Here is a 55665-nt window from a genome sequence, read left to right on the forward strand (position 1 = left end):
TATATCGAGATGATGCCAAAACCGGATAGCCGAACAGCGGTAGGCAATTTGGCTATCGCGTTTGAGCATTATAACGAGCACCACCCGCACAGCGCCTTGGGATACCGTTCACCACGGGAATTTCTGCGCAGTCGGGTATCACAACCCTAAGCGGGAAAAAGTGTCTGGACCTATGGGGTCAAATCCACACAATATGTTCCTTTATGTAGCAAAATTCACACTTTCCCAGTGCAATTAACCAAACAGGGGAATGAGCAGCTGCCCATTCCCCTGTTTGCGCGTGTTATCTCACATTTAATAGCTGTTTTAAATCAGCAAATCGTTAACCTTAACTATTAATAAGTTTGCTAAAAAGTAAAGATTCAAAGCGGTCTCGGCGATTTTTACCTCATCCCCCCATGACAACTGGCAAAAGATTGTGCTAGCTTGGCTGCACAAACGTACACACAGGGATGTAAAGATGCTGAAAGTTAACGAGTATTTCGACGGAAATGTAAAATCCATCGGTTTCGAACAAAAAGGCGAGAAATCGACCGTCGGGGTGATGAACAGCGGTGACTACCTGTTCAACACCGCCGCCCCCGAGCGGATGACGGTGATCAAGGGCGCCCTCACCATCCAGCTGGCCGATGAAGATGAGTGGCACACCTACAATCAGGGAGAATCCTTCTTGGTCGCGGGTCACTCCTCCTTCAAGCTGGCAGTGAAAACCCCCACCGCCTATCTGTGCGAATTTCTCGACTGATCCGGCCGGTTGAAGGGGGGCTGCCCCTTCAACCTTCTTGGGCAACCGCCTGCCCTTTATCTGTGTCCATGTCACAGCACCGCACATCCCCGCTTTCCATCCACGGCAAAAATCCTAGAATAAACAGACATAAACCCTCACCGGATTGATGTCATGATCAGCGTGTTTGACCTGTTTTCCATCGGGATTGGCCCCTCCTCTTCCCATACCGTTGGCCCCATGCGTGCCTCCTATGCCTTTGTCCAGCAGCTCAAGCTGCAAGGCCATCTGCCGCACGTCATGCGGGTCGAAGTGGAGTGTTACGGTTCGCTCGGCCAGACCGGCAAAGGGCACGGCACCGGCAAGGCGATCATGCTGGGACTGTCTGGCTTTGAACCCGAATCGGTCGATATCGATGCCATTCCGGATCTGCTGGCCCAGATAGATAAGGCGCAGAGCCTGCTGCTGGCGGGCGAACAGCCGAGCCACTTCCCCCGCAGCGGCGCCATCATTTTCAATCGCCGCAAGACCCTGCCCGCCCACACCAACGGCATGACCCTGCGCGCCTTTGCCGCCGACAACGCCCTGCTGTTTAGCCAGACTTACTACTCCATCGGCGGGGGCTTCATCATCGAAGAGAGCCACTTCGCCACCGCCAAGGAGGAAGCCGCCAAATCGGATGCCGAACATCCGGTCCCCTACCCGTTCGACAGCGGCGCCCAGCTGCTGGCCCACTGTCAGGAGAGCGGCCTCTCCATCTCGGGGCTGATCCTCGCCAACGAGCGGGTCTTTCGCAGCGATGAGCAGATAAAAGCGGGACTGCGCAAGATCTGGCTGGCGATGCAGGGCTGCGTCGAGCGGGGCTGCAAGAGCGAAGGGGTGCTGCCGGGCGGCCTCAAGGTGCGGCGCCGCGCCCCGGGGTTGTTTCGCCAACTCAGCTGCGAGACCAACTTCAACAAGGATCCCCTGATGGTGATGGAGTGGGTCGACCTGTTTGCGCTGGCCGTCAACGAAGAGAACGCCGCCGGTGGCCGGGTGGTAACCGCCCCCACCAATGGCGCCGCGGGCATCATCCCCGCCGTGCTGCACTACTACGATCGCTTCGTCCACAAGGTGGATGACGAGACGCTGGTGCGCTACTTCCTCACCGCCGCCGCCATCGGCATCTTATATAAGAAGAACGCCTCCCTCTCCGGGGCCGAAGTAGGCTGTCAGGGGGAAGTGGGTGTCGCCTGCTCCATGGCCGCCGGGGCGCTGACCGAACTGCTGGGTGGCAGCCCCGCCATGGTGGAGAACGCCGCCGAGATCGGCATGGAGCACAATCTCGGCCTCACCTGCGATCCCATCGGCGGGCTGGTGCAGGTGCCCTGCATCGAGCGTAACGCCATGGGGGCGGTCAAGGCGATCAATGCCGCCCGCCTCGCCCTGCGCGGCACCGGCGAGCACAAGGTGTCACTGGACAAGGTGATCAAGACCATGTGGGAGACCGGCAACGACATGAAGACCAAATACAAGGAGACGGCCCGTGGCGGCCTCGCCGTTAACATTACCGAATGTTAAAAAACGGAAAATGACTCCATTTGGTTCCGAAATACCCGGCATCGCCGGGTATTTTTATGGGCAAACGCTTAACAAAATGGATAAGCACAAAAATAAATTTTATACTCGCGCCTCAGATTCAACAAAAATAGATCTATTTCAACTTTTTTTAGGTCTGGAGCCGTTACACTACGGTTATCTGGTTCTGTGACCTGCGCTGACAAGCGCGTCCCATGGATCTCCCAAATTTCTGTGAGTGGGCATGCCGCCCCCTTCTACCCTGAGGTAATAGTGACATGATCAGCGTTTTTGATATCTTCAAAATCGGTGTAGGCCCCTCTTCTTCCCACACTGTTGGCCCGATGAAAGCGGCCAAACAGTTTGTTGACGAGCTGCGCGCGGGCGGCAAGATCCGCGATGTAACCCGGATCAATGTCGATGTCTACGGCTCCCTCTCCTGGACTGGCAAAGGCCACCATACCGACACCGCCATCATCATGGGCCTGGCCGGCAACCTGCCGGAAAATGTCGATATCGATGCGATCCCCGAATTTATCTCCCGTGTTGAACAGACCGAGCGCCTGCCGATCGGCCTGCACTGCCACACCGTGAGCTTCCCGCGCGATGCCATGGTATTCCATGACGAAGCCCTGCCGCTGCACGAAAACGGCATGAAGCTGAGCGCCCTGATCGAAGACGAAGTGGTTTACAGCAAGACCTACTACTCCATCGGTGGTGGCTTCATCGTTGACGAAGAGAACTTCGGCAAGGCTGACAGCGGCGACATGTCCGTGCGCTATCCGTTCAAGAGCGCGGCTGAACTGGTTGCTCACTGCAGCCAGACCGGTCTCTCCATCTCCGCCCTGATGCTGGAGAACGAGAAGTGCTTCAACACCCCGGAAGAGATCTACAAGAAGTTCGGCAAGATCTGGAACACCATGCGCGAAGGTATCGAGCGCGGCTGCCGCACTGAAGGTGTCTTGGCCGGCCCGCTGCGCGTACCCCGTCGTGCCGCTCCGCTCTACCGCCAGCTCAACACCAACGAGAACCTCTCCAACGACCCGATGAACATCGTTGACTGGGTCAACATGTTCGCGCTGGCAGTCAGTGAAGAGAACGCGGCCGGTGGCCGCGTGGTCACTGCACCGACCAACGGCGCCGCCGGTATCATCCCGGCCGTACTGGCCTACTACGACAAGTTCATCCAACCGGTTGGCCGCGACGAGTACACCCGTTTCTATCTGGCTGCCGGTGCCGTCGGCATCCTCTACAAGATGAACGCCTCCATCTCCGGCGCCGAAGTGGGCTGTCAGGGTGAAGTGGGTGTCTCCTGCTCCATGGCCGCTGCCGGTCTGACCGAGCTGATGGGCGGTAGCCCGGAGCACGTCTGTGAAGCCGCCGAAATCGGCATGGAACACAACCTGGGTCTGACCTGTGATCCGGTTGCCGGTCAGGTACAGGTGCCTTGCATCGAGCGTAACGCTATCGCAGCCATGAAGGCGGTCAACGCCTCCCGTATGGCCCTGCGTCGTACCTCCCAGCCGCGCGTCTCCCTGGACAAGGTGATCGAGACCATGTACATCACCGGCAAGGACATGGACTCCAAGTACCGTGAAACCTCCCGTGGTGGCTTGGCCATCAAGGTGATGCAGGTCGCTTGCGAATAGGGTTGTTACCCTCATCTGAAAAAAGGCGGGATATCCCGCCTTTTTTATTTCCCGAAAGGGATGCCCGGGCACCTTATACCGGCCATTTCAAGGCACGGCATCGCTGACACGCCTCTGATACGCCACCGCAATGCGGATTGCCTTGCCTGAATGCCTCTCTGATGGCATGCCTTGATTACAGCATTCCACTGCATTGAAAGCGGCGTTCTGCCCCCTTCAAAAAACCGTTACCCGCACTTTTCCCCCAGCCACAGTTTGCCAACTGACCCATATCGGGATGACCCCGCAACCCCATATCCGCCCCTTTGGCATCCCCTTATTTGGCAACACGTGGTTACCGCTCACACTCGCGGATTATCCTCCGGCGCCCACGGCGCTGATTGCCTGTTATGTGGCGGATGCAGATTGCTCTTCTTAATAAGGGCAAACAATCCAGAGCACAAACAGGAGGTTAGCTTATCGTTTCGGCCACTGAACCTCGCGAAAACCGAGTTCGGCGCAGTTATCATTGCCCCTTTTTGCGCCCCATTTTATGGACAACTCACCGCGCCGTAGAGGTCAAAAAGAGATGCCAAGGAAGGGGCTGAAAATAATCGATGAATGAGCCAGTAGCCGTTGAAATGGAGGATATGAGTACGCGCCGCTCGCTATTTTTGTGAGCGCCAGCAAAGGTTGACGATATGGTGTTGAGGGTAGATTGACTTTCTATTTAAACAGCGAAAAGTGAATATCACCAAAGGTGATGGTTTAATTTGGCCAGATCCGGTCACTGGATTATCGCAAGCCACCTCGCCGGGCCAAGAATGCGCCATGCAGAGTCACAAAGAATTAGCCCCGCTCGGCAGAACACACCACGGGGCTGGATATTCAGGATGGTTTTTTCAGGCTGGCCTTGTGCTGCTCCAGCAAATTCTCGGGGGGCGGCGGCACCTGCAGGTAGAACCCCTGACTGGTCAGCGCGGCCATCACCTTACCGACATCAGCCAGCCCCAAAGGCTTGGCCGGGTCCAGCTTGGTCATCAGCACCAGCTCGGGACGCCCGAATGCGCTCAGCAATGGCTCGGGAACACGGGAGAAATCCTCTCTTTTTTCAACAAAAAGGTAGGTCTCGGCTTTTTTGCGACTTTTATAGACTGCACACAACATGGAAATTGATATAATCCGACGAGTTTATTGCCTCTGATGGGGGCAAACTATAACATCAGGAATTGAATAACAATAACGGATTAGCATCTCTGCCTCGGGGAAGATTCATGGTTGAGCGCGATAACGAATTGAAAGGGACCACCTTCACTATTTCTGTGTTGCATATCAGCGATGGCGAGCCTGAGCGGATACGTCAGTTGTTGGCCGAAAAAGTGGCCCAGGCACCCTACTTTTTTAATTGTGCGCCGCTGGTGATCAATGTTTCCCGACTGGAACATATTCCCGATTTCGAACAGCTCAAGGAGCTGGTGGAGTCCGAAGAATTTGTGCTGGTCGGCATCACGGGTGCGCGCAGCGAAGAGATGAAAACAGCCGCCAAGGCGGTGGGACTGGCCGTGATGGCCTCGGGCAAGAGTCGCAAGAGCGAACCGGAACCCGAGCCTGCCCCCGCGCCAGCCGCTCCTGTGGTAGTTCCCGAGCCCGAACCCGCCCCCTTGATCCCGAGCAAGGTACATGTGGGACCGGTTCGTTCCGGCCAGCAGATTTATGCCGCCGGCACCTCGCTGGTGGTGCTGGGGTCCGTCAGTCCGGGAGCCGAAGTGCTTGCCGACGACAGCATTCATATTTATGGCACCCTGCGTGGCAGAGCCATTGCCGGTGCCCGGGGAAACACCCAGGCCCGGATCTATTGCCAGCAATTACAGGCCGAGCTGCTCTCCATCGCGGGCACATTCCAGCTGAGCGATGCATTGCCGGCAGGCCTGATCCAGCAACCGGTACACGTCCGGCTGGACAATGAACAACTCCGAATAGACCGTATCAAATAGAGTTACAAGGAAGCGAGAATGGCGCGAATCATAGTCGTTACATCGGGTAAAGGTGGCGTTGGCAAGACCACAACCAGTGCGGCCCTGAGCACCGGCTTAGCCCAGCGTGGTCACAAGACAGTGGTCATTGACTTTGACATCGGTCTGAGAAACCTGGATCTCATCATGGGCTGCGAGCGGCGCGTGGTGTATGACTTCGTCAACGTCATCAATGGGGAAGCAAACCTCAATCAGGCGCTGATCAAGGACAAACGCTCTGAAAATCTGTTTATCCTGCCAGCCTCCCAGACCCGGGACAAAGATGCCCTCACCCGTGAGGGGGTCGAGAAGATCCTGGATCAACTGGCGGAGATGAAGTTCGATTACATCGTCTGCGACTCCCCGGCAGGGATCGAGGCGGGCGCACTGATGGCGCTCTATTTTGCCGACGAAGCGATCGTCACCACCAACCCGGAAGTCTCTTCCGTGCGTGACTCCGACCGCATCCTTGGCATCCTGGCCTCCAAGTCCCGCCGCGCCGAGCGTGGCGAAGACCCCATCAAGGAGCACCTGCTGCTGACCCGCTACTGCCCGACCCGCGTCAACCGCGGCGACATGCTGAGCGTGCAGGATGTGCAGGAGATCCTGGCCATCCCGCTACTCGGGGTGATCCCGGAGTCCCAGGCGGTGCTGCGCGCCTCCAACTCCGGCGAACCGGTTATTCTGGACAAGGAGTCCGATGCCGGTCAGGCCTACGAAGATGCGGTGTCCCGCCTGCTGGGCGATGCCAAGGAATTTCGTTTTCTGGAAGAAGAGAAGAAGGGCTTCTTTAGCCGACTGTTCGGGAGTTAAACATGTCATTATTGGATTATTTTCGTTCCAACAAGAAACAGAACACCGCACAACTGGCCAAAGAGCGGTTGCAGATCATTGTTGCTCACGAGCGTTCATCCAGAGGGGGGCCGGATTACCTGCCCCAGCTCAAGCAGGATATCCTCGATGTGATCCGCAAATACGTCAACATTGATCCGGAGAAGATAACCGTCCAACTGGATCAGAAGAGTGATGAGCTGTCGGTACTGGAGCTCAACATCACCTTCGCCGATGACAAGAAGGGATGAGCTGACGCCCTATGCGTGACCCCTTCCCCCAATGAAGACCGGATCCTGTCACTGGATCCGGTTTTTTATTGGCACAAAAACAGGCCACAGCGGCTCGCCTCATCTCGCCAAGGGGTCTGCCGACCGCTAGAATAGCGCCGCCCCGCAAGCAGTGATCTGCGCGGCACCTTTTTCTCTTTTCTGGAACAGACCGCTTATGTCTATGAATGACGAAATGCACAGCGTCGAGGAACTGCTCGATACCGCCCTCGAACTCTTTATGGAGCTGGCCTCTGACAACCTGCCGGAGCAGGAGATCGCCCGCTTCAATCAGGAGTTCAACGACCGCGGCCTGCTGGCCGAAACCGACCCAGCCGATGACTGGGAAGCGGACGTGGGTTTTGCGGTGAGCGACACCGACTATGCCGAGATCTGGGTAGGCCTTGGCAACGAAGAACAAGAGTATGAGCATCTGTTTGCCCGCATGCTGCTCTCCCGCCGTGTTGACGAGAAGTTCTGCCACATCGAATGGCTGCCCCAATAATTCCGGATCCCGATGATCCGAGCCAGTATGCCTGGGAGTCAGACCCCCTGCAGATGGTACCGGCAAGTCCTGCGCCCTCTCTGGGGCGCAAGGTGCTGAAGTGGGCAGGCAAGATCGCGCTGGCCGGGCTGCTCTGCTCGGTCGGCTCGGTCGCCTTGCTGCGTTTTATCGATCCGCCGATGTGGAGCTGGCGTATCGAGCGGGCCCTGTTTCCGCCCGCCAAGATCACCCAGGTGCGCCATGAGTGGGTAGATCTGGAGTCCATCTCCAAAGAGCTGCAACTGGCGGTGATCGCCGCCGAGGATCAGCGCTTTGCCGATCACAACGGCTTTGACATGGATGCCATCAACGCCGCACTCAAGCACAACCAGCACAGCGAACGGGTGCGCGGCGCCAGCACCCTCAGCCAGCAGACCGCCAAGAACCTCTTTATGTGGAGTGATCGCAGCTTCCTGCGCAAAGGGCTGGAGGCCTGGTTTACCCTGCTGATGGAGCTGGGTTGGGACAAGGCCCGCATTCTCGAGGTCTATCTCAATATCGTGGAGTTCGGCCCCGGCATCTATGGCGCCGAAGCCGCGGCCCGCACCTATTTTGGCAAACCGGCCAGCCGCTTGACCCGCTACGAGTCATCCCTGCTGGCCGCCGCCCTGCCCAATCCGTGGCGTTATCGGGTCAAGCCCCCTTCACCCTATGTGCAGAAGCGCTCGGTCTGGATCCGCCGCCAAATGGGGCAACTGGGCCAGATCACCCTCAATCGGGTGCATCAGGCCAACTGATCCTCAGGGCTCATCGGGTTTCTCCGGTGGGCCCAGATGGCCGCCAACCGTCTCGCGGTGGAGCGGCAGATAGTGCCACCACCAGGCCTCCCGCCGTCGCTTGATCTGTTGCCGCCGTCCCCGCTGCTTCATCCCCTCACTCCATGCCAGATGATCCGCGCCTTAACCATACTCCCCCAATGGCAACTTGGACAGGTCAGGCACGCCCGGCGCACTGGTCTGGCCGCCACTGCCAATAATTGTTACAGTAGCGAACCTCGATGTATCTGGAGTGATTTCATGGAACAGCGTACCCCGGATCAGCTGGTCGAATGGGCCTATGATCAGTTTCTTGAGCAGGCCGCCGATATGCTGGCCCCCGAACAAATAGTCGACATCACCCTGGAGTTTGAGCAGCGTGGTGCCGTGGAGGCAACCCTGCCCAATGCCGACTGGTCGACCGAGCTGGGTGAGCCGGTCGATATGGAGCGCTGGGTCGAAGTGTGGGTCGGTTTGCTGGATCATCAGGATGAGTTTGAGGTGATCTTCGCCACCTTCCTGCTGCCCCGTCTGCTGACTGAAGATCAGGTGCATGTGCGCTGGCATCGCCAGCAGCAGGCATAAAAAAGGCGCCATCGGCGCCTTTCTTGTTTCTCTATTCTCTTTTATTTCTGTTCTCTGCTAATCCTGCGCCGCGATGGCTTTGGCCAGACAGCGGCGGCACCAGCAGGCGCTGGCCTCCTGCATCGGCAGTACCGGCAACTGGCTGCACCAGCACTGGGCAATGGTCTGACCGGCAGAGACGGCGCAATAGGCCGGTTCGCCACAACCCGGGCAACGGTGGGTGCTTTTCGAGCCATTCAGCTCGGCCATCACCGCCAGCTGGGCCTTGCTCTCCATCGCCGACCAGTGGCCGATCTCGGTCAGGGTGCGGCCACAACCAAGGCAAAGCCCATCCTTCGCCTTGCAGAGACCAACACAGGGGCTCGGCATCTTATTCGCTATCCTGCGCCTGTTCGCCTGCTTGTGCCTGCGCGGCACCGGCGTCGGTCAGGGTAATGGCGTTATCTTCGATGACGATCTTGCCCTGCTTGTAGAGGCCACCGATCGCCTTCTTGAAGGTGCCCTTGCTCATACTGAACAGCTTGTAGATGAGCTCGGGTTCGCTCTTGTCACCCACCGCCAGGCTGCCGCCCTGCTTCCTCATCCGGCTCAGAATGCGCTCACCGGCGTCATCGACCCGCGCCAGACCCGGCTTTTGCAGGGTCAGATCCAGCTTGCCATCTTCGCGCACCTGCTTGACCCAGGCGGTTTGCGGCCGACCGGTCATCACCCGGCCAAACACTTCGTTCTTGAACAGCATGCCGGGATACTGGCCGTTGACGATCACCTTGATGCCCAGGGGCGAGTGTTCACCCGGCAGCGCTGTCACTTCGTCACCGACCTTGAAGTTGCTGCCGGCCGGGGTCAGGAAACGCTCGATGCGGCTGGTGCCGACCATGCGCCCTTCGTTATCCAGTTGCAGACGTACCAGATAGACGTGGCCCACCTGCATCGGCTTGTTCTGCTCGCGGCTGGGCACGAACAAGTCTTTTTTCATGCCCCAATCGAGGAAGGCACCAATCTTGTTGGCATTGACCACTTTCAGACCGGCAAATTCGTCCACCATGGCAAATGGCTTGTCGGTGGTGATCACCGGCTCGCAATCGGCATCCAGATAGAGGAAGACCTGCACGCTATCCCCCTCTTTCACCCCTTCCGGCAGTTGACGCTTGGGCAGCAGCAGTTCACCGTATTCATCGGCCGCAAGCCAGGCGCCACGGTCTTCGAGTTCAACGACGGTGAGGGTGTTCATCTTGCCAATCTGTATCATGGTGCTCTCTTTTTTCATTACCCGGATGGGCCAACTGATCCATGGCCCCTATGGGCGCGCATGTTACCTCAAGAGCGGTGATCTGGCCTAGTCCCCAAGCCACCAAGGGCCGCCCTTTCGCCGCTATCTTACCCGCCAATGGTGATTAAATCGCCAAACAGGCGGCCATTTACTGCAAATAACCCCACTTTTAGGTAGACTTCGCGGCTGTTCAAATCCAGAGGAACTGTCGATGAACCCATCCACTCGTACCCGCCTGCTCAATCAATGGATCCAGAGCCACAGCCAGCAAGACATGACCTACCCGGCCCTGCACGGTTTTCTCTGTGCCCGTCTGGTGGGGCCAGAGACCCCTGACTGGCAACGCCCGCTGACTGGTTTGCTGGAACAGGATGCCGAGCTGGATGATAAGAGTGCAGAAGCCCTCAACCACTTGATCGCCGAGCTGGAAGCCCAGGCCGACGACGCTCAGCTGGCCCTGCCTAGCCAATGCCGCCTGCCCAACGATAACCCGGAGCAGGTGTTCGAGCAGAGCCATCCCCTCGGTCAGTGGTGCTACGGTTTCAGCCAGGGCTTTGCCACCTGGCCCAAGCCTAAGGATTTGAACGACCCGACCACCCAGTACCGCTTCAGTCTGGCCGCCGAGCTGAGCCTGTTTCGCGACAAGCAGATGGCCCAGATGCTCTATAGCGCCGCCGCCAGCGAACTCCCCTTTGTCGAGTTCTGCAAACGCCAGCGCCAGAACATGAAGACCGCCCTCAACCAGTTGCTCAACCTCGACCAGTATCAGGCCGCCCCCAGCGCCGATGTGGCTATCAATGGCGAGCAGGCCCAACAGTGGCAGAGCTGGTTCGAACGGGCCGACAGCTGCCGCGATCATCAGGCCCGCCTCGGCTGGTTCGAGAAGATCATCGCCGATGCCACCCCGCTCTTTGACGACGCCTTCTGGCAGCAAATCGCTGGCCACGGCTGGAGTGCTCCCGAGCTGCGCCCCCTGCTGGCCGCCAGAGCCGGTCGCGCCGACTGCCTGCTGCGCCTTGGCAAGCTGGCTGAAGCCAAAGCGGAGTATCTGGATCTGCTGACGATCTGCGTGGCCGACGAACCGGGTTGCCGCTACAACCTCTCCACCCTCTATGCACTGCAAGGGGATTGGCAGGCGCTGGCCGCCCTGCTGGTGCGCTTCGACGAAGCCTCCAGCTGGTTGCTCTACAACAAGGCGCTGATGGTCTTTGCCACCGAGGGTGCCGAGGCAGCCAAGCCCCATCTGCTGGTCGCCATCGAGGCCAACCCGCACATTCCGGCCTGCCTGCTGGGCCAGCGCAAGCTGCCCAAACAGGAGCCGCAAAGCTGGCAAGCGGGCAGCCGCGACGAGGCCGCGCTCTACGCCCTGCACACCCGCGAGGCCTGGCTCAAGCAGAACGCCCTCATCTGGTTGCGTAAAGGCTGAACAGCGATGGCTTAAAATCCCGTCGGTCAGACCCGGTTTTTCCTTGATGGCGTGCGCCACCGCACATTTCATCGCAACCGGGTCAGACAAATCAGCTTGAGTTTCGTATCATCAATGTCAAAGTATCAAAAGAAACTGCATCTGATGCAGCCGTCACAGCAGGGTGTAATATGTCAAAAATCATAGCGTTACTCGCTCACTACCCGCCCTATCAGTTGGTACATGCCGCCGAGATGCTACGGGATACCTTCGAACAGTTTTATGAACAGCGTTACCAACTGACCGTGCCACAATGGCGCCTGATGATGGTGCTCGGCCCCAACTACCCCATCAGCCAGAAAGAGCTGGTCGAAGCGAGCGGCATGGACAAGGTGCGCATCTCCCGCGAGATCCGCCGCCTGGTCGAAAAAGGGATCATCTTCACCGAGAGCAGCGAGCAGGACAAACGCATCAGCCTGGTCTCCCTCACCAACGCCGGTCTCGCCCTCTTCCTCCAGCTCAAGAGCGAAGCGGGCAGCTGGCAACATACCCTGACCGACTATCTGCCGAGCGAATCCCGCGAGGCGATCCGCCAGCATCTGCACAGCGTCAGTGCCGCCATCGAGCAGTTGCAATCGCTGGATCGGGAGAAGTGATCATGGATTTGAAAAAGTTCGCCACCATGGACATCAACATGCTGCTGAGCGTCGTCAATATGCAGCTGCGTGATCGCTATGACGATCTGGATGATCTCTGCAAGGCGCAGGAGATCGATCAGGAAGCACTGAAGGCGCGGCTCGCCAGCGGCGATTTTCACTACCAGCCAGCGCAGAAACAGTTCAGATAAAGACAGCTAGCGGGATCGGGATCACAGCGCCAGTGATGGCGCTGGCTCTGCGGTAAAAACCTGATATGGTCTGAACAGCCCCAACAGGGTGATGCACGGATACATCACCCTGTCACAAGAGGGCATTAACATCGTTTCAGGTGAGCAAACCAAGGATGACCCCATGATATTGATGACCCGACAGAGCCTGTTGATCACGCTCTGCACCCTGTTGATGATCAGCCTCTTCACGCCCCAATTGCCGCAAAGTACCGAACAGTGGCTGACTACCCTGCTGCTGGGTCTGCTGGTCGCGGTGGCGCTGCTGCTGGTGCGCGGTTGTCGCCGTTTTATGATGGAGTAGTGACTCCGCGAGAGCTTTTAGATGGCTCGCTTGCAACAATACCGCCGAACCAAATAACAAACGCAGCCTGATGGCTGCGTTGTGGTATCTGGCGGGGCAACCTCTTGAAGAGAAAACCCTGACTGGGTAGAGAGCCCTTAGATAGCCAGGGTTTCCAGCTGCGCCTTGGCCGCTTCCATCCCCTTGCTCTGGACATCCGGGCCCATCCCCATCCCTTCGGCGTAGATGAAATCCACCTCTTTGATACCGATAAAACCGAGCACGGTGCGCATGTAGGGGGTCACCAGATCGGTGGCGCTGCCGACGTGCATGCCGCCGCGGGGGCTGATCACCAGCGCGCGAGTATTCTCAACCATGCCGACCGGGCCGGTCTCGGTGTATCGGAAAGTGACACCGGCGCGAGCCACCAGATCGATCCAGTTTTTCAGCTGGGTCGGGATGTTGAAGTTGTACATCGGGGCCGCAATCACCACCAGATCGCTCGCTTTAAGCTCGGCGATCAACTCGTCGGACTGGGCGATCACCGCCAGTTGACGCTCGCTCAGGTTATCACCACCGCGCAGGCCGGAGGCCAGCTCGCCATCCAGCACCGGCAGGTTGAGGGCCGCCAGATCACGCACGGTGACGGCATCATCCTGATGGTCAGCCAGGAAGCCGTCGATTAGGGCGTTGGATTGGGAATATTGACCCAGGATGCTGGATTTGAGTACGAGGATATTGGCCATGGTGAAACTCCATTTGGTTGTCGGTTGAACAGCGTTGCTGTCGATGGAGGTCACTCTAAACATTGCGCTTCTTTGCTGATAGCGAAAATAGATGCTCAACTTGTTCAAATTTTTTGATGCAAGGCCACTTCCTCGCCAGCCAGCCCTGCGGCCGCGCTTCAACCCTTGGCAGAACAAACGATTGCCGTTATGATCCGCCGCACTTTTTTCCAGCGACCCGGATCCCATGATACCCTCGCGCAGGCACTCTCCTCTGGCCGGTGCAGTCTGGATGATGGTGGCAGGACTCTGCTTCGCCGCCGTCAACAGCCTGAGCCAGTATGTCAGCTTCAAACTCGGCCTTGCCTCTACCCAGGTCGCCTTCCATCAATACCTGATCGCCCTGATCTGCCTGCTGCCCTGGCTGATTCGCCACGGCCTGCGTCAATCTCTGATGACCAATCAGTTCCGGCTGCACCTGTTGCGGGTATTGCTGGCGGTAGTCGGCATCCAGCTCTGGCTGTGGGCACTGGCGTTCCCCGTCCCCATCTGGCAGGGGATCGCCCTGCTGATGACCTCACCGCTGTTTGCCACCCTGGGCTCTGCCCTGCTGCTCAAGGAGCAGGTGAGCCGCGCCCGCATTCTGGCCACCCTGGCGGGCTTTGCTGGCGCCATGGTGATCCTTGCCCCCTGGACTGACGAATTCAACTGGGCCTCCCTGCTGCCGGTGGCGGCAGCGCTGTTCTGGGCCGGCTACTCCCTGATGGTGCGCTATCAGGCGGCCAACGAATCATCCCACACCATAGTGGTCTACCTGCTGATCTTCAGTACCCCGTTCAACGTCATGCTGGCACTGCCGGAATGGCAGTGGCCGAGTGAGAGTCAATGGCTGCTTGTGGCCGCCTCGGGAGTGCTGACGGCGCTGGCCCAGATGTCCATCGCTCGCGCCTACAGCGTGGCGGAGGCCTCCTTCGTACAGCCTTTCGATTTTGCCAAGCTGCCGATGAACGTGCTGGCGGGCTGGCTGGTCTTTGGCTGGGCGCCCCCCGGCCGTCTGTGGCTTGGCGCCGCCATCATCATTGGCGCCATTACCTTGCTGACCCATCTGGAGCAGCGCGCTCACAAACCCGTTTCCTGAGGTACGCCATGCGTGCCTCTTTTTTTGTCCGCTATTCCCGCAATCACGTGTGCAATAGCGGCCATCAACAGTGACCATCGACATCAGGAGAGATCGTATGTTTGGAACCGCAACCCGCCCCGGCGCCACCCGTGCCCTGCTGCTGGGCTCCGGCGAACTTGGCAAGGAGGTCGCCATCGAGTTGCAACGGTTCGGGATCGAAGTGATCGCCGCCGACCGCTACCCCAATGCCCCCGCCATGCAGGTGGCCCACGCTGCCCACGTGCTGGACATGCTCGATGGCAATGCCCTGCGTGCCCTGGTTGCCGAGGTCAAACCCGACCTCATCATCCCCGAGATTGAAGCGATCGCCACCAATACCCTGGCCGCTCTCGAGCAAGAAGGGGTCAAGGTGGTACCCAACGCCCGCGCCACCCAGCTCACCATGAACCGGGAAGGGATCCGCCGCCTCGCCGCCGAGACCCTGGGTCTGCCCACCTCTCCCTACCGCTTTGCCCAGAGCAAGGAGGAGTTTGTCGCCGCCGTCGAGGCTATCGGCCTGCCCTGCGTGGTGAAACCGGTGATGAGCTCATCCGGCAAGGGGCAGAGTGTCTTGCGCGATATCGCCAAGCAGGATGACAGCTGGACCTACGCCCAGGAGGGTGGCCGTGCCGGTCGTGGCAAGGTGATCGTCGAAGGCTTCGTCCCCTTCGAATACGAGATCACCCTGCTCACGGTACGCGCCGTCGATGGCATTCACTTCTGCGAGCCGATCGGGCACCGGCAGGAAGATGGCGACTACCGCGAATCCTGGCAGCCGCAGGTGATGAGCGAGCTGGCGCTGGCCCGTTCCAAAGAGGTGGCGGCCAAGGTGGTCGAGGCCCTTGGCGGTTACGGCCTGTTCGGGGTCGAGCTCTTCATCAAGGGTGATGAGGTGTGGTTTAGCGAAGTCTCCCCCCGCCCCCACGACACCGGTATGGTGACCCTGATTTCTCAGGATCTCTCCGAGTTCGCCCTGCATGTTCGCGCCATTCTGGGGCTGCCGGTCGGCACCATCACCCAGTACGGGCCGAGCGCCTCTGCCGTGGTACTGCGCGAAGGGCACAGCCAGAATATCCGCTATCAGGGGATTGGTGAGGCATTGGCGCTGGTGCCAGGCGCCCAGCTGCGGCTGTTTGGCAAACCGGAGATCGCCGGTCGCCGCCGTCTTGGCGTGGCGCTGGCCCGCGCAGCGGATTGCCAGGATGCGGTGGAAAAAGCCAAAGCCGTGGCCGCCAAGGTCGAGGTGATGTTCTAAGGGCTTTTTTGCCACAGCAAAACAAACGTTTGCTGATGTGATCGGGCGCAAGGGGCATGGCAATGCCCCTTTTGCATTTCCCCGTCAGGCTTATAATCCCCTCTTCAAATTTGTCAGGAGTACAAGATGTTAGCTGCCGTGATCTTCGATATGGATGGTGTTCTGATCGACTCGGAACCCTTTTGGCAACGTGCCCAGATCGCCGTTTTCTCCGAACTGGGTCACCCCCACACGGTAGAGGATTGTGAATCGACCATCGGCGTGCGCATCGATCAGCTGGTCGCCCACTGGTATCGCCTGCGCCCGTGGAGCGGCCCGAGCCAGGAAGAGGTGGTGCAGCGCATTCTGGATCGGGTCAACGCCCTGATCCTCTCCGAAGGTCAGGCCAAGGCCGGTGTGCTGGAAGCACTCGACCTTATCGAAGCGCGCGGGTTGAAAGTGGGTCTGGCCACCTCCTCCCCGTTTGCCATGGCAGAGGCGGTGCTCGGCAAACTCGGCATTCGCGATCGCTTTATGGCGGTTCACTCCGCTGAAATAGAGCGTTTCGGCAAACCGCACCCGGATGTCTATATCCACGCCGCCGAGAAGCTGGGGGTGGAACCGGTGCACTGTCTGGCCATCGAGGACAGCTTCACCGGCCTGCTGGCAGCCAAGGCGGCCTCCATGACCGCGCTGATCGTGCCGGATCCTGCTTTAGTCGGCGACCCACGCCTTGCCATCGCCAACTACCAGCTCAGTTCGCTGGCCGAGCTCAATGCTGACACCCTGGCCAGCTGGGTCAACTAAGCCAGCGAGAGGCGCTGATCGTTCCATGTGCCCGGCGTTGGTCGGAGATCCGCGTCTGGCCATCGCCAACTATCAGCTCGGCTCACTGGCCGAACTCAATAGCGAGATGCTGGCCAGCTGGATCAAATAACGCCTCCCGGCGCCTCGTGGCACACACATTCTCATGCTCGCAGGGGGCATCCAGCCCCCTGTGATTGCCAAACAACCATTGGCAAGCCCCTCTTTTCACCGGTCATTCGCTACCAGATTCCCCCTCTCGCACACGACCCGCCCAATCAGTCGCCACCGGTCATCTCTCTGGCTTGATCTCTGTCATAAACGTGCGTTTGCTCGCGGTTAACCCCCTTCAGCCCGACTAGAATCAGGGTAGATAGGCGGCCCCAGGGCCCGAGGAGGTTATCATGATCGAGTACACCAGCAAGCGCATCGTCTGCCCCCACTGCGGCCACCACACCATGGTCGAGCTGGATGCCAGCCAGGGTGATCAGGAGTTCTACGAAGATTGCATGGCCTGTTGCAATCCGATCCACCTGCGGCTCCATCGCGACGAAGCCCGCGACTGTTTGCAGTTGTTTGTGGATGCGGACGACGAGCAGATGTTTTGAATCTATGTCCTGAACAATGGTCCTGAACAGTCGATGTCCGGAACACAGGCAACCCAACGGATAAAATGCCAGTCAGTCAAGTCTGGCTGGCATTGTTTTTATTAGCTTTTTAATCGCTTTGCTGCCAGCGCTACAGGTTGGTCCGAAGCGCCACCCACCGCTCTTGCCATATTCCCCCTGCCTTCTTGCTGCGCAGGTCAAGCCCCTGTCGGTTGCCAGCTGCGTTTCTCATCCTCCTCACTGGTTGCTCGGGAGAACTGTCCATACAACTTGACCAAAAACGGAGAGTGCCGAAAGGTATCGTCAGGCCCATCAACGCAGCCTGCCAACAAGCTGACCATGGCAAACATGATGAAGAGTATTTTGGAAACATATTCTTATTGCAGATAACAACTTGCAAATAACAACCAAAACCAAATCTCAAATTAGTCACTCGTTGTCAATCTGACTATGGCGCGTTAACATTCCAAATCCCCTGTATGGCAGTCAGAGAGAAAGATGATGAGTGAAGAAAACAGCACTCCTGCGCTGAATCGAGGCCCTGTTGATCACGATGTACGGGATCAGATTGTGGTTGCAGCCACCGAGCATTTCCGCCTCTATGGCTATGGCAAGACCACAGTGTCTGATTTGGCAAAATCAATCGGATTTTCAAAGGCATATATTTACAAGTTCTTCGCGTCAAAACAGGCGATTGGCGAGAGTATTTGTGCAAACTGCCTCGATGAAATCCAGGAGGATGTTCGAAGAGCGATTGAACAGGTTGATCAGCCGCCCGAGAAGCTGCGCCGGATGTTTCAAGAGATCATCAAGGCAAGTTGTCGGTTGTTCTCCGCTGATCGAAATCTCTATGAAATAGCGGCTTCAGCCGCAGCAGAACGCTGGCAAGCCACCCTCGTCTATGAGCAGAACATCCAGACATTACTGCAAGATATCCTGCAGGAGGGGCGTAAAACCGGTGACTTTGAGCGAAAAACCCCGTTGGATGAAATAACTGCGGCAATTTATCTTGTTATGAGGCCCTATTTAAACCCCCTCATGCTGCAACACAACTTCGACTGCATTGACAAGGCACCGACCCAGTTGTCTAACCTGGTGCTGCGCAGCCTCGCACCATAATGGTGACCATTGACCAAATTGGTCACCTGAATTACATTGTCTCCTGAACCGTTCTTCATGGAGGCTTGTGTATGTCTCGTCACCGCATACTTGCAATTATCACTGCGTTGCCGCTGGCCCTGACGGCTTGTGGTGAGCAACAACCATCTGATCCACGTACGCAAGTACCGCTGGTGCGCACCGTCACGGTCCATGATGCTGAGGTTGGATCACGCTCTTTTAGCGGGGTCGTCGCAGCTCGCGTTGAGAGTGACCTGGGATTTCGTGTCTCTGGCAAGGTGCAGCAACGCCTCGTAGACACAGGGCAAACCGTTAAACAGGGTCAACTGCTGATGCGTATTGACCCTGTCGATTTGAAACTCGCCGCACACGCACAACAGGCGTTCGTTGCGGCGGCCAGAGCAAGAGCGAAACAAACCGCGGAAGATGAAATCCGTTACCGAAATTTACGCGGTACGGGTGCGATCTCTGTTGCCACTTACGATCAGGCCAAAGCGGCGATGGATACAGCCCAAGCCGAACTGCGAGCCGCTGAAGCACACGCAGCAGTGGCCCATAATTCCACCGGTTATACAGATCTGATCGCCGATGTTGATGGCACCGTAATCGCAACGCTGGTGGAGCCAGGGCAAGTCGTTAATGCCGGGCAAGCCGTAGTGCGCATTGCCCACGCGGGGGCGCGTGAAGCCGTCATTCAATTGCCAGAAACATTGCGCCCGCCATTGGGCTCCCGGGGTCTGGCAACACTCTTCGGAAGACGCGATGGCACAGCGGCGGCAACGTTAAGGCAGCTGTCGGACGCAGCAGACCCGAGCACTCGCACCTTTGAAGCACGATATGTGCTGACGGGTTCACTGCAAAATGCACCTTTGGGCTCCACGGTTACCCTCCATCTGACCGAGGATCCGGTTGCGGCAACTGCGGGCGTTCAGATCCCGGTCAGCGCCTTGTTCGATACCGGTAAAGGCCCTGGCGTGTGGCGTGTCCACGGCCAACCGACAAGGGTCTCATGGAGCCCTATTACGGTGTTGAACCTTGGCAGTGACGCTGCCCGCGTTGCAGGCCATATCAAGCAAGGCGATCTGGTGGTCGCCATGGGTGCGCACTTGCTCCATGAAGGGGAGTTGGTACGCACGCTCGCCCCCTCTGCCGATGTGACAACAGAGGATGCACGCCCATGAGCGAACGCCGCTTCAATCTGTCGGCGCTTGCGGTACGCGAACGCGCCATCACGCTGTTTCTGATCCTGCTGATCTCGCTGGGCGGGGTCACGGCCTTCTTCAAACTCGGGCGGGCCGAGGATCCCTCATTCACCATCAAGGTCATGACCATCATCACCGCCTGGCCCGGCGCCACCGCGCAGGAGATGCAAGATCAGGTCGCCGAGAAGATCGAAAAGCGACTGCAGGAGCTGCGCTGGTATGACCGCAGCGAAACCTACACCCGTCCGGGGCTGGCCTTCACCACGCTGACCTTGCTGGATAGTACCCCGCCATCGGCAGTGCAGGATGAGTTCTATCAAGCCCGTAAAAAGGTCGGCGACGAAGTGCGCAATCTGCCACCCGGCGTGATGGGGCCATTTCTCAACGATGAATATGCCGATGTGACCTTTGCCCTGTTCGCACTCAAGGCAAAGGGCGTACCACAGCGTGAGCTGGTCCGGGAGGCGGAAATGCTACGCCAGCGCTTGCTGCATGTGCCCGGGGTGAAGAAGGTCAACATCGTTGGCGAGCAGTCCGAGCGTATCTATGTCGAGTTTTCCCATGAGCGACTGGCCACGTTAGGCATCAGCCCACAAGACGTGTTCGCGGCCCTGAACGGCCAGAATGCCTTGACGCCAGCCGGCGCCATCGAAACCAGGGGACCCGAGGTGTTCATTCGCCTGGACGGTGCCTTTGACGAACTGCAAAAAATACGCGACACCCCCGTCGTGGCGCAGGGACGCACGCTGACGCTATCTGATATCGCGACGGTGAAACGGGGTTATGAAGATCCGGCGACCTTGATCATCCGCAATGGCGGCGAACCTGCGCTGCTGCTGGGGGTCGTGATGCGCGACGGCTGGAACGGGCTCGATCTGGGCGAAGCCCTGGATAACGAAATCACCGCCATCAATGCCGAGCAACCGCTGGGCATGAGCTTGAGCAAGGTGACCGACCAGGCCATCAACATCAGTTCGGCGGTCGATGAGTTCATGATCAAGTTTTTTGCGGCGGTACTCGTGGTCATGCTGGTGAGTTTTGTCAGCATGGGCTGGCGTGTCGGTGTCGTGGTCGCCGCGGCCGTGCCATTGACGCTGGCCGTGGTCTTTGCCGTGATGCTCGCGACCGGCAAGAACTTCGACCGCATCACCCTGGGGTCGTTGATCCTGGCCCTGGGGTTGCTGGTAGATGACGCCATCATCGCCATCGAAATGATGGTGGTGAAAATGGAAGAGGGCTATGACCGCATCGCGGCGTCTGCTTACGCCTGGAGTCACACCGCAGCACCCATGCTCTCGGGCACCTTGGTCACAGCCGTCGGATTCATGCCCAATGGTTTTGCGCGCTCCTCGGCGGGTGAGTACACCAGCAACATGTTCTGGATCGTCGGCATTGCGCTGATTGCCTCCTGGGTAGTGGCCGTGGTGTTCACGCCATACCTCGGGGTCAAGCTGTTACCCGCTGTCAAGCAAGTCGCAGGCGGCCACCATGCTCTCTACAACACGCCGCGCTATCAGCGCTTTCGCAAACTGCTGGGCAACGTCATCGCCCGCAAGTGGCTCGTGGCAGGCTCGGTGAGCGCGCTGTTCGTGGCATCTGTGCTGGGTATGAGCATGGTGAAGAAGCAGTTCTTCCCGATCTCGGACCGCCCTGAAGTCCTGATAGAAGTACAGATGCCCTATGGCACCTCGATTACCCAGACCAGCTTGGCGGCAGGTAAGGTGGAAGCCTGGCTGGCCAGACAGGAGGAGGCCAGGATCGTCACCGCCTACGTCGGCCAGGGGGCTCCCCGTTTCTTTTTCTCGATGGGACCTGAACTGCCCGATCCGTCGTTTGCCAAGATAGTGGTACGGACGGACAACCAGAACGAACGCGAAGCGTTAAAACTAAGACTACGCCAAGCCATTGCCGAAGGACTGGCCCCCGAGGCACGGGTGCGCGTCACCCAACTGGTGTTCGGCCCCTACTCCCCCTTCCCCGTGGCCTACCGGGTGGCAGGACCGGATCCGGCTGTGCTGCGCAACATTGCGGCTGATGTGCAACAGATCATGCACGCCAGTCCACTGATGCGCACGGTCAACACCGACTGGGGAGCCCGCGTGCCGACGCTGCACTTCACCTTGCAGCAGGATCGACTGCAAGCGCTGGGGCTGAACTCAAGCTCGGTGGCACAGCAACTGCAATTCCTGCTCAGCGGCATGCCGGTCACTGCGGTGCGGGAAGACATTCGCACGGTACAGGTCGTTGCGCGATCGGCGGGCAACAACCGGCTCGATCCGGCCAGAATTGGCGATTTCACACTGGTTGGAGCCAATGGACAGCGGATCCCGTTGTCGCAAGTGGGCAAGGTCGATGTCCGCATGGAAGAGCCGGTCATGCGCCGACGCGATCGGGTACCGACCATCACGGTACGGGGTGACATCGCCGAAAACTTGCAGCCGCCAGACGTATCGACGGCGATCACCCGACAATTGCAACCCCTCATCGCTGCGCTGCCAGCTGGTTACAGCATCGTAGAGGCCGGATCCATCGAGGAGTCAGGCAAGGCAATGGCGGCCATGTTGCCGATCTTCCCCATCATGCTGGCCATCACCTTGCTCATCATCATCCTGCAGGTGCGCTCGATGGCGGGCATGGTCATGGTCTTTCTGACCAGTCCGCTGGGTCTGATCGGCGTGGTGCCGACACTGTTGCTGTTCCAGCAGCCCTTCGGCATCAATGCGCTGGTTGGCCTGATTGCACTGTCGGGCATCCTGATGCGCAACACGCTGATATTGATCGGGCAGATCCGTGAAAACGAGCAGGCCGGGCTAGACCCTTTCCATGCGCTAGTTGAAGCGACCGTGCAGCGTGCTCGTCCGGTCATTCTGACTGCGTTGGCGGCAATCCTCGCCTTTATTCCGCTAACCCATTCGGTGTTTTGGGGAACGCTGGCTTACACGCTGATCGGCGGTACCTTTGCGGGCACGATCCTGACGCTCGTGTTCCTGCCCGCCATGTATTCAATCTGGTCCAGGATCCAGCCTGGTTGAAACAGGGATCAGCAAAACGTTGGAATGAGATAAACCCCGTCCTGGTGCTGAAGGTTATCGATGCCTCTTCGAGCAGGCAGATACAAATGAGATGCGCGCTCACCGCCCTGACACGGCACAGTGCCAGGGCGGTGATACCACTATTGGCGCGCCGCCAGCACCCGCTCCACGGTATCGACGATTGCCTGGGTCTGGGGATCGATCTCGATATTGGTCTGCCAACCCGCTTTGACCCAACCGAGGTTGGTGCGGGCCAGGGTCTCGGGGATCAGGTGAACGCAAAACTCCCGCTCGCGCACCTCACCGATGGTCAGACTGATGCCATCAATGCCGATGTAGCCCTTGGTCAGCACATATTTCATCAACTCGGGGGCGAGGCGATACCACACCTGACGGTTGTTGGGGGTGTCGATCACCGAGGTGACCTCTGCCATGCCGATGATATGGCCGGACATGGCGTGGCCACCGATCTCGTCGCCAAAGCGGGCCGCCCGCTCCACATTGACCTTGTCCCCCACCTGCAACAGGCCGAGGTTGGTGAGGCGCAGGGTCTCCTGCATCAGATCGAAGCTGACCAGATCTCCCTCGACCTGGGTGACGGTCAAGCAGCAGCCGTTGTGGGCAACCGAGGCACCGAGGGCCAGCCCTTCCCCCCACACCAGGCTCGGCATGCGGATCACATGGGTACGGAAGTTGGGTTGCTGCTCGATGGCCACCAGTTCGGCGGTCCCCTGCACTATGCCAGTGAACATCTCTCGTCTCCTGCGACGGCAAAAAGGGCAGGTTAACCTCGGGCAGAGGGTGAGACAAGGGTACAAGCTGACAAGCTTGCGCCCGATCGCTATAGTGACGCCGTTCACATCCGGGTAAACAAGGAAAAAGAAATGCAGGTATATCAATGTTGTGAAGCGATCCGCATCGCCTATAACCAGATTGGCTCCGGCGAGCAGGGCTATGTGCCAAACGCCATCGCCGCTACCATCCGCGCCCTCAACGCCGTTGCCGCCGATGAGCGGGTACCCGCCGAACTGCGTGAGCAGGCTGCCTATGCCGCGGCCAACCTGCTGATCAGCGATCACGAAGACGCCTGATCCTGCCCCCCGGGGCGGCAACTATTTCGTCCTGGATGAATTTCAGGCTAGAATGCCTCCCCCACCCTTTGCACTTTCGTCCGAAAGTGCAAAGGCTCTTCCCGATTTCCGCTCTTTTTTACTCTTATCTGATCCACTCGGAGGTGTCAGTGCAACGTTATTGGTCCGAGGCGAAGCAGCTCGTCCGTCTAGCCAGCCCCATTCTGGTCGCCCAGGTCGCCCAGGTCGCCATGAACTTCGTCGATACCGTGATGGCGGGACAGGTGAGCGCGGTCGATCTGGCGGCCGTGTCGGTGGCGTCCAGCTTCTGGCTACCGGTGATCCTGCTGGTGCAGGGCATCATCATGGCGCTGACCCCCATCGTCTCCCAGCTCAACGGTGCTCGCAAACGGGAAGAGGTGCGCCCGGCCGTTCATCAGGGCTTCTGGCTGACACTGATCGTCACCCCGCTGGCGATGATCGCGCTCTATTACAGCCCGCTGGCGTTGCAATTTATGGATGTGGAGCCGGTGATGGCCGCCAAGACCAGCGGCTATCTGCATGCCATTCTGTGGGGCCTGCCCGCCTTTGCGATGTTCCAGGTGCTGCGCAACTTCAGCGAAGGGCTCTCCCACACCATGCCCACCATGGTGATCGGCTTTGTCGGGCTGGCGGTCAATATTCCCGCCAACTACATCTTCATTCACGGCCATTTCGGCATGTCGAAACTGGGCGGGGTAGGTTGTGGTGTGGCCACCGCCATCGTGCTGTGGGCCATGCTGCTGGCGATGATCCTCTATGTGAAGCTCTCCCGTCACTTCACCGAGATCCGGCTTTTCTCCCAGCTGGCTCGCCCCAACGGCAGCCAGATCTGGCGACTGTTTCGCTTGGGCTTCCCCATCGCCATGGCGATCTTCTGCGAGGTGACCCTGTTTGCCGTGGTGGCGCTGATGCTGGCCCCCTTTGGCGCCGAAACGGTGGCGAGCCACCAGATTGCGCTCAACTTCTCCAGTCTGGTCTTTATGCTGCCGCTCTCCATCGGGGTGGGAGTCACCATCCGGGTCGGCCACAGCATCGGTGAAGGCCAGCCCCATCACGCCCGGGTGGCCGCCCGCACCGGTCTTATGCTGGGCGTGAGTGTCGCTGCACTCACCGCTACGGTGACCGTGCTGCTACGGGAGCACATCGCCAGCATCTATACCGATGACCTGCAGGTGATCGCCCTGGCGGCTACCTTGCTGTTCTTCGCAGCCATCTACCAGCTCTCCGACTCGGTGCAGGTGGTCGCGGCCGCTGCGCTGCGCGGTTACAAGGATACCCAGGCGATCTTCTACGTCACCATCGTCGCCTACTGGGGACTGGGGCTGCCCACCGGCATGATCCTGGGTCTGACCGACTGGCTGGTACCGCGGATGGGGCCGCAGGGCTTCTGGATTGGCTTTATCGTCGGCCTCACCAGTGCCGCCCTGATGCTGGGGGCAAGATTGCGCTACATCTACGGCCGTTTTGCCACTCCGGAGGCCTGCACCACCCTGTCGCGGGCTCAGTAACAGGGCTTGGTAAGCGACAACTCGCCTGCAAAATCAACAGGCTGCGCAAGAACTGGGCAAACAGTCTCCTTTGTGCATATGGCCTGTTGACAGCCTTGGGGGGCATGGGTAGTATGCCGACCACGCCAGCAATGCTGGTGCAGTGAAGTGGGTTTGTTGCTCGGTTGGTCAGAGCAGGTCCTTGGCATGGTGAAGATTGTGTCGTTGGTTCGAATTCATTTCATCGAGTGGGTTTATAGCTCAGTTGGTTAGAGCACTACCTTGACATGGTAGGGGTCGTTGGTTCGAATCCAATTAAACCCACCACTTTTTCTGTGATGCGTCCTTAGCTCAGCTGGTTAGAGCACCACCTTGACATGGTGGGGGTCGGTGGTTCGAATCCACTAGGACGCACCATTACAGAACACTGATTATGCGTCCTTAGCTCAGCTGGTTAGAGCATCACCTTGACATGGTGGGGGTCGGTGGTTCGAATCCACTAGGACGCACCATTCAGTTTGAAAGATATGCAGATATTCCAGATGTGGGTTTATAGCTCAGTTGGTTAGAGCACTACCTTGACATGGTAGGGGTCGTTGGTTCGAATCCAATTAAACCCACCACTTTCCTGCATAAAGAAGTCAAAAGTCGCATTGCGCACCCTGCGTCCTTAGCTCAGCTGGTTAGAGCATCACCTTGACATGGTGGGGGTCGGTGGTTCGAATCCACTAGGACGCACCAAATTAAAAAAGCCCGCTCATCGAGCGGGCTTTTTGCATTCTGTCCAGCCACTCCCCTGCCCCGCCAATCCGTTCAGCACCGACCGGGCAATGGCGCAGAACCTTGTTCCAATAAAAAGCCCGTGTCATCCGATAAACGACACGGGCCGGATAGACGCAGCCAGATCTTCAGCTCTGCACGGCAATCTCGTACTTCTTTATCTTGCGATAGAGGGTAGCAATCCCAATCCCCAGCGCCTGTGCGGCCAATTTTTTGTTGCCAAGCCGCTGCAGGGTCTCTTCAATCATCTGTTTCTCCATGCTCTCAAGGCCGCTCTCACCCGGGACGGATTCAGGCAGCTTCTCCGACATGGCCGCGAGCGGTGCGGCGGCAGGGACATTGAATGCCGCATCCAGGTTGGTCACCGGGATCGACTGGGCCGTCACGCGATGGGGCTCCTGATTGCGGATGATATTGGGGGGCAGCAGGCTGGCGTCGATCACCTCGCCCGCCTGGCTGACGTTGACCAGATATTCGATGAGGTTGCTGAGCTCGCGCACGTTGCCCGGCCAGCGATACCCCTTGAGCAGTGCCATCACCTCGGGCGCCAGACCGGGGTAGACGATGCCGATCCGGCTGGTGTGGAGGTTGAGGAAGTAGTGGGTCAGCAGCTCCACGTCCCCTTCCCGCTCCCGCAGCGGCGGCAGGTTGAGGGGGATGACGTTGATGCGGTAGTAGAGATCCTCGCGAAACTTCCCTTCGGCGATGTATTGATCGAGATGCTGGTGAGTGGCGGCGATGATGCGGATATCCACCGGCACCGGCCGGCTGGCCCCGATAGGGGTCACCTCCCGTAGCTCCAGCACCCGCAGCAGCTTCGCCTGCATGGTGAGCGGCATGTCGCCAATCTCGTCGAGGAACAGGGTGCCCTGATGGGCCGCCTGAATCAGGCCCTGCTTGCCGCCACTGGAGGCGCCGGTAAAGGATCCCTTCACATAGCCAAACAGCTCGCTCTCCAGCAGTTGTTCGGGAATGGCGGCGCAGTTAATGGCGATGAAGGGTTTATCCTGACGGGGACTCAAGCGATGGACGGCGCGGGCCACCACCTCTTTACCGGTGCCGCTCTCGCCGCAGATCAGCACGCTGGAGGGGCTCTGGGCGATGCGGTGCAGCAGCCGCTTGAGGGTGCGCATCGGCTTGCTCTCGCCGATAAGCTGATCGATCCGCACATCTGGATCCGGCTCCTGAACCTGACCGGAGTGTGACTGGTGAAAGGCCATCAGAAACAGCTGCTGGCCCTGCACATGGTGCAGCTGGCCGATGATCAGCTCCTGACGACCTTCAAAGGTGATGATGTGCTGGATATGGCCACTCAGCCCCTGCCGGGAGAAGGTAAGTGGACGGATCCCCAGCTCGCGCCCCTGCAGCTGTTCCTGCTGGCAACCCAGATGATGGAGCGCCGCCTCGTTGGCGTAGAGCAGTTGACTCTTGTCATCGAGCAGCAGGCAACCCTGATCCATGTTGGTCATCAGATTGAGGAACACCTTGTTGACCCCGTCCGACAGCCCGCGCGAATCGAGCAATTTGGCCACAAAGATGGTGGAGATGTGGCGCACATAGTCACACACATCCTGCAGATTGTTGTTGAGGCGCGCCTGCTGCTCGTCGCTGAAGGCCACCAGACTGATCACCCCGATACAGCGCTCGTCCACCATGATCGGCACCCCGAGGAAGGCGCGCTCACGGCAGCTCTCCTTGCAGGTACAACCGTCACACACGGGATCATCGCTGGTGTGGGTAACGATCTTCTCCCGCTGGTTATCAATCACATAGCGCAGCAGGCGGGAATCCCCCTCCAGCTGACGTCCGAAGAACTTGCCATAGGGCCCGGTGCCAGCCACCCGAACCATATCGGCATCCACAATCTCGACCTCAAGCTGCAGCACACTCGCCAGCATCTTGGCAAAACGCAAGATGGTCGGCTGGATCTGCATCAACAGACATTGGTTGCTCACGGATCTCATCCATCATTCCTTTTTGTTCTTGTTATCCTCCCCCTAAAGGGAGTCATGCTGGCCAGATACTAAGGGATATCAGGAGCAACTACTTCGGGGGGGATCACGAAAAGGGAAAATGGGCGGTATTATCAGAACCTTCTGAGGTGCGGATAAAAACCAATAAAAACAGAAATATAGAAGATGGCCTCCGGCTTAGCCCGGCAGATGGAGCGCGAGCCAGACCGCCAGCGGGATCACCAGCACAGAGAGGGCATTGCCGCCGAGCACGATACTGGCCACCTTGTCCGGCTGACAGTGATACTGCTCGCAGAGCATGTAATTCAAGACCGCAGGGGGCAAGGAAACCGACAACATCAACAGCGGGATCCACTCCGTCTTGAGCGGCAACAGCCAGATCGCCAGCAGCAGCGACAATCCCCCCGCCAGCAGATAGAGCAGGTTGCACTTGAGCGCGAGGCCAAGGTGATCGAGCTCTCCCTCCATCAGGCGAATGCCCAGCGCAAAGAGCATCAGGGGCACCGAGATCTGGCCGAGCAGCGAGGCCGTGGTCACCACATATTCCGGCAGCGTAATGTGCAGGTTAGCCACCAGCAAACCGGCCAGCGCGGCCCACAACACAGGGCTGCGCAGCCACAGCCAGCGGGAGGTATTGGCCGAGAGAATAAACATGCCGACCGAGAAGTGCAGCAGATTGGAGAGCACAAAGAGGATCACGATGGCCCCCAGTTGCTGCTCGCCAAACGCCAGCACCATCAAGGGGATACCGAGATTGCCAGTATTTCGGAACATGGCGGGCAAGATCAGGGCTGCCCGCTCAATCCCTTTGAGTTTGAGCAGCGCGAGCAGCAGACCGGGTAACAGAATAACCAGCGCCCCCGCCGCAATCAGCGGCAGATGCTCCGCCAGCACCAGCGGATACTTGACCAGCGCGGAGAAGACCAGCGCCGGGGTAAACAGCTCGATATTAGCCCGATTGACGTAACCGAGCGCGGCCCCCGGTCGCAATCGCCCGTAGAGGGCGCCGAGCCCGACCACACCGAACACCGGAATGACGATATTGAGCAAGGCGCTGAACATGGGCGGCGTCCGTTACAGTTCGCGGGCCGGTTTGCCCATCAGCACCACCGGATCCAGCGTCACTTCCAGTGCGCCGTTACTGACCCAGAGCTGACCATCGGAGATAGTGCAGGTGAGCTGCATGGTACGCTCGACCATGGCGGTGAGCGGCAGAGTCTGGCTGTCGGAGAGTTCGATGATGCTGAGGTTGTCATGCTGGCTCAGCTTGCCCTGGTTCTGCTTCCACCAAACGCTGGTGCCACGACCACCGTAGAGATAGAGCACCACCTGACGGGCGCGGTTGCAGGCTTTTTTGAGCCGTTTTTCATCGGGTTGGCCCAGCTCGATCCAGAGCTCTATTTCGTCCGAGTAGTTCTTGCACCAGAGCTCGGGTTCATCATCGGCGCTCAATCCCTTGGTGAATTCCAGTCGCTCGGCGGCGTGCCAGGCAAAGGCCGCCAGCCGGATCATCATCCGCTCATCGGTTTCGGAGGGGTGGCGCGCCAGCGTGAGGGAGAAGTCCTGATACAGATTGCGATCCATATCAGACAAACTGATCTGGGCCTTGAATACGGTTGCCTTGAGAGCCATAGAAAACCTTGAACACCTGATAAGAGAAGGGTGAGTGGGAAATACGGGCGCCAGTGTAATCAAAATCGGCGGCAGGTTCGACCATCCTGACCAAAGATTTCCCCTTCCCTGCCGGGATAAGTGCTTTAAAAGACACAAAAAACAAATGCCAGTCCGAAGACTGGCATTTGGCGGCATGGAGAAGCGACTCACTTCTCGGCGGACTGTACCCCGAACGCGTTCAGCAGCATGCAACAGGTCACTGCCACCGCCACGAATCCGCTCAGAAAGATAAAGGGCATGGCCCCATATCCCAGTACTGTCCAGATGGTGTGTTCAAGAAGACTCATTGTTGTGTCCTTCATCCGGTGAAAGGTGTGTTCCTTCTGGCGGATATTGGCTCCGCTCTTGATGCCTCCATTTGACCTCAATCAGCGGTTGGGTCCTATGCCACCAAAGTGATAAATGCAGGGTTCATTTGCGCTGAATCAAACTTTTTGGCCAAATATCCATGCAGTTCAAGCAATTACCACCGCCAATCAAGCATAGACACAAAACCGGAAGGATAAAAAAACGCGCCGGATGGCGCGTTTCTTGGGCAGCACAGGCAAAGGATCAGTTGTCGCACAGATCGCTTGGCATGTCCTGACGCAGGCGGGTCCACAGCTTGCCGGACTCGATACCGTACTGACGCACCGTCATGAACACGGCTTCGTGGTTCTTGGTCTCGGCCAGATTGAGCAGAGTCTTGTAGTAGGCATCTGCGGTCTCGCGAGCCTGCTTGTCGGAGAAGTAGTAGCTGCCGACCCGGCTATACAACCCTTTGAAACCGTTCAGGATCAGGGCGTAGATCGGATTGCCGGAAGCAAACGCCAGCTGGTGGTGCAGACGATAATCGAACTCGGCATAAGCCTGTGCGTTGTTCTCGACCCCATCGGCGCCACGCAGGATCTCGGCGGCCTGCTCCGGATTGTGACGGATCGCCCCGCGAATAAAGATGGTGCAAATGTGGGTACGGGCGGAGAGCAGCTGGGCTACCAGATCCGGCACCTTGTCCTGATCCAGACGAGCCAGCGTCTCCAGAATATTGAGGCCGGAGGTTTCCCAGAAATTGTTCACCTTGGTCGGCTTGCCATGCTGGATGGTCAACCAGCCATCACGGGCCAGTCGCTGCAGCACTTCGCGCAAGGTGGTCCGCGTCACCCCGATCAACTCGGATAATTCACGCTCGGCGGGCAGAATAGATCCGGGAGGAAAGCGATTGTTCCAGATGGACTCGATGATGTATTCCTCGGCAAACCCTGCTGGGCTCTGCGCTTTTATAACCATGAATTGACTCTGTTGTAATGCGTAAAAAGGCTGACGAATGATATCAAAGCGCAGATGGCTGGCAAGCATAAGGTCAGTCCTCTGCTCACATATGGCAAATATAGTGTTAGTAATATGTATTTAATCACCACAGGGGAGCCAGCCAACCCCGACAAGATGGTTATAAAACAGGCACATGGGCAGAGATCCATCGGCTATCATTTATAATCGTCACGCTTTTTGATTAAAATCACGAGGAATCAGACAGATAAAGGCCAACATCCGGAGGCACAGGTCGAATCATCCTTGACTGCATAGAAGCAGATCCTAACAACAAAGTTGAGACCCATTATCATGCCAATAAGCCTAGGGCAGGCATTCGCCAAGAACTTCTTGGGCAATGCACCACAGTGGTACAAAAGCGCCATCTTGCTATTTCTGGTGATCAACCCGATCGCCTTCCACCTCGATCCTTTCATTGCGGGCTGGTTACTGGTCGTTGAGTTTATCTTCACCCTGGCCATGGCCCTCAAGTGCTACCCCCTGCAACCGGGCGGTCTGCTCGCTATCGAAGCCGTGTTGATCGGCATGACCTCCGCCGATCAGGTCAAGCACGAGCTGGTCGCCAATATCGAAGTGCTGCTGCTGCTGGTATTCATGGTGGCAGGCATCTATTTCATGAAGCAGCTGCTGCTCTATGTCTTCACCAAGCTGCTGATCGGGGTGCGATCCAAGATCCTGCTCTCCCTCTCCTTCTGTCTGGTGTCCGCCTTCCTGTCGGCCTTTCTCGACGCCCTGACCGTGATTGCGGTGGTGATCAGCGTCGCCACAGGATTTTATGCCATTTATCACAAGGTCTCGTCCGGCAAGGAGTTTGCCAATCCCCACGACCATAGCCATGACGAGGAAGTCGCCGAGCTCAATCGCCAGGATCTCGACGATTTTCGCGCCTTCCTGCGCAGCCTGATGATGCATGCCGCCATCGGTACCGCGTTGGGTGGTGTCTGCACCCTGGTGGGCGAACCGCAAAACCTCATCATCGGCGAGCAAGCTGGCTGGAACTTCGCCGAATTTGCCATTCGCATGTCCCCCGTGACCATCCCTGTCTTTATCTGCGGTCTGCTGACCTGCGTGCTGGTGGAACAGTGCCGCTGGTTTGGCTATGGCGCCCGCCTGCCGGACACGGTTCGCGCCATCATGGAGGAGTACAACCGCTACGAAGAGGCAAAACGCAGCCCGCAAGACAAGGCCAAGCTGATCGTTCAGGCATTGATTGCGGTCTGGCTGATCGTCGGTCTGGCCATGCACCTGGCTGCCGTTGGCCTGATTGGCCTCTCGGTCATTGTGCTGGCCACCTCCCTGACCGGGATCACCGAGGAGCACTCACTGGGTAAAGCCTTCCAAGAGGCGCTTCCCTTCACTGCCCTGCTGGCGGTCTTCTTCAGCGTGGTCGCCGTCATCATCGATCAGCAGCTGTTCAAACCGGTGATCCAGCTGGTACTGGCAGCCAAACCGGAGAACCAGCTGGCCCTCTTCTATCTGGCCAACGGGGTGCTCTCCATGGTCAGTGACAACGTCTTCGTCGGCACCGTCTATATCAACGAGGTGAAGACTGCGCTGATCAATGGCGCCATCGACCGCGCCCAGTTCGATCTGCTGGCGGTGGCCATCAACACCGGCACCAACCTGCCGTCGGTCGCCACCCCGAATGGTCAGGCCGCCTTCCTGTTCATGCTCACCTCGGCACTGGCGCCACTGCTGCGCCTTTCTTATGGGCGCATGGTCTGGATGGCGCTGCCCTACACCATAGTGCTGGGACTGGTCGGCTTCTTCGCCGTGGAGTTGCTGCTCGCTCCGACCACCGAGTGGTTCTATCAGCACGGATGGCTGGTGATGGAGAGTGCGCTGCCAGCAGTGCAGCCAGCGCTTCATTAATCCGTGACTACGGATCCCGGGGGCCCTTCAGGGCCCTTTTCTTTTCTGCCCCGCTCTGCTCTAATTCAGCCACTGTTTTTTCTGAGAGATCAATGAGATGATCGAGTTTCTCCGCCGTATCGCCGCCCATCGGCTGGCCTGGGGTCTGCTGGCAGCATCAGCCCTGTTCCTCGAGTTGTGCGCCCTCTTCTTCCAGCATGTGTTGGGCCTCTCCCCGTGCGTAATGTGCGTTTACGAACGGTTGGCGACCCTAGGTGTGCTGGCCGCCGGTCTGCTCGGCATGGTGGCGCCGGATAAGTGGTATGTGCGCTGGAGCGCCATGTTGCTGTGGGGCTACAGTGCTTTCCGTGGCTTCCAGCTGGCACTCCAGCATGTGGACTATCAGGTCAACCCCTCCCCGTTCAACGTCTGCAGCCCGTTTGCCGACTTCCCGAGTTGGGCCCCGCTCGATCAGTGGCTCCCCTGGCTCTTTATGCCGGAAGGGGATTGTGCCCAGATCACCTGGCAGTTCTTCGGTTACTCCATGCCCCAGTGGCTGGTCGTCATCTTCGCCGCCTATCTGCTGGTCTTCACCGTGGTGGCCATCGGCAATCTGGTGAAAGGGCGTTGCTGCAACTGATCATCATGGCAGTGTGGAGATAAAAAGGGGGAGCCATTATGGCTCCCCCTTTCTCGTTCTGGCTGACCGTATTTCTGGTTACGCCCTGGCAGTACCCATCTTGGCCTTGACCGCGCCGATTACCATGGGCAACAGGGAGATGCCGATGATGCCGAAGATCAGCAGGGTAAAGTTGTGACGTACCACCGGCAGATTGCCAAAGAAGTGGCCGGCATAGACGAAAGAGAGTACCCACAGCAGACCGCCAACCAGGTTGAACGCCAGGAAGCGCGGATAGGTCATGGCCCCCATCCCTGCCACGAACGGCGCAAACGTACGCACGATAGGCAGGAAGCGGGTGATGATGATGGTCTTGCCACCATGCTTGGCATAGAAGGCGTGGGTCTTCTCCAGATAGTCGCGGCGGAAGATTTTTGAATCCGGGTTGCGGAACAACTGCTCGCCGAAGAAATGGCCAATGGTGTAGTTGACCACGTTGCCCAGCACGGCAGCGATGATCAGCACGGCCGCCAGGGTATGGACGTCCAGCACGCTGCCCACGGTAAGCGCACCGGCGGCAAACAGCAGGGAGTCACCCGGCAGGAACGGCGTCACTACCAACCCGGTTTCACAGAAGATGATCAGAAACAGGATGGCGTAAACCCAGACGCCATAGTTCTCGAACAGCTCTTTCAAATGCACGTCTACGTGCAGAATAAAGTCGATTGCAAAGAGGATCAGATCCATTTTTTCCATACCCATAAAGTGAACGGCGTGGAGTCTACGCCAATGCCATCCGGGCGACAATCACCGGGCCTGCCTCTTTTTCATCCCGCAGCGCCCACCATCAAATGAAACCGTTTTTCCGCTTCCTTCGAGGGTGGGAACACAAAGAGTGATGTCGAGCGTGGTGTTGAAAAGGTGAACTAGGAGGCCTGTTCCAGCTCGCTGCGCACTGCAGGGGGAAGACAACGCTCCCAACCCCATAGCAACACAAGCAGCAGGGTCACATCATCGAACCAACCCAGCAAGGGCACCACGTCGGGGATAAGATCCACCGGACTGATGCCATAGAGCAGGATAAGGATCACCAGGCCCCTCGCCCACCAGGGGGTACCGGGATGGCGAAAGCCCTGATAGAGACGACGAAGTCGTTGCCAAATCAGCCAGCGTTTACGGCTCATGATTCGATCAACTCGCTGCGCAGCCGCTGGATCTGATCCCGCAGTGCCGCCGCCTGTTCGAACTCCAGATCCCGGGCATGTTGGAACATCTGTTCCTCCATCCGCTTGATCTCTTTGGCAATCTCGCTGGCTGAGCGGACATGGTATTCCCCTTGCGGCTCGGCTGCCTTGCGCATCCCCTTGCCTGGTTTGCCTGCCGTGCGGCTGCCCCCCATGTCCATCACATCGCCAATGGATTTGTTGAGCCCTTTGGGGGTGATCCCATGCTTGAGGTTATGGGCATGCTGCAAGGCGCGGCGCCGCTCGGTCTCCTCAATGGCTACCTTCATCGAGTTGGTGATGGTATCGCCGTAGAGAATGACCTTGCCGTTGAGGTTACGCGCCGCCCGGCCGATGGTCTGGATCAGCGAGCGGGTCGAGCGCAGGAAGCCCTCCTTATCCGCATCGAGAATCGCCACCAGCGACACCTCCGGCATGTCGAGACCTTCCCGCAACAGGTTGATGCCCACCAGCACATCGAACTTGCCAAGGCGCAGATCGCGGATGATCTCCACCCGTTCGACCGTGTCGATATCGGAGTGGAGATAGCGCACCTTGACGTCGTGCTCCGCCAGATACTCGGTCAAGTCTTCCGCCATCCGCTTGGTCAGGGTAGTAACCAGCACCCGTTCCTCGACGGCGACCCGCTTGCGGATCTCGGAGAGCAGATCGTCCACCTGCGTGGTCACAGGACGCACCTCGATCTCCGGATCGAGCAAGCCGGTTGGGCGCACCACCTGCTGCACCACATCGCCGCCGGACTTCTCCAGCTCGTAGGGGCCGGGAGTCGCCGAAACAAACACAGTCTGCGGCATCAGCGCTTCAAATTCGTCGAACTTGAGCGGCCGGTTGTCCAGCGCAGAGGGGAGCCGGAAGCCGTACTCCACCAGAGTCTCCTTGCGGGAGCGGTCCCCTTTGAACATGGCGCCGATCTGCGGCACCGTGACGTGGGACTCGTCGATGATGAGCAGACCGTCCCCCGGCAGGTAGTCAAACAGGGTCGGCGGCGGCTCCCCCGGCGCACGGCCGGAGAGGTAGCGGCTGTAGTTCTCGATACCGGAGCAGTAACCCAGCTCCTGCATCATCTCCATGTCGAACTGGGTACGCTGGCTGATGCGCTGCTCTTCAACCAGCTTGTTGAGGGACAACAGCTGCTCGCGGCGACTGCGCAGCTCCTCCTTGATATGCTCGATAGCCCCCAGAATGGTTTCGCGCGGGGTTGCGTAGTGGGTCTTGGGGTAGATGGTATAGCGCACCACCGTCTGCTCGATGGCGCCGGTCAGCGGGTCGAACTGGGAGAGGCGCTCCACCTCTTCATCAAACAGCTCTACCCGCAGGGCCAGCTTGTCCGATTCGGCGGGGTAGATGTCGATCACTTCACCGCGCACCCGGAAGGTGCCGCGTTGAAACGCCATGTCGTTGCGGGTGTACTGCAGCTCGGCGAGGCGACGCAGGATATCCCGCTGGTTGATCACATCCCCCACTTTCAAGTGCAACATCATGCTCAGATAAGCCTGGGGATCCCCCAAACCATAGATGGCCGACACCGAAGCCACGATCACCACATCGCGCCGCTCCAGCAGCGCCTTGGTGGCCGACAATCGCATCTGCTCGATGTGATCGTTGATGGAGGCATCCTTCTCTATAAAGGTGTCGGTGGTCGGCACATAGGCTTCGGGCTGGTAGTAGTCGTAGTAGGAGACGAAATACTCCACCGCATTGTCGGGGAAGAACTCCTTCATCTCGCCATAGAGCTGGGCGGCCAGGGTCTTGTTGGGCGCCAGGATCATGGTCGGGCGGTTCAGGGTGGCGATGACATTGGCCATGGTGAAGGTCTTGCCCGAACCGGTCACCCCGAGCAGGGTCTGGTGGGCCAGCCCCGACTCGATGCCATCCAGCAGTTGGGCAATCGCCGTGGGCTGATCCCCGGCGGGTTGAAACTGGCTGGCTAACTTGAACAATTTGCTCATGAACACTCCCGACACAAAACAGCAGAGGAGCAGTGTAACCGAGGGTTTAGCAGTGGTACACCCGCGCCATCACCCACGCGAATGGCTTGACCACCTTTGGCACCTTCTGTATAGTGCTCCTCCTTGCTCGATGTTCCCCCGTAGTTCAGTCGGTAGAACAGCGGACTGTTAATCCGTATGTCACTGGTTCAAGTCCAGTCGGGGGAGCCAATTCCTCACCATCTCGGTGCAAGTTATCCACTTTAGTGCCCTCTCCTGCCAATTTTAATGCACAAGATCCCTCTTGCTGCTGACGCTCCCTTTTGTTACCCGTTCCGGCCCGACAGAGTTTTCTCCTGTCGTTTATAACTATTTGATTTTTATACAAACATTTTTCTTCCGGTATTTTTTGAACAGCACTTGCACCCCAGTAGTGGCGCGGCTTTGCGGGCGATGCACAGGATTCATAAACAGGGTTATCCACAGATTCTGTGGGTAAGTGCAGCAAGCCCTGTCAGGACGCGGGATTGCCCGTTGTTGTCATCGGCAAGAGCCCGTTTTGCCAGCAAACCTGATTTTATGCTGTTTTGCCACGGACTCTGTAACAGGTAGGCAACAGGCTCTATTGGCACTTTCCTGAGACATCTTTTTGCCAGCCCTTTTCCCGTGAGCAAGCGGATAAAATCAAGCGATATTTGCATGGTTAGCACGGCGGCTCACCTGTGGTTGAATATGCCGAAACTGCGCTCCGGCGACCGGCTGGACAGCAGAATCTATAATATTGCCCACGACCGGGCAGCGTCGGTAGCGGGCAGCATTTTTCACTAATTGACATCCGCTGTGGCAGCAAAAACCTCCTGATTTCATCCGCTTGTCTCCCTATCCCGCCACCTTGTCCGCAAATAGCGTCCGATAACGTCCGATTAATCGTCCCGTTGCGCTTCTTTATTGGGGATAGATACGGCACAATATCGACCCCACTTTTTTCCTCGGTTTTTCCGGGCATGACCATAGATTTCGTGACACTGCTACATCAAAGCGACTCCCTGCTGCTGTTCGTGGTATTGGCCTTCGGCCTGCTGCTGGGCAAAGTTCGTCTTGGCAACTTCCAGATTGGCAACACCATCGGCGTGTTGTTCACCGCCCTGCTGTTCGGCCAGATGGGCTTCGAATTTGCTGCCACCACTGAAAACGTCGGCTTTATGCTGTTCATCTTCTGTGTGGGGATCGAGGCGGGCCCTCACTTCTTCAGCGTCTTCCTGCGCGACGGCATCCACTACATCACCCTGACCCTGGTGATCTTGCTAACCGCCCTGCTGCTGACGGTGGGGCTCGCCAAGTTCTTCAATCTGGGGCCGGGCATGGCGGCGGGGATCCTGGCGGGTTCCCTCACCTCGACACCGGCGCTGGTGGGTGCCCAGGATGCCCTGCGCAGCGGTCTGCTCAACCTGCCCCATCAAACCGATATGCAGGCGGTGCTCGACAACATGGGTATCGGCTACGCCCTGACCTATCTGGTGGGTCTGGTGGGTCTGATGCTGGTGGTACGCTACCTTCCCTCGCTGGCTCGCCTCGACCTCAATACCGAGGCGCAGAAAATCGCCCGCGAGCGGGGTCTCTCCGACAGCGAGAGTCGCAAGACCTATCTGCCCATCATCCGCGCCTATCGGGTTGGTCCCGAGCTCGCGGCCTGGATCGGTGGCCGTACCCTGCGGGAGACCGGCATCTACCCCCACACCGGCTGCTACGTGGAGCGGATCCGCCGCAACGGCATCCTGGCGAGCCCGGATGGCGATGCCGTCATCCAGGAAGGGGACGAGATCGCCCTGGTGGGCTATCCCGAGAGCCACGAGAAGCTGGACGTCAACTACCGCAACGGTAAAGAGGTGTTTGATCGCAACCTGCTCGACCTGCAGATCGTCACCGAAGAGATCGTGGTAAAGAACGACTCGGTGGTGGGCCGCCATCTGGTGGAGCTCAACCTCACCGAGAAAGGGTGCTTCCTCAACCGGGTGGTCCGCTCCCAGATCGAGATGCCGTTCGATCGCAACATCATGCTGCAAAAAGGCGACGTGTTGCAGATCAGTGGCGAGAAGCAGCGGGTCAAACTGCTGGCCAACAAGATCGGCTTTATCAGCATCCACAGCCAGACCACAGATCTGGTGGCCTTCACTACCTTCTTCGTGCTCGGCCTGTTAATCGGCTCCGTCTCGCTGGTGTTCGGCCAGATCGAATTTGGCCTCGGCAACGCCGTCGGCCTGCTGCTGGCGGGTATTCTGATGGGTTACCTGCGTGCCAACCACCCGACGGTCGGCTATGTGCCGCCCGGCGCGCTCAGATTGGCCAAGGATCTCGGTCTTGCAGTGTTTATGGTGAGCACGGGTCTGAAAGCCGGTGGCGGCATCCTCGACCACCTCAGCGAGGTCGGTATGGTGGTGCTCTTCTCCGGCATGCTGGTGACCACCTTGCCGGTGCTGGTGGGCTATCTGTTCGGGGTCTGGGTACTGAAAATGAACCCCGCTCTGCTGCTCGGTGCTATCACCGGTGCCCGTACCTGCGCACCGGCGATGGATGTGGTCAACGAGGCCGCCAACAGCTCCATTCCTGCGCTCGGTTACGCCGGTACCTATGCGGTGGCCAACGTGATGCTGACCCTGGCGGGCTCCTTTATCATCGGCTTCTGGTTCTAGCCAGTGGCCATCAAATTACCGCCAACAAAGAAGGGAGCCTCCGGCTCCCTTCTTGCTATCTGACTAGCAGGCTCATTGGTGTGACGTCATCTGACAGCAGCCATATGCGCTGACCTCTGCCCCCCTATCCCACGATGGCTGATGCTCTGCTCTGCTCTGCTCTGCTCTGCTCTGCTCTGCTCTGCTCTGCTCTGCTCTGCTCTGCTCTGCTCTGCTCTGCAGCATTGATGACAAGATCCCGAAGACAAAAAAAGCGCCCTGAGGCGCTTTTTTCATATCAACCGGATGATCAGGCTTTGAACTTGCTGAACACCAGAGAGGCGTTGGTACCGCCAAAGCCGAAGCTGTTGGACATGACGGTGTTGAGTTCGGCCGCTTCGTACTCACGTACGATGGGCAGACCCACGGCCTTCTCGTCCAGATTCTCGATGTTGATGCTGGGGGCGATAAAACCATGTTCCATCATCAGCAAGGAGTAGACAGCCTCATGCACGCCGGCAGCGCCCAGCGCATGGCCGGTCATCGCCTTGGTGGCAGAGATCTTGGGACCGTTGGTGCCAAACAGAGTCTGGATTGCTTCCAGCTCTTTGGTATCACCGACCGGAGTGGAGGTACCGTGGGTGTTGATGTAGTCAACCTTGCCGACACCCTGCATCGCCATCTTCATGCAACGCACCGCGCCTTCACCGCTCGGAGCAACCATGTCGTAACCATCGGAGGTAGCACCGTAACCGGTCAATTCGGCATAGATATGAGCACCACGGGCCAGCGCATGCTCCAGCTCTTCGATCACCAGGATTCCGCCGCCACCGGAGATAACGAAGCCGTCGCGGTCCGCATCATAGGTACGGGACGCTTTTTCCGGCGTGTCGTTGTACTTGGTGGAGAGGGCGCCCATGGCGTCAAACTGGATGGTAGAGGACCAGTCCAGCTCTTCACCGCCGCCAGCGAACACCACATCCTGTTTGCCAAGCTGGATCAGCTCCATGGCGTGACCGATGCAGTGAGCAGAGGTAGCGCAGGCAGAGCTGATGGAGTAGTTGACACCCTTGATCTTGAACGGGGTGGCCAGACAGGCAGAGGTGGTGGAGGACATGGTGCGCGGCACCATGTAAGGGCCCACCCGCTTGACCCCTTTCTCGCGAGCGATGTCGCAAGACTCGGAGGTGTTTTTGCCGGAGGCACCGCCTGAACCGACCACCAGGCCGGTACGCTCGTTGGAGACCTGATCTTCCGGCAGACCGGCATCTTCAATGGCCTGCTGCATGGAGAGATAGGCGTACGCCGCCGCATCACCCATGAAACGCATGACTTTACGGTCGATCAGTTCAGACGGATCGAGTTTGATGTTACCCCAGACACGGCTACGCAGGTTGTGCTGTTCGAACTGCTCGGAATAGGTGATGCCGGATTTACCTGCTTTCAGGGAGGCCAGCACTTCTTCCTTGTTGTTGCCGATACTGGAGATGACGCCGATACCGGTGATCACTGCTCTTCTCATTAATTCATCTCGTCTGGAAAAACTGGCGCCAAGTCTACCCGCTTTCGGCTGCCAAACTGGTCTGCTTTCACGTAGAATGCCCGCGATTTTGTGACGCGAGCCGAGGAAAACGTGAGTCAAACATCCTTACATCATGCCCGATTGGATTGGAATGAAGCGGGAACTCCTGTCTCCAGTGACTTCGGGGATGTGTACTTTTCCAATAATAACGGTCTAAGTGAAACCCGCTACGTCTTTTTGCAGCAAAACCGGCTACCTGCGCGATTTTCGCACCACGATAGTGACAGTTTCGTGATAGGTGAAACAGGTTTCGGCACAGGTCTTAACTTTCTGGCGACAATGCAAGCGTTCCTGGAACAGGCGCCCCAATCCGGCAACGGCTCCCGTCTGCACTTCATCAGTTTCGAGAAATATCCCCTGACGCAAAGCGATCTGCGCAAGGCGCTGGCCGCCTGGCCCGAGCTTGGCCACTTGAGCCAGGATCTCATCGCCCAGTGGCCGCTGCCGGTATCCGGCTGTCATCGCCTGCTCTTTGCGGGCGGCCGCATTCGCCTCGACCTCTGGTTTGGCGACATCAAGGATATGCTGCCGCTGGTACCGCACCGGACAGAGGGTCTGGTCGATGCCTGGTATCTGGATGGTTTTGCCCCGGCCAAGAACCCCGAGATGTGGACGCAAGCGCTGTTTGATGGGCTGGCCCGTCTCGCGCGCGCGAACGCGACCATCTCTACCTTTACCTGCGCCGGATTTGTGCGCCGTGGGCTGATCGCATCCGGTTTTGCGATGAAAAAGACCAAGGGCCATGGCACCAAGTGGGCCATGTTAATCGGTGAGCGCTGTGACAAGGCTCCCGCGCAGACGATCGCCAACCATTATGCGCGTCCGGTAGGCAGGGATGGCGAGATTGTGATCATCGGTGGCGGCGTCGCCTCGGCCATGACCGCACTCTCCCTAGTGGAACGGGGTCGCAAGGTAACCCTGCTGTGCGAAGATGGCGAATCGGCCACCGGCGCCTCAGGTAACCGCCAGGGCGCGCTCTATCCACTGCTTAACGGCGAGCACGATGCGCTGTCGCGCTTCTATTCGCTCGCCTTTGGCTATGCCCGCCAACGGCTGCTGGCACTGGCCGAGCACCATCCCATCGCTTTCGAATTATGCGGTGTGGTACAGCTGGGCTATGACGACAAATCCCGCGCCAAGCTGACCAAGATGAGTCAGGGCCCCTTCCCGCCCGAGCTGATGCAACCCCTTTCCGCCGCAGAGGCAGAAGCGATATCTGGCTTGCCCAGTGGATATGACGGTGTCAGCTACCCGCTGGGGGGCTGGCTCTGTCCGGCCGATCTCACCCGCGCAGCGCTGAAAGAGGCGCAAGCCAGCGGCCTGTTGCAGGTGGAATACCACACCCAAGTGGTCGCCATTGCCGAGCAGGCCGATGCTTGGCACATAGAAAGCCAGGATGGCCGCCACTGGCAGACCCCCAATCTGGTGGTCGCCGCCGGTCACCAGTTGCCAGCACTGCTCCCCTTTGCCGAACTGCCGCTCTATCCGGTGCGCGGTCAGGTGAGCCATGTGCCGACCACGGCCAGCTTGCGTCAGCTCAAGACCGTGCTCTGTTACGATGGCTACCTCACCCCGATGCACAACGGGCAGCACTGCATCGGCGCCAGTTATGGCCGCAACCAGAACAGTCTCGAGTTTCGTACCGAGGAGCAAACCCAGAATCAGGCGCGGCTGCAAGCCTGTCTGCCGGAGCAAGCCTGGCCCGCCGAAGTGGATGTGAGTGGCAATGAGGCCCGCGTCGGGGTGCGCTGTGCCAGTCGGGATCACCTGCCGGTGGTGGGGCCAATCGTCAGATTGCAGGGGCTGGCGGATCACTATGCGCATCTGCAGCATGATCAGCACAACGCCCAACCGCTGCCTCTTCACCCCGGCCTCTATGTGCTGGGTGCGCTCGGCTCACGGGGTCTCTGCTCGGCGCCGCTCTGTGGTGAGCTGCTCGCCAGCGAGATCTGCGGCGATCCCCTGCCGCTGGCCGCCGATCTGCTGGAGGCGCTCCACCCTGCCCGTTACTGGGTACGCAAACTGCTCAAGGGCAAAGCACTGGCCTGAACCGGACTCTGCAAGCAATCTGCAAACAAATAGAATGGCCGCCCATCGGGTGGCCATTCTATTTATCAAATCTTGTGATATTGAGGAGGGTTGGCAGGATATCGGGCCCTATGCCCTATATAGAATAGCGCTCACTTGGGCCAATGCACCCCGAGCTGTTCGCCGTAGCCGGTCTGACGCTGAAAATCATCGAGTCGCCCCTTGACCTTGCTCAGCTCGCCGCTGCCCGCCGCCCACGCGGCATAACGCAGCGCCTGACAATCGGCATGGTCGGGTAACGCCGCAATCGCCCCGCCCACCTGATTGGCCCCTTGCAGCACCATCTCCTTGAAGCGGGACTCGTAGTCAAACATGCTGGAGAGCAGCCGTCCCCAGCGCTGACGGGAAGGATCGTTACTACTCGCGCTCTCACGCCAGCGGGGCAGCAATACAGTGGCGTTGGTCGTGACCGTCACCCGGTTGAGCTGACAGCGTCCCGGCAACTGCTCGGTTTCCAGCTGCCAGTCCATCTGATAACTCGCCTTGCCGAGTACAGGCTTGCCATTTACCTTGGGGGCACTTTGGGCAATCGCACGGGCAAGCTGGTCCGGGCTGGTTGCATGGACCTCATAAAAACGGACATTGATGCGGGACTCTGGCACCACTTGCGGCCGGCTCGGCTGAGCCTGACTCATCAGGGGCAACAGCAACAACCCGACCCCCACTACTCCATAAACCTTGCTGACCATGCCAGACTACCTTCCTTGATTGCACGGGCGGAGTACCAACCTTGGTGAACCCCACCGCCACACAGATGACGGGTATAGCCTATGTGTGACGAAGAGGCGGCGCAATACAATGATGGGCCCAGAAATCAGAGCACGCTCACAGGTTGCGTGAGCAAAGTATGGCACAAGGCCAAAACTGTATTTTTATTGAGCATGGCGGCTGATCCGCTGCCAGTCGAGGTGGTAGTTTTTCACATTGATGTCATGACCATCTATCTGAATAAAATGATCATTTTTAAGACGGTTGGCAAAAAAGTCCTGATCTGCCCCCTCGTTGAGCCACAGCTCGCAAAGACCCCGTTTTCCCTCTTTGGCATAAAATCGCGGGGTGGCCAGTAGCGCGACCCCATCCACCCGGATGGCGTGACGGGCCAGGCAGTTTGCTTCGGTGGTTTTGGATGCCAGCGCGGCAAAACGGGGTCTGTTCCCCTCGGCGACCACCAGTACGCCGTAAGAGTGGGGTGCCATGAGACGCCGCATGGCGACCGCCTGATGGGGGCCGGTTTGATGAAAACCGTCATTGGTCACTGCAAACACGCAAGTAGGTGAAAATATCAGCAAAAGCAGGAAAAGACAGCGTTTAACGCCTATAAATTCACCCATCGCCATATAAAAGCCTCAAAAGACAACCAAGGCTGGCAAGGGTAGGTAGCCAAACCCGCTGGGTAAAGTGCCTTTACCTTTCTTTAATTCTGTTCACGGGGTGAAACGTTGATTTAGCTCACACAACATCCGGTTTCCGGTCGCCAGCCTACCCCTATCGGAATAGACTCCCTCCACTCTCATCCAATCAGAAGGCAACATATGCTGGAACTCATTATTGGCACCCTGGTCACCCTGGTGGTGGGCCGTGCCATTTTCAAAGGATACTCCGCGACCGGGGTGCTGCTGAGCGGCGGCTTGCTGCTGCTGGTCGTCACCGCCATGATGGGCAAGCCGGTACTGCCGAGCAAAGTCGTCAGCACCGGTTACATTGCGACCGATATCTTCGAATACATCCGCTTCCTGCTCAACGATCGTGGCGGTGGACTGGGGATGCTGATCATGGTGCTGTGCGGCTTCGCTGGCTACATGAGCCATATCGGCGCCAACACCATTCTGGTCAAGCTGGCCAGCAAACCGCTCGGCATCATCAAGTCCCCCTACATCCTGCTGGTGGCCGCCTATCTGGTTGCCTGTGCCATGTCACTGGCGGTGAGCTCTGCCACCGGTCTTGGCGTGCTGTTGATGGCGACCCTGTTCCCGCTGATGGTCAACATGGGGATCTCCCGTGGCGCGGCAGCCGCCGTGTGCGCCTCGCCAGCCGCCATCATTCTGGCACCGACCTCCGGTGACGTGGTAATGGCTGCTCAGGCCGCCAACATGCCGCTGCTGGATTTTGCCTTCAAGCTGACCCTGCCTATCTCGCTGGTGGCGATCGCCTGTATGGCGGTGACCCACTTCTTCTGGCAGCGCTACCTTGACCAGAAATCCGGCGAGCACAACGAGCCGGTTGCACCGGGCGATCTGGTGACTACCGCCCCCGCTTTCTACGCCATCCTGCCGTTCACCCCCATCATCGGGGTGCTGATATTTGACGGAAAATGGGGCCCGCAGCTGGATATCGTCACCATCATCGTCATGTGCATGGTGCTGGCCAGCCTGCTGGAACTCGTGCGTATCCGCAATGGCAAGGAGCTGCTGGACGGTCTGCAGGTCTGCTGGCGCAACATGGCTGACGCCTTTGCCGGTGTGGTCATGCTGCTGGTCGGTGCCGGTGTCTTTGCCCAGGGTCTGATGACCATCGGCTTTATCGACACCCTGCTGACCCACGCCCAGGATCTCGGCTCGGGCGGCATGATCATGATGCTGTCACTGGTGGTGATCACCACCCTGGCCGCCTTCACCACTGGCTCGGGCAACGCCCCCTTCTACGCTTTCGTGGAGCTGATCCCCAACCTGGCCAGCAGCCTGGGCATCAACCCGGCCTATCTGGTGATCCCGATGCTGCAAGCCTCCAACCTGGGTCGCACCATTTCGCCGGTCTCCGGTGTGGTGGTCGCCTGTGCGGGGATGGGCAAACTCTCGCCGTTCGAGGTGGTCAAACGTACCTTCCTGCCGGTGGGCGTCGGCCTGCTGGTGGTGATCATTGCCACCCAGATCATGGTGCCCGCCTGATCGCTGACCAGCCCGGCACCCTGCCGGGCTGGTATCCTCCCCCCCCTTTGCAGTAGACTCGGTGCTCATTTTCCCCTAAGGAGGACCGAGATGAGTATTACGGTTCAACTTGCCCATTTCAGTGATTGCCACTCCCACTTCGATGGCGCGCCGATGAGCTTCTCCCCTGTTGGTGAAAGCCAGTGGCGCACCCAGTGCGGCGGATATGCCCGGATCCTGACCCGACTGACCCAACTGCGTGCCCAAGCCGCAGCAGCCGGCCAGCATTTTCTGTTTCTGCACGGTGGCGACTCCTTTCAGGGCTCGCTCTATTTCAACCGCTTCAAAGGGCGCGCCAACGCCGACCTGCTCGCCATGCTGGCCCCCGATGCCATGGTGCTCGGCAACCACGAGTTCGATCTGGGCAACGGCCCGTTGGTGGAGTTTTTGCGCCAGCTCGATTTTCCGGTGCTGGCCGCCAATCTGGACAACAGCCAGGAGCCGGCCGACACGGCGCTCGGGTTGTGGGATATCCCCCACCTCTACGATGCCCATCAGCCTTGGCATCGCCGGGTGATCGACGGGGTTCCCTTTGCGCTACTGGGGATCACCCTCGCCCAGATGGCCGCCATCGCCAACCCGGATCCCCACACCCGTTTCCACGCGGTGGCCGACACCCTCACCAAGGTGCTGCGGGAGATCAAGAGCGAAGGGATCCAGCATATCGTGCTGCTGAGCCACCTCGGGCTGGATCAGGACAAGCTGCTGGCCGAGCGCTTCCCCGAGCTCAGCCTCATCATCGGCGGCCACACCCACAGCCTGCTGGGGGATCTCGCGCCGCTGGGTCTGCCAAGCGAAGGCAGCTATCCGCTAATGAATAACGGGGTAGCCATTCTGCACGCCGGCCACAGCGCCCTCTGCCTCGGTGTCTGCGAGCTCACCTTCGATAAGGCGGGCCGCGTCGTGCAAAGTCAGGGGCAGCTGGAGTGGCTCCCCTGGCAGCCTTGGCCGTTCGCTTCCACGCCACCTGTCGGGCTCACCTTCTGCGAGCCGGATCCACAGCTCGAACAGCATCTGGCCAAACGCTACCGGCCGGAGATCGAGACCATGAGCCAGCGCATCGTCACCCGACTGGCGGCGCCACTGCCCCATCAGCGGCTGCCGGATGCCACCTTGCCCCACGGCAGCCAGCTCGCCCCGCTGGTGGCCCACGCCATGCTGACCGCCGCCCGCGAACAGGTGGGCGAGGTGGACTTTGCCCTGCACAATGCCGGTGGCGTGCGCTGCTCGCTGGAGCCGGGCCCCTTGAGCGAAGCGGATATTGCCGGTCGCCTGCTGCCGTTTGCCATTCCGCTCACCCTCTATCGGGTGCATGGTCACGAGCTGGCGGAGGCGCTGGAGAATGCCATCGACAACGCCACCAACAATGGCGTGATCGGCAATGGCAACGGCAGCTTCCCCTATACCGCGGGGGTGCGATTCACCTATCAGGCCAATCTGCCCAAGGGTCAGCGCATCACCCGACTGGAGTGGGAACCCGCCCCCGGCCAGTGGCAAGCGGTCAATCCCGAGCAGATCTATCGCGGGGTATCCAGTGCCTATACCGCCTCCGGCAAGGAGGGTTATACCGCACTGGCGCGTACCCTGACCCAGCACAATCAGGAGCTCGGCATCACCCTGGCCGACGCCTTTATTCGCTGGGCCCGCCATCTGCCCGCGCTGGAAGCGCAGCCCCCCCTGATTGAGTACATCAGTTGAGGTTGAGGGGGGGATGGCTGTTGCCACATCCCCCCTGACGGCCAATATTGCCGCAGCCAACGCCCGGTTCCCTGCAAGAACCGGGCTTTTTCGAGAATATTTGCCCCACACGGGCCTGCCCCATTGCATCACACTCACTAGCTCGGCAAGATAGGCCCGCTTTCAAGACCAGCTGCAGGAACAGGCGACTTCATGAATCACTCCATCCGTTTCACCCCTCCTCGCGTCAATCCGGGCATCAAGCCAGCCATCGTGCTGCTGACCGCCCTGCTGGCGCTGCTCTTCTGTCTGCGCAACCCGCTCTTCCATGCCATGGCGCCGGGCTTTGATGCCTCGCTGTTTGCGGTGATGGGCAAGATGTGGAGCGAAGGGGGGGTGCTCTATCGCGACATGATCGACATCAAGGGGCCGATGATCTTCGCCCTCGACGCGCTGGGCTATGGTCTGGGGGGATTTGTCGGGATCTGGGCGCTGGAGTGGGTGCTCTGCTGGCTCGGACTGCTGGCCAGCTGGCAGGCCTTTGCCCAGCTCGGTCTCTCGTTCAAGGCACGCCTCGGCGCCATGCTGGCGGTGCTGGCCCTCTACGGCACCCGTTACTACTACGGCAACATGACCGAAGACTGGACCTTCCACCTCGCCCTCATCGCCCAGTGGGCCTTTATCACCCTGCTGCTGGACAAGGGATTTCGCTGGTGGCCCGCACTGGTGGCGGCCCTCACCTTCGCCATCGTCGCCTGGATGCGCACCAACAACGGCGCCTTCTGGGGCGCCTGGTATCTGGTGCTGTTCTGCCACTGGTGTCTGCACGAGAAGTGGCGCGACGCCATTCTGCTGCTCATCTCCAGCCTGCTGGGGCTGGCGCTGATTGGCGGCCCGCTTTACGCCTACTTCCAGCAGCATGATCTGCTGGCGGCCTTCAAATACTACGCCTTCGACATCTTCTTCGAGGGGAGCTACGGCAATGGCTTCTCCCCCATGGTGGGCGCCGTCGGCCTGCTGCGCACCGGCCTCATCATGCTGCTGCCCGCCTTCATTATTCTGATGCTGAGCCGCCGTCAGGAGTGGTATCTGCCCGCCCTGCTGGCGACCCTGTTTGGCGTGCTGTTTACCCTGATCGCCAACTCGGTCTCCGGCCATGTGTTCGATCACTACGACGTGCTCTATCTGCAACTGGCGGTGCTGCCGCTGGCGGTATTGCTGGATCGCAGCGAACAGCAGGCAGATGCCATCGGCCTGCTCTGCATCTCGCTGGTGGTGCTCACCGCCAGCTGGCTGCTGGCCCAGCAGCTCGCCTTTGGCTGGAGCACCAAGGAGTGGTCCCTCGAGCGGGTCAACGAGGTGCTCGGCACCAGCCTGCTGTGGGCGCTGCCGGTACTTATCCTCATCCCCCTCTGGCGCGCCTGGGATGTGCGCAGTGCCACCCCCTGGCTGGCAACGCTGGCCATGCTGCTGCTGCTGATCAACAACGCCTGGGAAGGCACCCTCAAGGGTCGCCCTTTCAATCCGGCGGCGCAGGTACGGGTCGATCGCATCAAGGCCGAGACAGTCCCGAGCGACAAGATCTGGGTCGATGGCATCCAGCCACAATATTATCTCTGGACCGATCGCCAGCCGGCCTCCGCCTATCTCTTCTTTGCCAACGTCAATCCGCCCTATGACGTGCGCGAGCGGGTACTGGCCGATATCCAGCGCCAGAATCCCAAGTTCATCATCGCCAAGCCGGAGCGGGTAAGCGAAGAGCTTAAAAAGCCCAGCTCGCCTTCCCATCTTGCCTTCTATCTATACCTGACCAGCCACTACGAAGAGGTGGATCCGGGTCTCTATCGCCGACGCTGATCGTCAATACGCCCCGCAGGGCGGCCATTGTTGCAATGGCCGCCCTTTTTATTGCGCCAGATCGCCTTGCAGCGGCGGCCCGCAGTAGGCAAGCCCGCCCGAGATAACTACAATGACGCTCTTTTTGATGTAACGAGTGACACCATGGCGGAACTGACTTATCTGGGCGGCTATCCCGACCCTCTCAAGGCACAGGTACAGCAGCTGATCGCGGCAGGCAAGCTGGGGGAGATGCTGGCCAAACGCTATCCGGAAAGCCACCAGATCCAGAGCGACAAGGCGCTGCTTGCCTACACCATGGAGCTGAAGAACCGCTACCTCAAGAGCTCGGCGCCACTGTCAAAGGTGGTGTTCGATGGCAAGATCAACGTGATCAAGGATGCCCTCGGCCTGCACACCTACGTCAGCCGGGTGCAGGGCAGCAAGCTCAAGGCCAAGAACGAGATCCGCATCGCCGCCCTGTTCAAGGAGGCGCCGCCCCCGTTCCTGAAAATGATCGTGGTGCACGAGCTGGCCCACATCAAAGAGAAGGATCACAACAAGAGCTTCTATCAGCTCTGCCAGCACATGGAGCCGGACTATCATCAACTGGAGTTTGATCTCAGGCTCTGGCTCACCTGGCGCGATATCGACAAGGCCAACCGCTAGGCTGACAACCGTTTCAGGGAGGAAACATGTCATTTGCCGCAACCCCCTTTAGTGCCACCCGCTTTATTGCCACTTTGGTAATGGCCAGCTTGGGCCGCGCTGCCCATCCCCGCCGCGCGTCACGCGGGCTGCTGGCGCTGCTGCTTCTGCTCGCGGGCCACAGCGCCCGTGCCGATGAGCGCTGGCAGAGCGACAGCTATCTGGTCGAGAGCTTTATGGCCATCGCCATGGAGCGGGAGTATGGCGAAGCCAGGCAGACCCGTTTTGCCCGCTGGCAGCAGCCGATCCGGCTGCAACTTATCAACGAGTCGGGTGACAAGCCGCTGCAGGCCGACGTGGTGAAGGTACAGGCGGCCCATCTGGCTCGCATCACCGGCCACCCCATCAGCATGGTGGCCGCAAAGCCCAACCTCACCCTGATCATGACCGACTACAGCAAGATGAAGAGCTGGGCCAACCGCACCATGGGGGGCGATCCATCGGTCAAGATGGCGCTCAAGGAGGGGCTCTGCCTTGCCAACTTCGCAACCAATGCGAAACTCGAGATCAGCCGTGCCACCATCATCATTCCGGTGGACTACAGCCGGGCCAAGGGGCGTTTTCTTGACTGCGTGGTGGAGGAGTTCACTCAAGTGATGGGGCTGCCCAACGACTCGGACAAGGTGTTTCCCTCCATCTTCAATGACAACAGCATCGACAGCTTTTTGACCGGGTTGGACTATGTGCTACTCAAGATGGCCTACCATCCGGCCCTCAAACCAGGGATGAGCAGCGACGAGGTACGCGCCGCACTCCCCATCGCTCTGGCCGACCTGCGTGCCAAAGGGGAGATCCGCGAGGCCAATCGCCGGGTGCAGCAGCAGAGCCTGAAAAGCTGGGCGGGGCTATAACGGACCTGGCTCAACCCAGAGCCAGAAACCACCGCTCGCCACTGGCCACCAACAAAAAACGCAGCCACCTGGCTGCGTTTTTGTTGTCCGGGGATCAGCGGATCATTCGCGGGCATGCCCGTTTATCAGCAACCCATTTATCCAACGCCCGAGTTATCCACTGACAGTACGGGATCAGGAGGCGACGTTCTCTTCCGGCATCCAGCTCTCGGCGTTCTCCCATACCTCCTGCACCATGGCTTCGGCCAGCTCTTTGTCTTCCTTGCTGGCACGGCTGACGGTCAGGGCCATGGCGCTGCCCGGCGCGACCCGCACATGGATGTCGGGGAATTTTTCGCCAAGCTGCTTGAGCAGCTCCTGACGCAGCGCCTCCATGGTCGAGGTCGGGATCTGATGTTTTCTGTCGATGATGATTTCAAGACGCATAGGAAACTTCTCCATGATTTATAACTGTATTTTTATCCAGTATTCATGGGAAGTAAAGTGCCAACTTGCACCAATCAGAAAAGATCCAGCTGCTGACCGCAGATCCGGTCGAACGACTCGCCAATAAAGGGCAGGATGGCATCGGCAATGGGCCGCAACTGCTTGTCGATATAGTGTTCGTAATCGATGGCACTGCGCCGATACTCCAGCGGTTCTGGGCCATTAAGGGTCATCAGATAGGCGATGGAGCCCCGATGCTGATAGCGCTGGGGCAGACCGCGGCGCAGGTTCTCCTCATCCGCCAGCCGCGCCGCCCGCACATGGGGTGGCACGTTCTTCTGGTACTCCTCGAGCTTCTGGCGCAGCCGCTTGCGATAGACCAGCAGCTCGTCGTGCTGGCCGGCTCGGGTCTCGTCCACCATGATACGCACATAGCTGCTGGGATCCTGGTCGTGAAACACCATTTCGTAGAGGCGGGTCTGAAACGCCTTGGCAAGGGGCGTCCAGTCGGTGCGCACCGATTCGAGCCCCTTGAACACCAGTTGCTCCTCTGCCCCCGCCTCCTTGCCAGCCACCAGCCCCGCGTAGCGCTTCTTGCTCCCCTTCTCCAGCCCGCGGATGGTGGGCATCAGGAAGCGGCGATAGTGGGTCTCGTACTGGATCTCCAGATAGCTCGGCAGGTTGAACTCGCGCTTGATCAGCGCAGCCCAGTTGTCGTTGATCATCTTTGCCAGCCGCCGGCCAATCTCGTCCGCCTGTGCGGGACTGGTCTCCTTGCCAAGGTGCACGAAGGTGGAGTCGGTGTCGCCATAGATCACCTCGAAACCCTCCCCTTCGATCCACTCCCGGGTCTGCTGCATGATGCCGTGACCGCGCAGGGTGATGGAGGAGGCAAGCCTCGGGTCGTAGAAGCGGCAGCCCCCTGAGCCCAATACCCCGTAGAAGGAGTTCATGATGATCTTGATGGCCTGGGAGAGCGCCTTGTTGCTGGCAGCCTTGGCCCGATCCCGCGCCGCCCACAGGGTGGCGATGAGATCCGGCAGGAAGTGCCGCTCGCGGGAGAACAGGGCGCCGCGAAAGCCCGGAATGGCGTGCTCAGGATGCTGCAGCCCCTCGATAAGCCCCATGGGGTCGATGCAGAAGGTGCGGATGATGCTGGGATAGAGGCTCTTGAAATCGAGCACCAGCACGTGGCGATAGAGGCCGGGTTTGGAGTCCATCACATAGCCGCCGGGGCTCGCCAGCCCACCGTCGGCCGGCAGATTGGGGGCCACGTAGCCGCCGCGATGCAGCCGCGGCAGGTAGAGGTTGGTAAACGCCGCCACCGAGCCCCCCACCCGGTCCAGCTCCAGACCGGTGAGGGAGGCACGCTCGATGGCAAAGGGGATGAGGTGGCAGTAGTCGAAGATCTCCCACACCAGCTTGCAATCTTCCAGGTTGTAGCGGGCCAGCGCCTCCTTGTCGGAGTGAAACAGCAGGGTGATCTTCTCCCCCCGATTGGCCACATCCTCGATATCCTTGCCACGGCCAAGCAGCTCGCTCGCGACAGCATCCAGGCTGTAGCTGGCAAACTGCCAGGTGGCGCTTTTCAGGGTGTCAATGCCATCGAGCACCATGCGCCCGGGGATGATGACGTTGCCGGTCTGGGGATCGTTGCGGGATGAGCGCCAGAAGCAGAGCTCGCGCCCCCGCCCCAGCCGCAGCCGCCGCTTGTTGAGCTCGGCGCGGCGCAGCAGCAGGCGAAAATCAAAATTGACCACGTTCCAGCCAATCACCAGATCGGGGTCGTGCAGGCTGAACCAGCTCTCCAGCGCGCCAAGCAGGGCGCTTTCATCCGTCACCCACTCGACCTTGGTGCCCCAGCTCTCGGCATCCGCCTCTGGTGCGCCGATCATGATGACCCGCGCATCCTGCTCGCTGTAAAGACCGACCGAGAAGAGCGCCCCGTCCATGGCGCACTCCACATCCAGCGACACCCAGGAGAGGGTGGGCGTCACCGCCTGCGGCGCGCAGCGCGCCTCGTTGACCTCCCAGTAGCCCTGCTTGCCCCCCTTCTTCACCGCCCGGCCATCGAAGCGCACGCCAGCGGTGATGAAACGCTCCATCAAAAAGCGCTCCGGCAGCCGGATATCCGCCTCGAAGTGCTCCAGCCCGCGAATGAGCAACAGCTCGATGGCGCGGTGAAAGGCGCTCAGGGTGGCGAAATAGCAGCCCACCACAGGGCGACCGTCGAAGGTGTGCATCGGCAGGCGGCGAAACCGCCCGCTCACCCCGGCACCTTTGAACAGCTCGGCCGCCTCCGCCATGTGGCTCTGTGGCAGAAAGAACACCGGCTCCTGCCCCGGCACCACCACCCGCACCGGCCCCTGCGCGCTCCAGAGCCACATCACGATTTCGGTGGTGGCAGCCTGCCCGTTGCGGCCACGCACGTCCCGACCATGGCGGGTCAGGATAAAACCGTCGAGCGGCGGGGTGGCGGGTACGGTGGGCTGGGTTGCAGTCATGAAGGTAAAGGGGCTGTCCGAGAATGGGACCATTGTACGTTCATACAGTGCCTGCTCGCAATCGTCACGCGGGCTGCGAGGCGGGAGTCAAACTGGTAAGCTCGATCCGGTCGTTATTCCCGCCCATCCCGTTCTGACCACTCTTCGCCGACGAAAGGAGTCTCTGTGGCAATCTATTCCCTGCTGGATCAGCTGGCTATCCGCTACCAGCGTGTTGATCATCCCCCCGTGTTTACCTGTGAGGAGGCGAGCAGGCTGCTGCCCGACCTGCCCGCCGCCAAGACCAAAAACCTCTTTTTGCGCGATCCGAAAAGCGAGCGGCTGTTTCTGGTGGTGAGTCCGGAGGAGCGCCGGGTCGATCTCAAGGCGCTTGCGGTCATGCTCGGGGTCAAGCGGCTGAGCTTTGGCTCCCCCGAGCGGCTCGATGCGGTGCTCGGCCTCACCCCGGGATCGGTGACTCTGCTCGCCATGGTGCGCGATCGCGAACAGGCCGTGGAGCTGGTGGTGGACGAGGCCATCTGGCAGGCCGAACAGGTGCAGTGCCATCCGCTGGTCAACACCGCTACCCTGATCATCCGCCTCGACGACGTGCGCCGTCTGCTGACCCATCTGGGCCGGAAGGCCACCGTGATGCGCTTGCCAGCTGCAACCTGCGATTAACACGAGGGCTGGCAGTGGGGGCAACACTGTCGCCAACACGGCCATATTTCTCGCAGCACAATTGACTGACAAGACAATAAAATGGCGCCATACCACCCGATAAATCGAGTCAGCAGTCGCTATCGTGCATGAAGTCGGGAGCAAGCACATCAGGCCATTTAACCAATTGATAATAGGTTGAATTCATGTTGTGATCGGCCACTGCCAGCAGGCGATACCCCATCGCCCGTTCGTTCACAGGTGACCGTTCCAGAGAGCCCTCGATGCCAAGTCTGTTTTCCTCGGCCCAGTTGTTGAGTCTGGTGCTGTTCGTCACGCTGTCACATATGGGGGTTGCCACCATTTTCGCCGCCATGTGGTACAGCCATCGCCAGATCAGGGCGCTGCTCTACTGGGCGGGAAGCGAGCTGGCCATCGCCGGTGCCTTCAGCTGCCTGCTGCTGCGCCCCCTTGAGGGTGACGCCTCGCTTGCCAATATTCTGCTGACCAACCTGCTGCTGATGGCGACCCCGCTGCTCTATGAACGGGGGATGCGCCACTTCTTTCGCCGTGAAGCCGACCAACTGGGCTGGCTGCTGCCCGCCGTCACCCTCGGCGGTTTCGCCCTGTTTGCCCTGACGACCCTGCAGCAGCCCTTCTCTGATGTGCACAGCCGGATCATCGTGCTCTCCGGCGTACTCTCGCTGCAGATTGCGCTGCTTATCTGGCAACTCTGGCGCTACCAGCGGATGGCCTCTGTCTATCGGGTGCTGCGCTTTGCCATCCTGCTGCTCGCGCTGCAACTGCTGTTGCAACTGCTGCGGATCGCCAAACACCTCTGGCAACCGGAGCTGGCGGCCAACTCCTTCACCGACCCGCTGCTCGGTCCGGTGATCCTGCTCAGCCTGCTCTTTACCATCGCCCGCAGTTATCTCTTGCTGAGTCTGGTTCACACCCGCCAGCAGCAGGCTATGCTGGCCACCCAACGCAAGCTGGAGCGGCGTGCCAATCAGGATGAGCTGACCGGCCTGTTCAGCCGCCACTATTTTGAACGCCAGGTGACCCTGCGCGCCCGCGAGATGGCGAACCCCGGCCAGCTGCTGCTGATCGATCTGGACAACTTCAAGCAGATCAACGACCGCCACGGCCACCC

The 55665-nt window shown here is 59.2% G+C and carries 53 protein-coding genes and 6 tRNA genes (1 of these 59 only partly in view); 40 read left to right on the forward strand and 19 right to left on the reverse strand.

Annotated elements, in window-relative coordinates; translation table 11 throughout:
* The 4 genes from OKC40_RS09755 to OKC40_RS09770 all read left to right on the forward strand — a co-directional run.
* Nucleotides 1-150, forward strand: a 150-nt coding sequence (locus OKC40_RS09755) for an integrase core domain-containing protein (RefSeq protein WP_147292522.1), incomplete at its 5' end; no start/stop codon positions are given.
* Between the two features lie 310 nt (nt 151-460).
* On the forward strand, nt 461-745 hold the full coding sequence (ppnP, locus tag OKC40_RS09760; protein WP_075112183.1) for a pyrimidine/purine nucleoside phosphorylase: 285 nt from the start codon (nt 461-463) through the stop codon (nt 743-745).
* A gap of 153 nt (nt 746-898) precedes the next feature.
* Nucleotides 899-2284, forward strand: coding sequence for an L-serine ammonia-lyase (locus OKC40_RS09765; RefSeq protein WP_270794992.1), 1386 nt, complete (start codon nt 899-901; stop codon nt 2282-2284).
* A gap of 275 nt (nt 2285-2559) precedes the next feature.
* Nucleotides 2560-3930 carry an L-serine ammonia-lyase gene (locus tag OKC40_RS09770; protein WP_042062664.1) on the forward strand — a complete coding sequence of 457 codons (1371 nt, stop codon included), beginning with the start codon at nt 2560-2562 and terminating at the stop codon, nt 3928-3930.
* An 867-nt stretch (nt 3931-4797) separates the two neighbouring features.
* Here OKC40_RS09770 and OKC40_RS09775 read toward each other — a convergent pair.
* Complete coding sequence (locus OKC40_RS09775) at nt 4798-5076, reverse strand: YcgL domain-containing protein (RefSeq protein WP_042062665.1); 279 nt, start codon at nt 5074-5076, stop codon at nt 4798-4800.
* 107 nt (nt 5077-5183) lie between these two features.
* On the opposite strand from OKC40_RS09775, the gene minC reads away from it, so the two are divergent.
* The 5 genes from minC to mtgA all read left to right on the forward strand — a co-directional run bounded on the left by minC (nt 5184) and on the right by mtgA (nt 8302).
* The gene (gene minC / locus OKC40_RS09780; protein ID WP_058056865.1) at nt 5184-5903 is read left to right on the forward strand and encodes a septum site-determining protein MinC; all 720 of its coding nucleotides are present in this window, start codon (nt 5184-5186) and stop codon (nt 5901-5903) included.
* Between the two features lie 18 nt (nt 5904-5921).
* Nucleotides 5922-6734 carry a septum site-determining protein MinD gene (gene minD, locus OKC40_RS09785; RefSeq protein WP_005336847.1) on the forward strand — a complete coding sequence of 271 codons (813 nt, stop codon included), beginning with the start codon at nt 5922-5924 and terminating at the stop codon, nt 6732-6734.
* Between the two features lie 2 nt (nt 6735-6736).
* The gene (minE, locus tag OKC40_RS09790) at nt 6737-7003 is read left to right on the forward strand and encodes a cell division topological specificity factor MinE (protein WP_005336848.1); all 267 of its coding nucleotides are present in this window, start codon (nt 6737-6739) and stop codon (nt 7001-7003) included.
* 196 nt (nt 7004-7199) lie between these two features.
* On the forward strand, nt 7200-7526 hold the full coding sequence (locus OKC40_RS09795; protein WP_005352317.1) for an HI1450 family dsDNA-mimic protein: 327 nt from the start codon (nt 7200-7202) through the stop codon (nt 7524-7526).
* Nucleotides 7511-8302 (forward strand): monofunctional biosynthetic peptidoglycan transglycosylase, encoded by a 792-nt coding sequence (gene mtgA, locus OKC40_RS09800; protein WP_270794994.1) that lies wholly within the window; start codon nt 7511-7513, stop codon nt 8300-8302. Before OKC40_RS09795 ends, mtgA begins: the two co-directional genes overlap by 16 nt.
* A gap of 3 nt (nt 8303-8305) precedes the next feature.
* Here the strand turns inward: mtgA and OKC40_RS09805 are convergent, their stop codons facing one another.
* The gene (locus tag OKC40_RS09805) at nt 8306-8434 is read right to left on the reverse strand and encodes a hypothetical protein (RefSeq protein WP_019445852.1); all 129 of its coding nucleotides are present in this window, start codon (nt 8432-8434) and stop codon (nt 8306-8308) included.
* Between the two features lie 147 nt (nt 8435-8581).
* Here OKC40_RS09805 and OKC40_RS09810 point away from each other — a divergent pair, with 147 nt between their 5' ends.
* Nucleotides 8582-8905 (forward strand): HI1450 family dsDNA-mimic protein, encoded by a 324-nt coding sequence (locus OKC40_RS09810; RefSeq protein WP_005336851.1) that lies wholly within the window; start codon nt 8582-8584, stop codon nt 8903-8905.
* A gap of 57 nt (nt 8906-8962) precedes the next feature.
* Here OKC40_RS09810 and OKC40_RS09815 read toward each other — a convergent pair whose 3' ends face one another.
* Both OKC40_RS09815 and OKC40_RS09820 read right to left on the reverse strand, forming a co-directional pair.
* Nucleotides 8963-9274, reverse strand: coding sequence for a DUF1289 domain-containing protein (locus OKC40_RS09815; RefSeq protein WP_033138081.1), 312 nt, complete (start codon nt 9272-9274; stop codon nt 8963-8965).
* Nucleotide 9275: 1 nt separating this feature from the next.
* On the reverse strand, nt 9276-10154 hold the full coding sequence (locus tag OKC40_RS09820) for a CvfB family protein (protein WP_231554908.1): 879 nt from the start codon (nt 10152-10154) through the stop codon (nt 9276-9278).
* A gap of 232 nt (nt 10155-10386) precedes the next feature.
* Between OKC40_RS09820 and OKC40_RS09825 the strand changes: the two genes are divergently transcribed.
* From OKC40_RS09825 to OKC40_RS09840, 4 genes are all read left to right on the forward strand, one after another.
* On the forward strand, nt 10387-11601 hold the full coding sequence (locus OKC40_RS09825; RefSeq protein ID WP_270794995.1) for a YecA/YgfB family protein: 1215 nt from the start codon (nt 10387-10389) through the stop codon (nt 11599-11601).
* A 170-nt stretch (nt 11602-11771) separates the two neighbouring features.
* Nucleotides 11772-12236 (forward strand): MarR family winged helix-turn-helix transcriptional regulator, encoded by a 465-nt coding sequence (locus tag OKC40_RS09830; protein WP_005336856.1) that lies wholly within the window; start codon nt 11772-11774, stop codon nt 12234-12236.
* 2 nt (nt 12237-12238) lie between these two features.
* On the forward strand, nt 12239-12427 hold the full coding sequence (locus OKC40_RS09835; RefSeq protein WP_042657439.1) for a DUF4250 domain-containing protein: 189 nt from the start codon (nt 12239-12241) through the stop codon (nt 12425-12427).
* A gap of 163 nt (nt 12428-12590) precedes the next feature.
* Nucleotides 12591-12770, forward strand: a complete 180-nt coding sequence (locus OKC40_RS09840; RefSeq protein WP_042062679.1) for a hypothetical protein — start codon at nt 12591-12593, stop codon at nt 12768-12770.
* Between the two features lie 137 nt (nt 12771-12907).
* On the opposite strand, the gene OKC40_RS09845 is transcribed toward OKC40_RS09840, so the two are convergent.
* The gene (locus tag OKC40_RS09845) at nt 12908-13495 is read right to left on the reverse strand and encodes an FMN-dependent NADH-azoreductase (protein ID WP_182969059.1); all 588 of its coding nucleotides are present in this window, start codon (nt 13493-13495) and stop codon (nt 12908-12910) included.
* 226 nt (nt 13496-13721) lie between these two features.
* On the opposite strand from OKC40_RS09845, the gene OKC40_RS09850 reads away from it, so the two are divergent.
* From OKC40_RS09850 to OKC40_RS09880, 7 genes are all read left to right on the forward strand, one after another.
* Nucleotides 13722-14612 (forward strand): DMT family transporter, encoded by an 891-nt coding sequence (locus OKC40_RS09850; RefSeq protein WP_182969060.1) that lies wholly within the window; start codon nt 13722-13724, stop codon nt 14610-14612.
* A 97-nt stretch (nt 14613-14709) separates the two neighbouring features.
* The gene (gene purT, locus OKC40_RS09855) at nt 14710-15888 is read left to right on the forward strand and encodes a formate-dependent phosphoribosylglycinamide formyltransferase (protein WP_182969061.1); all 1179 of its coding nucleotides are present in this window, start codon (nt 14710-14712) and stop codon (nt 15886-15888) included.
* Nucleotides 15889-16014: 126 nt separating this feature from the next.
* A complete protein-coding gene (gene hxpB, locus OKC40_RS09860) occupies nt 16015-16674 on the forward strand; it encodes a hexitol phosphatase HxpB (RefSeq protein ID WP_182969062.1) in 660 nt (219 codons plus the stop codon).
* 401 nt (nt 16675-17075) lie between these two features.
* The gene (locus OKC40_RS09865) at nt 17076-17279 is read left to right on the forward strand and encodes a CPXCG motif-containing cysteine-rich protein (protein WP_042059056.1); all 204 of its coding nucleotides are present in this window, start codon (nt 17076-17078) and stop codon (nt 17277-17279) included.
* 498 nt (nt 17280-17777) lie between these two features.
* Entirely contained in the window at nt 17778-18398 is a 621-nt protein-coding gene (locus tag OKC40_RS09870; RefSeq protein ID WP_197971595.1) for a TetR/AcrR family transcriptional regulator, read from the forward strand.
* Nucleotides 18399-18469: 71 nt separating this feature from the next.
* Nucleotides 18470-19579: an efflux RND transporter periplasmic adaptor subunit gene (locus OKC40_RS09875; RefSeq protein ID WP_182969063.1), complete on the forward strand. Its 1110-nt coding sequence runs from the start codon at nt 18470-18472 to the stop codon at nt 19577-19579.
* The gene (locus OKC40_RS09880; protein ID WP_182969064.1) at nt 19576-22632 is read left to right on the forward strand and encodes an efflux RND transporter permease subunit; all 3057 of its coding nucleotides are present in this window, start codon (nt 19576-19578) and stop codon (nt 22630-22632) included. Before OKC40_RS09875 ends, OKC40_RS09880 begins: the two co-directional genes overlap by 4 nt.
* A 140-nt stretch (nt 22633-22772) precedes the next feature.
* On the opposite strand, the gene OKC40_RS09885 is transcribed toward OKC40_RS09880, so the two are convergent.
* Nucleotides 22773-23384, reverse strand: a complete 612-nt coding sequence (locus OKC40_RS09885; RefSeq protein WP_182969065.1) for a riboflavin synthase subunit alpha — start codon at nt 23382-23384, stop codon at nt 22773-22775.
* A gap of 132 nt (nt 23385-23516) precedes the next feature.
* Between OKC40_RS09885 and OKC40_RS09890 the strand changes: the two genes are divergently transcribed.
* From OKC40_RS09890 to OKC40_RS09920, 7 genes are all read left to right on the forward strand, one after another.
* Nucleotides 23517-23723 (forward strand): YaeP family protein, encoded by a 207-nt coding sequence (locus tag OKC40_RS09890; protein ID WP_005345813.1) that lies wholly within the window; start codon nt 23517-23519, stop codon nt 23721-23723.
* 149 nt (nt 23724-23872) lie between these two features.
* The gene (locus OKC40_RS09895) at nt 23873-25252 is read left to right on the forward strand and encodes an MATE family efflux transporter (RefSeq protein WP_270794999.1); all 1380 of its coding nucleotides are present in this window, start codon (nt 23873-23875) and stop codon (nt 25250-25252) included.
* A 229-nt stretch (nt 25253-25481) separates the two neighbouring features.
* Nucleotides 25482-25558, forward strand: a tRNA-Val gene (locus OKC40_RS09900).
* 13 nt (nt 25559-25571) lie between these two features.
* Nucleotides 25572-25648 (forward strand) — tRNA-Val (locus OKC40_RS09905).
* Between the two features lie 18 nt (nt 25649-25666).
* Nucleotides 25667-25743: transfer RNA gene (locus OKC40_RS09910), tRNA-Val, on the forward strand.
* Nucleotides 25744-25777: 34 nt separating this feature from the next.
* Nucleotides 25778-25854 (forward strand) — tRNA-Val (locus OKC40_RS09915).
* A 41-nt stretch (nt 25855-25895) separates the two neighbouring features.
* Nucleotides 25896-25972: transfer RNA gene (locus OKC40_RS09920), tRNA-Val, on the forward strand.
* Between the two features lie 167 nt (nt 25973-26139).
* Here OKC40_RS09920 and OKC40_RS09925 read toward each other — a convergent pair.
* The 5 genes from OKC40_RS09925 to fadR all read right to left on the reverse strand — a co-directional run bounded on the left by OKC40_RS09925 (nt 26140) and on the right by fadR (nt 30924).
* Nucleotides 26140-27975: a sigma 54-interacting transcriptional regulator gene (locus OKC40_RS09925; RefSeq protein WP_270795000.1), complete on the reverse strand. Its 1836-nt coding sequence runs from the start codon at nt 27973-27975 to the stop codon at nt 26140-26142.
* A gap of 186 nt (nt 27976-28161) precedes the next feature.
* Nucleotides 28162-29046, reverse strand: a complete 885-nt coding sequence (locus OKC40_RS09930) for an AEC family transporter (protein WP_201946795.1) — start codon at nt 29044-29046, stop codon at nt 28162-28164.
* Between the two features lie 12 nt (nt 29047-29058).
* Nucleotides 29059-29616, reverse strand: a complete 558-nt coding sequence (locus OKC40_RS09935) for a YaeQ family protein (RefSeq protein WP_005336887.1) — start codon at nt 29614-29616, stop codon at nt 29059-29061.
* A gap of 188 nt (nt 29617-29804) precedes the next feature.
* Complete coding sequence (locus OKC40_RS09940; RefSeq protein WP_005345965.1) at nt 29805-29945, reverse strand: TIGR02808 family protein; 141 nt, start codon at nt 29943-29945, stop codon at nt 29805-29807.
* A 265-nt stretch (nt 29946-30210) separates the two neighbouring features.
* On the reverse strand, nt 30211-30924 hold the full coding sequence (gene fadR / locus OKC40_RS09945; RefSeq protein WP_042059071.1) for a fatty acid metabolism transcriptional regulator FadR: 714 nt from the start codon (nt 30922-30924) through the stop codon (nt 30211-30213).
* Between the two features lie 333 nt (nt 30925-31257).
* Here fadR and nhaB point away from each other — a divergent pair, with 333 nt between their 5' ends.
* Both nhaB and dsbB read left to right on the forward strand, forming a co-directional pair.
* Complete coding sequence (nhaB, locus tag OKC40_RS09950) at nt 31258-32838, forward strand: Na(+)/H(+) antiporter NhaB (protein ID WP_270795001.1); 1581 nt, start codon at nt 31258-31260, stop codon at nt 32836-32838.
* A gap of 97 nt (nt 32839-32935) precedes the next feature.
* Nucleotides 32936-33457, forward strand: coding sequence for a disulfide bond formation protein DsbB (dsbB, locus tag OKC40_RS09955; protein WP_058051550.1), 522 nt, complete (start codon nt 32936-32938; stop codon nt 33455-33457).
* Between the two features lie 78 nt (nt 33458-33535).
* Here the strand turns inward: dsbB and OKC40_RS09960 are convergent, their stop codons facing one another.
* From OKC40_RS09960 to uvrB, 3 genes are all read right to left on the reverse strand, one after another.
* Nucleotides 33536-34183, reverse strand: coding sequence for a DedA family protein (locus tag OKC40_RS09960; protein WP_047437729.1), 648 nt, complete (start codon nt 34181-34183; stop codon nt 33536-33538).
* A gap of 179 nt (nt 34184-34362) precedes the next feature.
* Nucleotides 34363-34620 (reverse strand): YkvA family protein, encoded by a 258-nt coding sequence (locus OKC40_RS09965; protein WP_043820318.1) that lies wholly within the window; start codon nt 34618-34620, stop codon nt 34363-34365.
* On the reverse strand, nt 34617-36629 hold the full coding sequence (gene uvrB, locus OKC40_RS09970) for an excinuclease ABC subunit UvrB (protein WP_019445830.1): 2013 nt from the start codon (nt 36627-36629) through the stop codon (nt 34617-34619). Before uvrB ends, OKC40_RS09965 begins: the two co-directional genes overlap by 4 nt.
* A 134-nt stretch (nt 36630-36763) precedes the next feature.
* Between uvrB and OKC40_RS09975 the strand changes: the two genes are divergently transcribed.
* A tRNA-Asn gene (locus OKC40_RS09975) sits at nt 36764-36839 on the forward strand.
* Between the two features lie 773 nt (nt 36840-37612).
* Nucleotides 37613-39298 carry an aspartate:alanine antiporter gene (locus OKC40_RS09980; protein WP_042059020.1) on the forward strand — a complete coding sequence of 562 codons (1686 nt, stop codon included), beginning with the start codon at nt 37613-37615 and terminating at the stop codon, nt 39296-39298.
* Nucleotides 39299-39587: 289 nt separating this feature from the next.
* On the opposite strand, the gene fabB is transcribed toward OKC40_RS09980, so the two are convergent.
* The gene (gene fabB, locus OKC40_RS09985; protein ID WP_075112161.1) at nt 39588-40799 is read right to left on the reverse strand and encodes a beta-ketoacyl-ACP synthase I; all 1212 of its coding nucleotides are present in this window, start codon (nt 40797-40799) and stop codon (nt 39588-39590) included.
* A gap of 90 nt (nt 40800-40889) precedes the next feature.
* Here fabB and mnmC point away from each other — a divergent pair, with 90 nt between their 5' ends.
* Nucleotides 40890-42908, forward strand: coding sequence for a bifunctional tRNA (5-methylaminomethyl-2-thiouridine)(34)-methyltransferase MnmD/FAD-dependent 5-carboxymethylaminomethyl-2-thiouridine(34) oxidoreductase MnmC (mnmC, locus tag OKC40_RS09990; RefSeq protein WP_270795007.1), 2019 nt, complete (start codon nt 40890-40892; stop codon nt 42906-42908).
* A 131-nt stretch (nt 42909-43039) separates the two neighbouring features.
* Here mnmC and OKC40_RS09995 read toward each other — a convergent pair whose 3' ends face one another.
* Together OKC40_RS09995 and OKC40_RS10000 are read right to left on the reverse strand one after the other, a co-directional pair.
* A complete protein-coding gene (locus OKC40_RS09995) occupies nt 43040-43636 on the reverse strand; it encodes a DUF922 domain-containing protein (RefSeq protein WP_270795008.1) in 597 nt (198 codons plus the stop codon).
* Nucleotides 43637-43819: 183 nt separating this feature from the next.
* Nucleotides 43820-44284, reverse strand: coding sequence for a hypothetical protein (locus tag OKC40_RS10000; RefSeq protein ID WP_270795010.1), 465 nt, complete (start codon nt 44282-44284; stop codon nt 43820-43822).
* Nucleotides 44285-44479: 195 nt separating this feature from the next.
* Here OKC40_RS10000 and dcuC point away from each other — a divergent pair, with 195 nt between their 5' ends.
* From dcuC to OKC40_RS10025, 5 genes are all read left to right on the forward strand, one after another.
* Nucleotides 44480-45832 carry an anaerobic C4-dicarboxylate transporter DcuC gene (gene dcuC / locus OKC40_RS10005; protein WP_270795012.1) on the forward strand — a complete coding sequence of 451 codons (1353 nt, stop codon included), beginning with the start codon at nt 44480-44482 and terminating at the stop codon, nt 45830-45832.
* Nucleotides 45833-45922: 90 nt separating this feature from the next.
* The gene (locus tag OKC40_RS10010; protein ID WP_270795015.1) at nt 45923-47569 is read left to right on the forward strand and encodes a bifunctional metallophosphatase/5'-nucleotidase; all 1647 of its coding nucleotides are present in this window, start codon (nt 45923-45925) and stop codon (nt 47567-47569) included.
* Between the two features lie 192 nt (nt 47570-47761).
* Complete coding sequence (locus OKC40_RS10015) at nt 47762-49405, forward strand: hypothetical protein (RefSeq protein WP_270795016.1); 1644 nt, start codon at nt 47762-47764, stop codon at nt 49403-49405.
* Between the two features lie 144 nt (nt 49406-49549).
* Entirely contained in the window at nt 49550-50053 is a 504-nt protein-coding gene (locus OKC40_RS10020) for a M48 family metallopeptidase (RefSeq protein WP_005333421.1), read from the forward strand.
* Nucleotides 50054-50079: 26 nt separating this feature from the next.
* Nucleotides 50080-50943: a DUF2927 domain-containing protein gene (locus OKC40_RS10025; RefSeq protein WP_270795018.1), complete on the forward strand. Its 864-nt coding sequence runs from the start codon at nt 50080-50082 to the stop codon at nt 50941-50943.
* Nucleotides 50944-51117: 174 nt separating this feature from the next.
* Here OKC40_RS10025 and OKC40_RS10030 read toward each other — a convergent pair whose 3' ends face one another.
* Together OKC40_RS10030 and OKC40_RS10035 are read right to left on the reverse strand one after the other, a co-directional pair.
* The gene (locus tag OKC40_RS10030; RefSeq protein ID WP_005333426.1) at nt 51118-51369 is read right to left on the reverse strand and encodes a DinI family protein; all 252 of its coding nucleotides are present in this window, start codon (nt 51367-51369) and stop codon (nt 51118-51120) included.
* A 74-nt stretch (nt 51370-51443) separates the two neighbouring features.
* Nucleotides 51444-53873, reverse strand: a complete 2430-nt coding sequence (locus OKC40_RS10035) for a DNA polymerase II (protein ID WP_270795034.1) — start codon at nt 53871-53873, stop codon at nt 51444-51446.
* Nucleotides 53874-54038: 165 nt separating this feature from the next.
* Here OKC40_RS10035 and OKC40_RS10040 point away from each other — a divergent pair, with 165 nt between their 5' ends.
* Nucleotides 54039-54533: a prolyl-tRNA synthetase associated domain-containing protein gene (locus OKC40_RS10040; protein ID WP_270795020.1), complete on the forward strand. Its 495-nt coding sequence runs from the start codon at nt 54039-54041 to the stop codon at nt 54531-54533.
* Nucleotides 54534-54796: 263 nt separating this feature from the next.
* On the forward strand, nt 54797-55665 hold the 5' portion of the coding sequence (locus OKC40_RS10045; RefSeq protein ID WP_270795021.1) for a GGDEF domain-containing protein. The gene runs 370 nt beyond the window's last position; 869 of the gene's 1239 nt are visible here — the first part of the coding sequence; the start codon lies at nt 54797-54799; its stop codon lies off the right edge, out of view.

It is taken from the genome of Aeromonas sp. QDB11, from assembly GCF_027705265.1.
GTDB lineage: Bacteria > Pseudomonadota > Gammaproteobacteria > Enterobacterales > Aeromonadaceae > Aeromonas > Aeromonas allosaccharophila.

Excerpts from the sequence above, each read along its gene's own strand:
- ppnP (WP_075112183.1), top strand. The coding sequence starts at position 461 with ATGCTGAAAGTTAACGAGTATTTCGACGGAAATGTAAAATCCATCGGT.
- OKC40_RS09765 (WP_270794992.1), top strand. The coding sequence starts at position 899 with ATGATCAGCGTGTTTGACCTGTTTTCCATCGGGATTGGCCCCTCCTCT.
- OKC40_RS09770 (WP_042062664.1), top strand. The coding sequence starts at position 2,560 with ATGATCAGCGTTTTTGATATCTTCAAAATCGGTGTAGGCCCCTCTTCT.
- OKC40_RS09775 (WP_042062665.1), bottom strand. The coding sequence starts at position 5,076 with ATGTTGTGTGCAGTCTATAAAAGTCGCAAAAAAGCCGAGACCTACCTT.
- minC (WP_058056865.1), top strand. The coding sequence starts at position 5,184 with ATGGTTGAGCGCGATAACGAATTGAAAGGGACCACCTTCACTATTTCT.
- minD (WP_005336847.1), top strand. The coding sequence starts at position 5,922 with ATGGCGCGAATCATAGTCGTTACATCGGGTAAAGGTGGCGTTGGCAAG.
- minE (WP_005336848.1), top strand. The coding sequence starts at position 6,737 with ATGTCATTATTGGATTATTTTCGTTCCAACAAGAAACAGAACACCGCA.
- OKC40_RS09795 (WP_005352317.1), top strand. The coding sequence starts at position 7,200 with ATGTCTATGAATGACGAAATGCACAGCGTCGAGGAACTGCTCGATACC.
- mtgA (WP_270794994.1), top strand. The coding sequence starts at position 7,511 with ATGGCTGCCCCAATAATTCCGGATCCCGATGATCCGAGCCAGTATGCC.
- OKC40_RS09805 (WP_019445852.1), bottom strand. The coding sequence starts at position 8,434 with ATGAAGCAGCGGGGACGGCGGCAACAGATCAAGCGACGGCGGGAGGCC.
- OKC40_RS09810 (WP_005336851.1), top strand. The coding sequence starts at position 8,582 with ATGGAACAGCGTACCCCGGATCAGCTGGTCGAATGGGCCTATGATCAG.
- OKC40_RS09815 (WP_033138081.1), bottom strand. The coding sequence starts at position 9,274 with ATGCCGAGCCCCTGTGTTGGTCTCTGCAAGGCGAAGGATGGGCTTTGC.
- OKC40_RS09820 (WP_231554908.1), bottom strand. The coding sequence starts at position 10,154 with ATGATACAGATTGGCAAGATGAACACCCTCACCGTCGTTGAACTCGAA.
- OKC40_RS09825 (WP_270794995.1), top strand. The coding sequence starts at position 10,387 with ATGAACCCATCCACTCGTACCCGCCTGCTCAATCAATGGATCCAGAGC.
- OKC40_RS09830 (WP_005336856.1), top strand. The coding sequence starts at position 11,772 with ATGTCAAAAATCATAGCGTTACTCGCTCACTACCCGCCCTATCAGTTG.
- OKC40_RS09835 (WP_042657439.1), top strand. The coding sequence starts at position 12,239 with ATGGATTTGAAAAAGTTCGCCACCATGGACATCAACATGCTGCTGAGC.
- OKC40_RS09840 (WP_042062679.1), top strand. The coding sequence starts at position 12,591 with ATGATATTGATGACCCGACAGAGCCTGTTGATCACGCTCTGCACCCTG.
- OKC40_RS09845 (WP_182969059.1), bottom strand. The coding sequence starts at position 13,495 with ATGGCCAATATCCTCGTACTCAAATCCAGCATCCTGGGTCAATATTCC.
- OKC40_RS09850 (WP_182969060.1), top strand. The coding sequence starts at position 13,722 with ATGATACCCTCGCGCAGGCACTCTCCTCTGGCCGGTGCAGTCTGGATG.
- purT (WP_182969061.1), top strand. The coding sequence starts at position 14,710 with ATGTTTGGAACCGCAACCCGCCCCGGCGCCACCCGTGCCCTGCTGCTG.
- hxpB (WP_182969062.1), top strand. The coding sequence starts at position 16,015 with ATGTTAGCTGCCGTGATCTTCGATATGGATGGTGTTCTGATCGACTCG.
- OKC40_RS09865 (WP_042059056.1), top strand. The coding sequence starts at position 17,076 with ATGATCGAGTACACCAGCAAGCGCATCGTCTGCCCCCACTGCGGCCAC.
- OKC40_RS09870 (WP_197971595.1), top strand. The coding sequence starts at position 17,778 with ATGATGAGTGAAGAAAACAGCACTCCTGCGCTGAATCGAGGCCCTGTT.
- OKC40_RS09875 (WP_182969063.1), top strand. The coding sequence starts at position 18,470 with ATGTCTCGTCACCGCATACTTGCAATTATCACTGCGTTGCCGCTGGCC.
- OKC40_RS09880 (WP_182969064.1), top strand. The coding sequence starts at position 19,576 with ATGAGCGAACGCCGCTTCAATCTGTCGGCGCTTGCGGTACGCGAACGC.
- OKC40_RS09885 (WP_182969065.1), bottom strand. The coding sequence starts at position 23,384 with ATGTTCACTGGCATAGTGCAGGGGACCGCCGAACTGGTGGCCATCGAG.
- OKC40_RS09890 (WP_005345813.1), top strand. The coding sequence starts at position 23,517 with ATGCAGGTATATCAATGTTGTGAAGCGATCCGCATCGCCTATAACCAG.
- OKC40_RS09925 (WP_270795000.1), bottom strand. The coding sequence starts at position 27,975 with ATGAGATCCGTGAGCAACCAATGTCTGTTGATGCAGATCCAGCCGACC.
- OKC40_RS09930 (WP_201946795.1), bottom strand. The coding sequence starts at position 29,046 with ATGTTCAGCGCCTTGCTCAATATCGTCATTCCGGTGTTCGGTGTGGTC.
- OKC40_RS09935 (WP_005336887.1), bottom strand. The coding sequence starts at position 29,616 with ATGGCTCTCAAGGCAACCGTATTCAAGGCCCAGATCAGTTTGTCTGAT.
- OKC40_RS09940 (WP_005345965.1), bottom strand. The coding sequence starts at position 29,945 with ATGAGTCTTCTTGAACACACCATCTGGACAGTACTGGGATATGGGGCC.
- fadR (WP_042059071.1), bottom strand. The coding sequence starts at position 30,924 with ATGGTTATAAAAGCGCAGAGCCCAGCAGGGTTTGCCGAGGAATACATC.
- nhaB (WP_270795001.1), top strand. The coding sequence starts at position 31,258 with ATGCCAATAAGCCTAGGGCAGGCATTCGCCAAGAACTTCTTGGGCAAT.
- dsbB (WP_058051550.1), top strand. The coding sequence starts at position 32,936 with ATGATCGAGTTTCTCCGCCGTATCGCCGCCCATCGGCTGGCCTGGGGT.
- OKC40_RS09960 (WP_047437729.1), bottom strand. The coding sequence starts at position 34,183 with ATGGATCTGATCCTCTTTGCAATCGACTTTATTCTGCACGTAGACGTG.
- OKC40_RS09965 (WP_043820318.1), bottom strand. The coding sequence starts at position 34,620 with ATGAGCCGTAAACGCTGGCTGATTTGGCAACGACTTCGTCGTCTCTAT.
- uvrB (WP_019445830.1), bottom strand. The coding sequence starts at position 36,629 with ATGAGCAAATTGTTCAAGTTAGCCAGCCAGTTTCAACCCGCCGGGGAT.
- OKC40_RS09980 (WP_042059020.1), top strand. The coding sequence starts at position 37,613 with ATGACCATAGATTTCGTGACACTGCTACATCAAAGCGACTCCCTGCTG.
- fabB (WP_075112161.1), bottom strand. The coding sequence starts at position 40,799 with ATGAGAAGAGCAGTGATCACCGGTATCGGCGTCATCTCCAGTATCGGC.
- OKC40_RS09995 (WP_270795008.1), bottom strand. The coding sequence starts at position 43,636 with ATGGTCAGCAAGGTTTATGGAGTAGTGGGGGTCGGGTTGTTGCTGTTG.
- OKC40_RS10000 (WP_270795010.1), bottom strand. The coding sequence starts at position 44,284 with ATGGCGATGGGTGAATTTATAGGCGTTAAACGCTGTCTTTTCCTGCTT.
- dcuC (WP_270795012.1), top strand. The coding sequence starts at position 44,480 with ATGCTGGAACTCATTATTGGCACCCTGGTCACCCTGGTGGTGGGCCGT.
- OKC40_RS10010 (WP_270795015.1), top strand. The coding sequence starts at position 45,923 with ATGAGTATTACGGTTCAACTTGCCCATTTCAGTGATTGCCACTCCCAC.
- OKC40_RS10015 (WP_270795016.1), top strand. The coding sequence starts at position 47,762 with ATGAATCACTCCATCCGTTTCACCCCTCCTCGCGTCAATCCGGGCATC.
- OKC40_RS10020 (WP_005333421.1), top strand. The coding sequence starts at position 49,550 with ATGGCGGAACTGACTTATCTGGGCGGCTATCCCGACCCTCTCAAGGCA.
- OKC40_RS10025 (WP_270795018.1), top strand. The coding sequence starts at position 50,080 with ATGTCATTTGCCGCAACCCCCTTTAGTGCCACCCGCTTTATTGCCACT.
- OKC40_RS10030 (WP_005333426.1), bottom strand. The coding sequence starts at position 51,369 with ATGCGTCTTGAAATCATCATCGACAGAAAACATCAGATCCCGACCTCG.
- OKC40_RS10035 (WP_270795034.1), bottom strand. The coding sequence starts at position 53,873 with ATGACTGCAACCCAGCCCACCGTACCCGCCACCCCGCCGCTCGACGGT.